Genomic DNA, 56,774 nt, shown 5'->3' on the forward strand with positions numbered 1-56,774 from the left:
CCCCCCCCCCCCCCCCCCCCCCCCCCCCCCCCCCCCCCCCCCCCCCCCCCACCACCCCACCCGCGGCCCCCGGCGAGCGTGAAGGAGGAACAGGTGGACGCGGACTCCACCCTGCTCGCACGCGTCGCCTGCGGTGACGAGCACGCGCTGCGCCGCCTCTACGAACGCCACGCCGCCGACATGCTGCGCCTGCTGCGCCGCCTCACCTCCGACACCGGGACGGCCGAGGAGATCCTCCAGGAGGCGTGGCTGGCGGTGTGGCGCTCGGCCGGTGGCTACCGGGGCGAGGCGTCGGTGCGCGCCTGGCTGCTCGGGATCACCCGGCGCAGGGCCCACGACCGTCTACGCAGGGCCGCGCTCACGACGGTCGACGTCGACGAGGCGCCCGAACCCGCTGACGTCCGCGCCGACGTCGAGGGGCAGGTGCTGGCCACCCTCGGCCACGAGGCGATCATGGCCGCCGTCCGCCGTCTGCCGACACGGTCCAGGGAGGTCGTCGTGCTCGCCTTCGTGGACGGCCTGCCCTACCGCGACATCGCCGAGGTGCTCGGTGTGCCCGTGGGCACCGTCAAGAGCCGTATGGCGCACGCCCGCGCACGCCTGGTGCGCTCACTGCGGAACGAGGGGACCGAAGGGACATGAGACACCTCGACGACGAGCAGATCCTTGCCGCGGCTCGCGCCGGGCACGCCCCCTTCGGCGCGGAGGTCGCGTCGCACCTCACGGAATGCGCGCACTGCCGCCGCAGGACGGGCGAGGCCGAGGCGCTGCGCGACGCGGTCACCGCGGTCGAGGCCGAGGACGTCCCCGCCTTCGACGTCGCCGTCCCGGCCTTCGACGCGCTCGTGCTGCCCGAACTGCGTCGCCCGGCCGATCCCGTTCCGGTGGCCGCTCCGACCGCGACGGCGTCGTGGCGGCTCACCACCGCGCTGGTACTGCGCCAGGCCCGTCTGGTGCCCGGTGCGCTGTGGCCGCTGACCGCTTCGGGGTTCGTGGCGCTGCTGTTCCTCGCCTGGAGCTTCGGTCCGTTCATGGGATCGGCCCTGTTGGGACCGGGGATCACCCTCCTGGTGACGATGGGGGCCCTCGCCGTGTGCGAGCCGCGCCGTGATCCCCGGCGGGAGGTGCTCCACTCGATGCCGGTGCCGCCCGTCGCGGTGTGGCTGGCCAGGTTGGCGCTCGTCGTGGGCGTCGACCTCGTCACCGCCACACTGCTCACCGTCGTGGTCGGGCGACTGCCGGGGGATGACGCCGGTGTCGTGCACCTGGTCACTCTGTGGCTCGGTCCGGCCCTGCTCACGGCGGCGCTCGCCGCGTTCGGCGCGGTGTGGCACTCCCCGATGGTCGGAGCGGCGCTGGGGGGCTGCGGATGGCTGGCCGGGGCGGCCGCGGCCATGGGCGACCTGCTGCCGGTGCCCGGGGTCCTCCTCGGGGTGATCGCGACCGCGTGGACCACCAACGTCGGCACCCTGACGGCGGCGCTGCTGCTGTTCGGGCTCGCCGCGTTTCTCGTCACCCGTCCCCGACACGGCCTCTGGGGAGGTGCGGTGTGACCGGGAACCGCGTTCCCCGAACGGTCTCGCTGCTGTGCCACGAGTCGCGTCGCTGCGGCCCCGCCGTCTGGGCGCTGCCGGTCGCCGGGGTCGCGGCGGGCCTGACCGTGCTCCTGTTCCCTCCGATGGCGCGGCCGGTCCTGCTCCTCGTCTCCTGCGTCGCGCTGGCCGGCCTCGCGGCGTTGTGCGTCGTGGCGGTGATCGGCAGGGAGCGGATGTGGGAGCTCCACTCGTCCACGCCGGTGCGGGTCCCGGTCATGGTGGCGCGGCGGCTCGCGATCGTGGCGGTCCTCGCCGCGGTCGCGGGTGCCGCGGCCGGGGGGATCGCTTCCGTCCCCGGCGCCAGGGCGGAGGGGACGGCCGTCATCGTGGCCGGAGGAGCCGAGTCGGCCGTGGCCGTGTCGTGCACCACGGCGTTGCTGGCCGGAGTCGCGCTGTGCGCGTGGGCGCGGTGGCACTCGGTCTCCGCGGCGTCGGGCGCGCTGATCGCGGTGTGGCTGGGCTACGCCCTCCTCTGGGCGGTCAACGTTCCCCCGGAGGTGGACCGGCCGGTCTGCGCCCTCGCGGGAGCACTGCTGGTCTGGTGCGGGCTGAGGTCTCTCGACGATCCCGCCCGGGTCCTGGCGAAGGAGGCGGTGTGAGAGGGATCGCGGCGGTCGTCCGCTACGAGGCACGCATGGCCGTGCGGGCCAGGGGCGTGTGGATCGGAATGGTCCCGGTGTCCCTGCTGGGGCTGGTCATCGCCCACGCGCCACTGACCGGACAGGAGAGCGCGCGGCTCAACGCCGGAGCGATGGCCGAGGCCCTGACCCTCCTCGTGCCCGTCGGCGTCGCCGTGGTGCTGGCCGACCGGTTGCGCCGCGGCGGGGCCACGGGGCTGGACGAACTCCTCGACACCACGCCGCTGAACGGTACGGTCCGGACCACCGGCGTCCTTGGCGGCGCGCTCGCCGTCGCGCTCCTCCCCGTCCTGGCCCTGGTCGCGGCCCTGGGCGCGGTCATCACGGTGCGCACGGGTGACGCCATGGCACTGGCGTGGGCGGCACTGGGTTTCCTGCTCGTCGTGCTGCCCGCCTGCGTGTGGATGACGGCGTTGGCCTCGCTGCTGGGACTGGTCCTGCCGGTCACACTGGCCCGGTTCCTGGTCGTCCCGCTGTGGTTCTGGGCCGTCAGCTGGAACTACACCCTGCTGTGGGTTCCCACCCCGGTCGGTACCGTCCTGGTCCCCGGCGGCGAGTACCCGGCCCAGGCGTGGTTCGGCACCACCCCGGTCTGGGCCGGACACGGACAGGCCGAATGGCTCAGCCCGGCTCCCGACGGTGCGGTGACCGGCCTGGTGAACCTCGCGTGCGTGCTGCTGGGCACGGCCCTGATGGTCGGTTGCGCGCGCCTGATCATGATGCGGAGAAGGTGATCCGATGGACGTCACCGTCAACGGCCTGACCAAGACCTTTGGCCGGCACACGGCGCTGGACGCGGTGGACCTGGAGTTCGGCGCAGGGATGATCGGCCTGCTCGGCCCCAACGGGGCAGGGAAGACCACCCTGATGCGGCTGCTCACCGGTGTCCTGCGGCCCTCGTCGGGGCGCGTCACCGTCGGCGGGCACGACCTCGGCGACCGGGCCGGGCGCGCCTCGGTCAAGCGGATGCTCGGTTACCTGCCTCAGCACCTCGACCTCTACCCCGACCTCAGCGCCCGCGAGTTCCTCGACTACGTCGGTCTGCTCAAGGGAATCGACGACAGACGGGCCCGCCGTGCCCAGGTCGAGGCCCTGCTCGACCAGGTCGGCCTGGCCGACAGCGCCAGGCGGCGCTTGGGCGGCTTCTCCGGAGGGATGAGACGGCGGGTGGGCATCGCCCAGGCGCTCATGGGGGATCCCCGGCTGCTGGTCGTGGACGAGCCGACCGTGGGCCTGGACCCGGAGGAGCGTATGCGTCTTCGTGCCCTGCTCGCGAGCCTGGGCGGGCGGCGCACCGTGGTGCTGTCCACGCACATCCTCGACGACGTCGCCCAGACCTGTTCTCGGGCCGCCGTCCTGGTGGCGGGCCGGATCGTCTACGACGGTTCGACCTCGGGCCTCACCGCCTTCGCGGAGGACCGCACCTACCACGTCGACACGGGCGGACCCCAGCCCGTCGGGGACCTCTCCGTCACCAACGCCGCGTCCACCGGGGACGGTATGCGCTACCGCGTCGTCACTGACACTCCCTCCGCGGAGGCCGTTCCCGTCGCCGCCACGTTGGAGGACGGCTACGCCGCCCTGATGCGCGACGCCCGCGCGCCCCGGGAGGAGACGGACGCCGACGCCTGACCCGCCGCGCGTGACGGAGGAGGCCCCCGGCGCGCCGGGGGCCTCCTCCTGCGTCGGGGCGCTTCTCCCCTCTCCTGAGACCCGCCTCAGGTCAGGCGGACGCCGACGCGGGCGGTACCGGCCGGGACCGACACGAGGACGCCCCGGTCGGTCTCGGTGGCCTCCGCGCCGGGACCGTCGGTCTCGGCCCCGCGCACGCCGACCAGCAGCACCCGCCACCCGTGGGCCGGAGCGGCCTCGGCCTCCACGGTGACCCCGTCCCCCGAGCGCTCGGTCCGGAAGACCGCGGCGGCGGAGCCGTCCGCGGACGGCACGACCGTGCTGGACGCCGGGGCCGCGTCCCCGGCCCCGTACACGTGCAGGGTCAGCCCGTCCGTGTAGTCGTAGTCGGGACGGTCGTCCACCGCGCCGACCGGCAGGACCGCGTGCGGCCGCACCAGCAGGGGCAGGGAGTCGAACCCGTGGGTCTCGCGGCGCCAGGCCGGGCCCCGCACCGTCTCGCCCGTGAGCAGGTGGGTCCACACGCCCTCGGGGACGTAGTACTCCACGGAGCCGTCCGGGCTCAGCACGGGGGCGACCAGCAGGTCCTCGCCCAGCATGTACTGCGTGTCCAGGTGGTGGCAGGTCGGGTCGTCGGGGAACTCCAGCAGCATCGCGCGCATCATGGGCGTCCCCTCCCGGTGGGCCTGCACGGCCGCTCCGAACAGGTAGGGCATGAGCGTGCACTTGAGCCGGGTGAACACGCGGGCCACCTCGGTGGACTCCTCGTCGAAGTCCCACGGCACCCGGTAGGAGCGGCTGCCGTGCAGCCTGCTGTGCGAGGAGAGCAGGCCGAACGCGAGCCACCGCTTGAACACCGCGGCGTCGGGGGTGCCCTCGAAGCCGCCGATGTCGTGGCTCCAGAAGCCGAACCCCGACAGCCCCAGGGACAGGCCGCCGCGCAGGCTCTCCGCCATCGCCTCGAACGTCGAGGCGCAGTCGCCGCCCCAGTGCACCGGGAAGCTCTGGCCGCCCGCCGTGGCCGAGCGCGCGAAGAGGACGGCCTCCCCCTCACCGCGCTCGCGTGTCAGCAGGTCGAACACCGTCTCGTTGTACAGGTGCGTGTAGTAGTTGTGCATGGCCTGCGGGTCGGAGCCGTCCGACCACACGACGTCGGTCGGCACCCGCTCGCCGAAGTCGGTCTTGAAGCAGTCCACACCCATGTCGAGCAGGGCCTTGAGCTTCCCGGCGTACCACGCGCGGGCGTCGGGGGACGTGAAGTCGACCAGCGCCATCCCCGCCTGCCACATGTCCCACTGCCACACGGTCCCGTCCGGCCGCCGGACCAGGTGCCCCAGCCGGGAGCCCTCCTCGAACAGCGCCGACCGCTGGGCGATGTAGGGGTTGATCCACACGCAGGTCCGCAGCCCCCGGGCCCTGAGCCGGGAGAGCATGCCCACGGGATCGGGGAACAGCTCCGGGTCCCACTCGAAGTCGCACCAGTGGAACTCGCGCATCCAGAAGCAGTCGAAGTGGAACACGCTGAGCGGCACGCCCCGCTCCGCCATGCCGTCGATGAAGCGGTTGACCGTGTCCTCGTCGTAGGAGGTGGTGAACGACGTGGACAGCCACAGCCCGAACGACCACTCCGGCGGCAGCGCGGGGCGGCCGGTGAGCGCGGTGTAGCGGGCCAGGATCTCCTTGGGACTCTCCCCGTGGACGACGTAGTAGGTCAGGGCGTGGTCCTCCACGCTGAACTGCACGCGGCCCACCGACTCCGAGCCGACCTCGAACGACACCGGGCCCGAGTGCGCCACGAACACCCCGTAGCCCCGGTTGGTCAGGTAGAACGGCACGTTCTTGTAGGCCTGCTCGCTGCTCGTGCCGCCGTCGGCCTGCCAGATGTCCACGGTCTGGCCGTTGCGCGTGAACGGCGTGAACCGCTCGCCCATGCCGTACACGAGCTCGCGGATCCCCAGCGACAGCTGCCCCAGCATGTGGTGGGAGCCGTCCGCGTCCTCCACGAAGGCGGTGCCCTTGGCGTCGGAGCCGGTCAGCACGGCGCCGCCCGCGCGGAACTCCATCCGCCAGGGGCCCTCGGTGGCCACCCGCAGCGACAGGTCCCCGCTGGTCAGCTCCACCGAGGAACCGTCCCGCTTCACGGAGGGCGCGGCGCCGGGGTCGCCGCGCACGTCGAACTCCGGCGCGCGCCGGACCGAGCCCGCCAGGTGCGTGGTCCGCACGCCGATCACGCCGGGCGCGGGCGACCAGCAGTCCACCGTGATCAGCGGTGTGTTGAGCGTGTCCCCCCGGTGCCCGATCGGGCGCACCGGGGCGTAGAGGGTGAACCGGTCGTCGTGCACCCGCACGTCGCGGGCCTCGTGCGCGCGGTTGGCGCGCACTCCCTCCCTCATCTGCCAGAAACCGTCGGTGAACTTCATGGGCGGCCCTTCCCTGTCGTCGTGGTCTCGGTTCGCCGGTGGTGCGGGCGGCGGCGGGTCACTTGATCGACCCCCCGGAGATCCCGGCCGCCACGTATTTCTGCGCGACGACCAGGAGCACCGCCGCGGGGATGGAGGAGAGGACGGCCACGGCCATGACGGCGCCCCAGTCGCCGACGTGCGCGCCGATGTACTCGTAGATGCCGAGCGTCACGGGCTTGACCGCGTCGGTCGTGTTCAGCGTCAGCGCGAACAGGAAGTCCGACCACGCGAACAGGAAGGTGAACAGGCTGCCCGTGATCAGCGCGTTGCGGCTCATCGGCAGCACGATCGAGACCAGCACGCGCAGGCGTCCGCCGCCGTCGAGCATCCCGGCCTCCAGCACCTCCTCGGGGATGGACACCATGAACGCGCGCAGCAGGACGATCGTGAAGGGGATTCCCAGGGACGCGTCGGCCAGGATCAGCCCGAGGTAGGAGTTGACCAGTTCCAGATCGACGTAGGCGTTGTACAGCGCGTTGGCCACGACGATGCCCGGGACCATCTGGGTGATCAGGGTGGCGAACACGACCGTCTCCGCGCCGCGCAGTCGGAACCGCGCCAGGGCGTAGGCCGCCGGGGTGGCCACCAGCAGGCAGACCGCGACCGCGCCGAGCGCCACCAGGATCGAGGTGAGCAGGTTGCCCGCCTGCGACTCCCAGGCCCGCTGGAAGTTGCCGAGGTCGAGCGTGCGCGGGAACCATCGCAGCTCCACCATCGCGGCGCCCGGTTGCAGCGCCGTGTTGACCATCCAGTACAGCGGGAACAGCAGCACGGCCAGGATCAGGACGCCGAACACGGCGCTCACGGCGTCGCCCCGCGCCCTGCGCGTCATGAGCGGGCGCCGGGGCCGCGCGGCGGCCGGTGCCCCGCCGCGCCGGGTCGGGCCCGCCGGGGCGGGGGCGGTGCTCTCGGGTGCGGCGCTCATCGGGTGACACCTCCACGGTTGGCGCGCAGGTAGATGACCGCGAACACCATGCTGACGAGGATCAGGACGTTGCCGACCACGGCTCCCTGGCCGAAGTCGAGCTGGAGGAAGGAGAGCTGGTAGGTGAGGGTGCCCAGGGTCTCCGTGGAGTGCGCCGGGCCGCCGTTGGTCAGCGCCAGGATCAGGTCCAGGATCTTCACGGTCGACATGAAGCCCAGCACCAGCACCACGGTCACGACGGGCCGCAGCAGGGGCAGGGTCACCCCGAAGAAGGTGCGCAGCGGGCCCGCGCCGTCGAGCACGGCCGCCTCGCGCAGCTCCGCGGGGATCTCCTGGAGCCCGCCGTAGAGGATCACCATGTTGAAGGGGATGCCGATCCAGACGTTGACCAGCACCACCGACAGCAGCGCGAAGTCGGGGCTGCTCAGCCAGGGCACGGCCGACGACGTGATCTGGAGCGCCTGGAGCGACTCGTTCAGCACGCCGGTCTCCTGGTCCAGGACCCGGCGCCAGACGGTGCCGGCCACCACCATCGGGATCAGCCACGGCAGCAGGAGCAGGGACCGCATGATCCCGGACAGCGGGAAGCGGCGGCTGAAGAAGACCGCGAGCGCCATGCCGATGCAGAACTGGCCCGCCAGGGACCCCAGCGTGAACAGGAGGGTGTGCCACAGGGACGCGCCGAACAGCTCGTTGGCGAAGACCGCCCGCCAGTTGTCCAGCCCGTTGAACGGCGCCTCCCCCGTGAAGTACGTGGAGAAGGTGTAGTCCTGGAAGCTCATCACCACGTTGCGGACCAGCGGGTACCCGAAGAACAGCAGCATGTACAGCAGCGCCGGGGCGACGAACAGCCACTTCGTGAGGTTCTGGTTCGTGGGGTTCCGGCGCCCGCGCGGCGCGGTCGTCGTCCTCGCGGTCGCCGTCGTTGTCGTCGTAGTCGTCGTCACGACCGGCCCTCCAGCTCCGCCTCGACCCGCGCCTGGGCGCGTTCCATGGCCTCCTGGGGGCTCGCCTCGCCGGTGAGCGCCGCCTGTAGCGCGGTGCCGACGGCCTGGGAGTAGGTGTTCCACTCGGTACCGGCGTACTCGGTCCGGCTGCGCGCCGTGCGCACCTGGTCCACGAACGGGGCCAGCTCCGGGACCAGGTCGCGGTACTGCTCGGCCGCCTCGGTGTCGACGGGCACGTTACTGCCCTTGGTCGACCAGTCCAGCTGAGCCTCAGCCGTGGTCAGGCAGGCCACGAGTTCGCCGGCCACGCGTTCGCGGTCGGGGTCCTCGCCGTTGACCGGCACGGTGAAGGTGGTTCCGCCGATCGGCGCGACCGAGGTGTCCCCGGCCTCGGGCACGGGGATCTCCGCCACGGCCCACTCCAGGTCGGGGTGCTCCTGGAGGACCGGCAGCTGCCAGGGGCCGTTCACCATCATGGCCGCGTTGCCCGCGATGAACTGGTCGTTGACGTCGGCCTGGGTCCAGTTGACCACCGAGGGGGAGATCGATCCCGCATCGACCAGCGAGGTGACGTACTCCAGCGCCTCCACCGACGCCGGCGAGGCGAGCTCCCTCTCGTCGCCGCCGTTGGACCACAGCCACGGCAGGAACTGGTAGACGCCGTCCTCGGTGGCCAGGGCGCTGATCGCGAGACCGTAGCGCTCGCCCCCGGTCAGCTCCGCGGCGGCCTCCTCCAGCTCCGCCCAGGTCCGGGGCGGGTCGATGCCCGCCTCCTCCAGGGCGGCCGTGTCGTAGAAGAGCCCCAGGGAGTTCACCGACCGTGCGGCGCCGTAGTACACGCCCTCGTAACTGCCGATGGAGAGCGCGCCCTCGGAGAGGTCCTCCGTGGGTATGCCGAGGTCCTCCAGCGGTACCAGGCCCTCGGCCGCCGCGAACTGCGGCAGGTCCGAGCCGTCGAGCGAGAGCACGTCGGGGAGCGAGTCGGAGGAGGCCATCCGCAGGGCCTTGGGCACGAGCTGGTCGGCGGGCACGCTGATCTGGCGCACCTCCACGCCCACCTGTTCGCCACAGGCGTCCATGGCCTCCCGGTCCCAGGTGTGGTACGGCTCGTCGGTGCTGGAGTTCATGACGGTGTACACGCTCGGGTCGCGCTCGGCCGCGCAACCGACGCCCGTCAGGGCGAGCGCCGCGGCGCAGGCGGCCGCCGACGCCGTTCGTAGTGGACGGTGTAGGTGTTCGTGCATGTCGGGGGGCCTCTTCGGCGGGGGTCGGGGGTCAGCGCGTCGGTCGCGTCGTGCCGGGGGCTGGCGCCGCCGGGGCCGCGACCGGCCGTCGGGTCCGGCGAGCGGGTCGTCGGGGCAGGTGGGGAAGGGGTCAGGCCGGGGGAGCGGTGACCGTCCCCCCGTGGGTGACCTCGGGTGGGATGAGTTCACTCCGTGCTCCGAGGAGGGCCGGGCTGCCGCGCGCGGCCTCGGCGGCCAGCCGGGTCACGGCGGCCGACATCCGCTCGACGGGCAGTTCGATCCGGGTCACGTCCAGTCCTCCGAGGTCCTCGGGGAAGCTGCCGATGGCCACCAGGGAGACGTCCCCCGGCACGTCGGTGCCGCGTGCGGCGAGGTGGCGCAGGACGCCGGGTACGGCGGCGGGGTGCTGGACGGCGAGCGCGGTGGGCGGGTGCCCGCCGTCGAAGAGCGCGTCCAGCCGCCGGTACAGCTCGGCGGGGTCCTTCGCCGAGGGCAGGACGCGCACGGGGACACCGAGTTCGGCGGCGGCGCGTTCGGCGCCGCGCAGACCGCGTACGGAGTAGCTGCGGCCCGAGGCGATGTCCTCCTCCACCGTCGACACGAAGCACAGGTCGCGGTGCCCGGCCCCGTGCAGCAGGCGCAGCGAGGCGACCGCGGCCTCCTCCCAGTCGAGGTCGGCCCAGGGCGCGGCGTCCTCGTCGGAGGGGCGGCCGAGGACGACCACGGGGAACCCCAGCGCGTCCATCGCGCCGATGCGGGGATCCTCCATCTCCACGCCCATGATCACCGCGACGTCGGCGAGCCTGCTGCGCGCGGCGCGCTCCAGCCCGTACGCCCCGGCGTCGTCGTCGCGGACGGTCAGGAGCAGCAGGTCGTAGTCCAGTTCCCCGGCGGCGCGGCTCAGCCCGTACATGAACCGCCCGCCGACCGGCAGGTAGCCGGACGAGGCCAGCGGCAGGGCCAGCGCGATCACGCGGGTGCGGGCGCTGCGCAGGGAGCGCGCGCCCGCGTTGGGGTGGTAGCCCAGCTCGTCGATGGCCGTCCGCACCGCGGTCCGGGTCCGTTCGGAGACGCTGCGGGAGCCGCTGAGCACGTAGGACACCGTGCTCGGGGCCACCCCCGCCGCCGCGGCGACGTCCTTGATGGTCACCATCGCGCTCCCTCCCCCTCATGGTTGTCGAAGCGCTTCGACAACCCGGCGTACGGATTTGTCGAATCGATTCGACTGGCGGGCACCATGGTAGGAACCACGCCCCCGTGTGACAACCCCCTCATCGGAAGATCCCTCGCGGGACGGTCGGACGGGCCGTCTCCGCCCGGCCGTTTCCGTCCCGTCGCGCACCGGACCGGCGGAGCCCCCGTTTGCCGCGCGCCCGTGCGGTCAGGGGCGGGGGGAGGCGGACGAGGGGAGATCGCCATGGGACGCGGAGTCGCGCGCAAACTGATCGACGCGCACCTGGTCGAGGGGGAGATGGCGCCCGGAGAGGTCATCGGGCTCTCCGTCGACCAGACCCTCACCCAGGACGCCACCGGCACCCTGGTGATGCAGGAGCTGGAGGCCCTCGGCCTGGACCGCACCCGGGCCGGGGTCAGCGTGCAGTACGTGGACCACAACCTGCTCCAGACCGACGAGAAGAACGCGGAGGACCACGCGTTCCTGCACTCGGCGGCGCGCCGGTACGGCCTGTGGTACTCCAAGCCCGGCAACGGCGTCTCCCACCCCACGCACATGCAGCGCTTCGGGGTGCCCGGCGCGACGATGGTCGGCTCGGACTCCCACACCTGCGCCGCCGGATCGCTGGGCATGCTGGCGGTCGGCGTCGGCGGCCTGGAGGTCGCCATGGCCATCGCCGGGCGCCCGCTGCGCGTCCGGGCGCCGCGGATCTGGGGCGTGCGCCTCACCGGCGAGCTGCCCCCGTGGACCTCGGCCAAGGACGTCATCCTGGAGATGCTGCGGCGGCACGGGGTCAAGGGCGGGCTCAACCGGATCATCGAGTACCACGGCCCCGGGGTCGCCACGCTCACCGCCATGGACCGCCACGTCATCGCGAACATGGGCGCCGAGCTGGGCGCCACCACCACGGTCTTCCCCTCCGACGACGCGGTGCGCGACTTCCTGCGCGCCGAGGGCCGTGAGGACGACTTCACCGAACTGCTGCCCGACGCCGACGCCGACTACGACGTGACCGACGGGATCGACCTGTCCCGGGTGGAACCGCTCATCGCCCGGCCCTCCTCGCCCGGCGACGTCGTCCCGGTCCGCGAGGTGGCGGGCACCGACGTCAGCCAGGTCGTCATCGGCTCCTCCGCCAACCCGGGGCTGCGCGACTACGCGATCGCCGCCGCCATGGTCAGGGGCCGCCAGACCGACAGCGCGGTCAGCTTCGACGTCAACCCGTCCTCGCGCCAGATCCTCTCCGACCTGACCCGCATGGGAGCGACCCTCGACCTCATCCAGGCCGGGGCCCGCATCCACCAGGCCGGATGCCTGGGCTGCATCGGGATGGGCCAGGCGCCCGCCGTCGGCCGCAACTCGCTGCGCACCTTCCCGCGCAACTTCCCCGGCCGCTCGGGCACCAGGGAGGACGCGGTCTGGCTGTGCTCCCCCGAGACGGCCGCCGCCTCCGCGCTCACCGGCGTCATCACCGACCCGCGCGACCTGGCCGGGGAGCTGGGCATGGCCCACCCCGACCTGAGGCTGCCGGAGCGGGCCACGGTCAACACCGCGATGCTGGTCCCGCCGCTGCCGCCGGAGGAGGCCGCGCGGGTCGAACTCGTCAAGGGGCCCAACATCTCCGCGCTGCCGGACTTCCCGCCGCTGCCCGACCGGATCGAGGCGCCGGTGCTGCTCAAGGTCGGCGACGACGTCTCCACCGACGAGATCTCCCCGGCGGGCGCCCGCGCGCTGCCCTTCCGTTCCAACGTCCCCCAGCTCGCCGAGTTCACCTTCACCCGGATCGACGAGGACTACCCGCGCCGGGCGAGGGAGGCGGGCCGCGAGAGCGGCCACATCGTGGTCGGCGGGGAGAACTACGGGCAGGGCTCCTCCCGGGAGCACGCGGCGATCACCCCCCGCTACCTGGGCCTGCGCGCGGTGATCGCCAAGTCCTTCGCCCGCATCCACTGGCAGAACCTCGCCAACTTCGGGGTCCTGGCCCTGCGGTTCACCGAGCCCGACGACTACGACCGCGTCGGCCCCGGCGACGTCCTCCTCCTGGACGGCCTGGAGGAGGCCCTGTCCTCCGGCTCCGAGCTGACCGTGCGCAACACGACCAGGGACGAGGAGTACCGGCTGGACCACCAGCTCTCCCCGGCGCAGGTCCAGGCGGTGCTGGCGGGCGGCCAGATCCCGCTGCTGGCCCGCGAGCTGGACTGACCCGCCCGCGGCCCGGGCCGGACGCCGTGACGCCCCGCGCCGGGGCTCCCCCTCAGGGAGCGGTGTCGGAGGACCGCTGCTCTTCCTGCTCCGTGCTCTGCTCCGTGTCCGGCTCCGGGCTTCCCTCCGAGACCGCGGGGGCGGTACGGCGCTCGACGAGGTGGGCGCGCAGCGACCAGGCCACGGCGCCGATCCACGCCGCCCACACGAGCACGTGGACGGCCGTCTGGAGTGCCGGGGGAGGGGACAGCCAGTCGGTGCCGAGCAGCGTCCGGGTGTTGGTCAGCACGATCAGCCCGCCGACCAGCGAGCCGAGGATCCGGGGCGGGATGTAGCGCACGATCCAGGCGGCGATCGGCGCGGCGATGATCCCGCTGACCAGCAGCGCGAGCACCCAGCCGACGTTGATCCCGGCCGCGCCCAGCCCGACGAGGAAGCCGAGGCTGGCGGCGAGGGCGACGATGAACTCGCTGGTGTCGATGGTGCCGACGACCTTGCGCGGCTCCATGCGCCCGCTGGCCAGCAGGGCGGGGGTGCCGACCGGGCCCCAGCCGCCGCCTCCGGTGGCGTCGACGAACCCGCCCACCAGCCCGAGCGGTGCCAGGAAGCGCCTGCGCAGGGGCTTGTCCAGGTTCCGGGTCGGGGTGCCCCACGCGGTGAAGCGGATGAGGATGTAGAGGCCGAGCGCGAGCAGGATGCCGGACATGACCGGCTGGGCGGCCTCGGTGGACAGCCAGCTCAGGAAGGTCGCCCCGGCGAACGAGCCGATCGCGCCGGGCAGCGCGATGCGCCGGACGACCTTCCAGTCGACGTTGCCCAGGCGCCAGTGCGAGACGCCCGAGGCCAGCGTGGTGCCGATCTCGGCGAGGTGGACCGTGGCCGAGGCCGCGGCCGGGTTGGTGCCGAAGAGCAGGAGCAGGGTGGTGGAGGTGACGCCGTAGGCCATGCCGAGGCTGCCGTCGACGAGCTGGGCGAAGAATCCCGCGACGGCGAGGATGACGAGCGTGCGCATGTGGGCCTTCCGGTGGGGAGGGATACGCGGGGACGGTGGAGGTCGGCGCGGTGCCCGGCCCCGGACCGGAGCACCCGGGGCCGGTCCGCCGTCGGTGCCGGATCCAGCGCCGTCCTGGCGACGGAGTTAAATCTACTATGTTGGTAGGAATAGTGGGCAAGCAGTGCGCCGGATGTTGGTGCGGGCGGGCGGGCGTGGTGTCGGGTTCGGGCGACGGGGGCTTGACATGACATCACTTACGACGCCATTATGACGTCATGGATCTGATGCCGTATGTCGACGAACTCCGCCGCCAACTCCAGGTGGCCGCCGAAGCCGGGGACGAGGACACCCGGGTCATCGCCGAGCGCCTCAGTGCGGCCCTGGAACCCGCCGCGCGGCTGACCCTGCTGGACGCGCTCTCCGCCGCCGCGGACGAGATCACGCGCGACCTCGCGCCCGGGTCGGTCGAGGTTCGGCTGCGCGGACGGCGGACCGACTTCATCGTGACGTCACCCGATTTCGAGGACGCAGGAGAGGGCGGCCTGGCGACGCCACAGACGCACCAGAGTGACGTCAGAGATGTCGACCGGTCCCTCGCGGACCAGCTCCGGGCCGACGCCGAGGACGGGGGCACGTCGCGGATCACCCTGCGCCTGCCCGACCGCCTCAAGCCGCACGTCGAGGAGGCGGCCCGCGGCGAGGGGCTGTCGGTCAACGCCTGGCTGGTGCGCGCGGTGACAGCGTCGCTCGACAGCGGCAGGCGCCGACCCGACACCCGGGCACGCCAGATCGGCCGCGGCTACACCGGCTGGGTCCGCTGACCGGATCCGGCCGCCGGACCCCCACCATCACCGCGTCTCCCACCAGCGGAGACGATCACCAGCGCCACGTCAGGGAGACAGCCATGCCAAGTTTCGACACCCCCGAACCCGTCACCGCCGACATCACCCTGGTCGCCGGAAACCTCCAGATCAGCGCCGGAGGCCGCACCGAGACCACCGTCGAGGTCCGCCCGCGCGACGAGGCCAAGGAGAGCGACGTGCGGGCCGCCGAGCAGGTCGAGGTCGACTACGCCGGAGGCCGCCTCCAGGTGAGGGACCCCCAGCCCTCGGGCCTGGGCCGCGTGATCGGACGCAAGGGCATGGTCGACATCACCGTCGAACTGCCCGCGGGCTCGCGCGTCCACGCCACCGGCGGATTCGGCGGCGTCCGCTGCGAGGGACCCCTGGGCGCGTCCGAGATCGCCCTCTCCCACGGCAACATCGCCGTGGACCGCGTCACCGGCAACGCCGAGCTCACCACGGGGTACGGCTGGATCCGGGTGGGAGAGATCGACGGCTCCGCCGTGGTCAAGACCACGGGCGGGGCCCTCACCCTCGGCACGGTGACCGGGGACCTGCGGGCCCACTCCGCGCACGGTGACATCACCGCCGACCGCGCCCTGGCCTCCGTCACCGCGCGCACCCACCACGGCAGCATCCGACTCGGCCAGGTGGTCCGGGGCGGCGTCGACATCGAGACCGCCTTCGGCGAACTGGAGATCGGCGTCCGCGAGGGCACCGCCGCCTGGCTGGACGCGGTGTCCAAGAAGGGCGTCGTGCGCAGTTCCCTGGAGGCCGCCGACACCCCCGGCCCCGCCGAGGAGACCGTCGAGATCCGCGCCCGCAGCGTCCACGGCGACGTCATGGTCCACCGGTCCTGAACAGACAGAGACGAGAGCGCACATGAACCAGCACACCCCCCATCCGGCGGCCGTCACGGTCACCGGACTGCGCAAGTCCTACGGCGACCACGCCGTGTTGGACGGCGTCGACCTGGAGATCCCCTCGGGAACCGTGTTCTCGCTGTTGGGGCCCAACGGCGCGGGCAAGACCACCATCGTCAAGATCCTGTCCACGCTGATCGGCGCCGACGGCGGTCAGGCCCGGGTCATGGGGCACGACGTGGCGACGGAGCCCGACGCCGTGCGCGCTGCGATCGGTGTCACCGGGCAGTACTCGGCGGTGGACGGCCTGCTCACCGGGCGCGAGAACCTGATGCTCATGGCGAGGCTGCACCGTCTGGGGCGGGCCCGCGCCGCCCGCCGCACGACCGAACTGCTGGAGCACTTCGACCTCGTGGACGCGGCGGGCAAGCCCGCCTCCACCTACTCCGGGGGCATGCGCCGCCGCCTGGACCTGGCGATGACCCTGGTGGGCGGGCCCCGGCTGATCTTCCTCGACGAGCCGACCACCGGCCTGGACCCGCGCAGCCGCCGGGACATGTGGCAGATCATCCGCGATCTCGTGGCCGACGGCGTCACCGTCTTCCTCACCACGCAGTACCTGGAGGAGGCCGACCAGCTCGCCGATTGCATCGCGGTCCTGGACCACGGCACGATCGTGGCCGAGGGCACAGCCGCCGAACTCAAGCGCCGCGTCCCCGGCGGCCACGTCCGCCTGCGCTTCACCGAGGCCGAGGCGCTGGAGTCGGCGGCCCGGGTCCTGGGCGGCGAGGCCGACACCGACGCGCTGGCGCTCAGGGTGCCCGGCGGAGGAGGGTTCGGCTCCCTGCGCGACCTCCTGGACCGCCTCGACACCGCGTCGATCACCCCCGAGGAGCTGTCGGTGCAGACTCCGGCCCTCGACGACGTCTTCCTCGCGCTCACGGGCCACCGGAGCGCCGACGACAACGCACGGAAGGCGAACCGATGACCACCCTCACCCACGCCGTCGGCGACTCGACCACGATGGTGACCCGCCAGTTGCGGCACATGCTGCGCTACCCGTCCATGACGCTGCTCCTGGTCGCGACGCCGGTCCTGCTCCTCCTGCTGTTCGTGTACGTCTTCGGGGGCGCGATGGGCCCCGGCGCGGGCGGGGCCGCGGCCAGCCGCGCCGACTACCTCGACTACATCGCCCCCGGGATCATGCTGATCGCGGTGGCGAGCGCGGCCCAGGGGACGGCCATCTCGGTGGCCATGGACATGACCGGCGGGCTCGTCGCCCGGTTCCGCACCATGGACATCGCCCGGGTGTCGGTCCTGACCGGCCACGTCGTCGGCAGCCTGGTCCAGTCGATGCTGAGCGTGGCCCTGGTCGCCGCGGTGGCGATGCTGCTCGGGTTCCGGCCCACCGCCGGTCCGGTGGAGTGGCTGGCGGCCGTCGGCCTGCTGGCGATGGTCTCCTTCGCCCTGACCTGGCTGTCCGTGGCGCTGGGTCTGGTCTCCCAGACCGTCGAGGCCGCGAGCAACCTGCCCATGCCGCTGCTCTTCCTGCCCTTCCTGAGCAGCGGCTTCGTCCCCACCGAGACACTGCCGACCGGCCTGCGCTGGTTCGCCGAGTACCAGCCGTTCACACCCGTCATCGACGCCCTGCGCGGGCTGCTGATGGGCACCGGGACCGGTGACAGCGGAGTCGTGGCGGTCGCCTGGTGCGCGGGCATCGCCCTGGTCTCCTACCTGTGGGCCAGGAAGCTGTACAACCGCGACCCCGCGGCCTAGCCGTACCGCTCGCGGCCGAGCCGTTCGGTGCGCGCTCTCGGACTCACTTCGGACAGGACGCAGCGCCCATGGCGCGGTCCAGGATCTCCGAGAGCGCCTGCGGCTGAGTGCTCGACGTCCACGCGGACAGAGCCGCCTCCACACAGCCAAGGGCGGCAGCGATCACGGCGTCGGCACGCGGGTCGGAGGCGTCGGCCGGATCAGCGCCGAGGCGACGGGCGATCTCGGGCCGGAGCAGTTCCCGCCAGCGATCGTTCTTCTCCCGGTGTCGAGCGGCCAGCGAGGGTGTGCTCACGACCAGTCGGGTGAGACGTCGGGTGCGTTCGTCGTGGGCCTCGTACTGCTCGATCAGTGTGTCGAGCGCACGCCGCATGGCGACCCAGGGCGCTTCGTCGAGTGGTCGGCCGGTGAGCGCTTCACTCAGGCGCTCACCGGCGTCCGCCGACTCACCGAAGAGGGCCTCCTCCTTGGAGGAGAAATACCGGAAGAACGTGCTGCGGGAGACCCCTGTGGCCCCGCAGATGTCCTCCACCGTCGTCTCCTCGTAACCGCGTTCGAGGACCAGATCCTGGACAGCCGTGGCCACCTCGGCGCGCATCGCCTCACGTGCTCGCGCCCGTATGCCGCGCGCAGCCTGGTTCGGACCCATGACTCCACGGTACTACAAACCATTGGTGGTACTGTATCTCACGAATGAGATTAAGTCCCATCAAAGGAAGGGTGCGAGGAAGCGATGAGCGATAACAAGGTGGTCGTCATCACGGGCGCGAGCGACGGCATCGGGGCAGCCGCCGCGCGGCGGCTGCGCGCGGACGGGCACACCGTCGTCGTCGTGGGCCGTTCGGCCGACAAGACCCGCGCTGTCGCCGCCGAACTCGAGGTCGACAGCTACGTCGCGGACTTCACCCGCCTCGACGACGTCGAGCGGCTTGCCAGTCGGCTCCGTGCCGCCTATCCGAGGATCGACGTGCTGGCCAACAACGCCGGCGGGGTGTTCGGTACCCGGACGAAGACGGTGGACGGCTTCGAGAAGATCTTCCAGGTCAACCACCTCGCGCCGTTCCTGCTCACACTGCGGCTCCTGGACACGCTCATCGCCTCGCGGGCGTCGGTGCTCCAGACCTCCAGCACGGTGAGGTTCGCCAAGGAGATCCACCTGGACGACCTCGACCACGATCGCGACTACGACCCGGTCCACGCGTACAGCGCGGCGAAACTGGAGAACATCCTGTTCACGACGGAACTCCATCGGCGCTACCACTCCAGCGGCCTTTCGGCGGCCTGCTTCTACCCGGGCAACGTCGCCACGAACTTCGCGTCCGACACCACCAGCCCTGTCATGCGCCTCATGCGCTTCCTCGGAACCAGGACACCGCTCGGGCACGTCATGTTGTCCACACCCGACCAGGGCGCGGACCAGATCGTGTGGCTCGCCGAGGGCGTCCCCGGAACGGACTGGCGGTCAGGGGCCTACTACTACAAGCGCAGGGCCAGTACGCCGCGCAACCCGCAGGCGGCCGACGCCGAACTCGCTCGCGGGCTGTGGGAGCGCTCCGAGGAACTCCTCGCGGCACGACTGTCCGATCCTGCGTAACGAACCCGTCCGAGCGAGTTCGGCCGTGCGCCCGGTCCCGGCGCCGATCCATGCCGGGGGCCGGGCCTCGCGAAATGGACGAGCCACAGCACGGGCGCTACAGGAAACCGTCGGTGGGCAGGCTCAACGTTCGGCGGACGCGGCTGCTCACCGAGCGCGTCGAGCAGACCACCGCCGAGGCGCTGGGCACCTTCGCACTGCTGCGCGACCCGGCGCAGCTGGCCGCGCTGCGCGCCGATCCCGCGGGTATGGACATCACCGGGGACACCGTCCTCGACGCGGAGCCGTTGGGCCGACGAGCGCCCCTCTACGGTGACGACGTGGGGTGGCCGCGCAGGCGGGGGAGCGTGACCGTGACGGTCAGTCCCCCGCCCGCGCGCGGTCGCAGGTCCAGTACGCCGCCGTGGACCTCGACCACCCGCGAGACCAGGGCCAGGCCCAGCCCGTGGCCCGGCTTGGCCCCGGACCTGCCCTGTCCGCGCAGGAAGGGTTCGTGCAGTCGGGCCACCGTCTGGGGTGTGTGGTGCTGCCCCGTGTTCTCGACCCGCAGGACGACGCCGTCGCCGGGGGCGCGGTCGGTGCTGACCGAAGCCGTCCCGCCCCTGCCCACGTTGTGGCGCAACGCGTTCTGCACCAGGTTCTGCGTGAGCTGGGTGAGCAGCGCCGGATCGCCGAGCGTCGGCGTCGGCGCCGACGCGAGGTCCAGCCGCACCCCGAGACGCTCGGCCTCCGCCGCGCTCTCGGCCACGACACCGCGGGCGATGTCGGCCAGGTCGACCGGTGTGGAGACGGCGGTCACGGCATTGGCGTCGGCCAGCCGGAGGAGGGCCTCCGTGAGCCCGATCGCCCGGGCGTTGGTGATGCTGAGCCGTTCGATCAGGCGCGGGTGGTCCTGCCCCTCCGGGTCACGGCGGGCCACGTCCAGCAGGGTCGCCGTCACGGCCAGCGGGGTCCGCAGCTCGTGGGAGGCGTTGGCGGCGAAGCGCTCCTGTGCCTCGAACGCGTTCTCCAGGCGGTCGAGCATGTGGTCGAAGGCGTCGGCGAGCTCGCGGAACTCGTCGTTGCGCCCGGAAAGCCGGACACGGTGTTCCAGCCGCCCCAAGGCGGCGATGCGCACGGCCTCGTTGAGCTGGCGCAGAGGACGGAGCACCCATCCCGCGAGGAACCACCCGCCGACGAGCCCGATCACGGCCAACACCACCAGCACGGCACCGGAGACCATGATGACGGCGTCGAGGATCTGCCCGCGCGTGGGGACGACCAGGCCGCCGGAGTCGCGCGGGTTGGCCGCGGTGAGCGGGTAGTCGGGGACGTAGCGCAGGACCACATAGACCCCGGCCATCACCGCCAGACCAGCCGCCACGAGGAACCCGGCGTAGCTCAGGGCCAGGCGCAGGCGCGCGCTGCCCCTCCTCCCGGGCGGGCCGGGGACGTGCGCGTTCACCGGTCGTCCCCGGGGACCGCGAGACGGTACCCGGCTCCGGGGACGGTGACGATGGGGTCCGGGCGGCCCAGGGCCCTGCGCAACTGCGACATCGTCACCCGGGGCGCGCTGGTGAACGGATCGGCGTTCTCGTCCCAGACCTTCTCCAGCAGCGTCTCGGAGCTGACCACGCCCCCTTCCGCCCTGATGAGCACCTCCAGGACGGCGAACTGCTTGCGGGTCAGCCCCAGACGGCGTCCGTCCCGGTCGGCCTCCCTGCGGTACGGGTCCAGGCGCAGGCCGCCCCATTCCAGTACCGGAGGAACGGACGCCGCGGGCCTCCTGGCGAGTGCGCGCAGGCGCACGACCAGCTCCTCCAGGGCGAAGGGCTTGGTGAGGTAGTCGTCGGCGCCCAGGGTGAACCCGCCCACCTTGTCCCGTAGCCGGGTCGCGGCGGTGAGCATCAGGACCCTGGTTCCGGGGTGGTCGCGGACGACCGCGGCACACACGTCGTCACCGTGGGTCCCGGGGATGTCCCGGTCGAGGACGATCGCGTCGTAGTCGTTGACCGAGGCGCGCTCCAGCGCCTGGTCGCCGTCGAGGGCGATGTCGGCGGCGATGGCCTCCTGGCGCAGCCCCGCCTGGAGCGCCTCGGCCATGAAGACCTCGTCCTCGACGATCAGCACACGCATGGTGTCCCCTCCTGCTCCGGCCGTTGTCACGTCCCGGCACGTCCCGCCGACGGTGCCGGGTTCCCACGACCCGGCTCCGTGGCCGTTCAGCATAGGTCGGGGCCTGTTGCGAAAACGTTGGGTGCCGGTACGCGCACGTGCGACGCCCCTTCCGGTCACCCGGTCGCCTCGCGTCCGGGTGGTGGACCCGCGCCTCCGCGGGGACGGCCCGGGCTCACGCGGGGGCGGTTCCGAGGACGAGGACGAAACATCCGCGCAACAACCGCCCTCCTACGGTCAGGCGCATGAGAAGTCGTACTCTCCTTTCCGGTCTCGTCCTGGCGGTGACCGCGACCGTGGTCACCGCAGTCCCCGCGCATGCCATTTTGGGAGGAGATCCGTCAACGCAGTCGTATGCGTTCATGGGCTCGTTCCAGCCGGATTACCCCGCGCCGCCGCGCCCGGACGGCCACGGGTGCGGGGTCGTCGTCCTGGCGCCCCAGTGGGTGCTGACCGCCAGCCACTGCGCCGGTAAGAACCCGACCAACGCGCAGGTGGGCGTTCCGCGGGGCTGGAGCGTCCGCGTCGGGTCGCCGGACTCCGACTCCGGAGGCGAGGTGGCCCGGGTCGACCACTACTACCGGTTGGCCACGAGCAGGGATGAGGGAGGGTTCTGGGGCAGGGACCTCGCGTTGATGCACCTGGAGCGCCCGGTCGAGGCCGAACCGGTGCCCATCGCCTCGGCCTCGCCACCGGCCGGAACGCCGGTGCGGATCATGGGCTGGGGGATGACGTGCGACGACACCGGGAACCCGGACTGCTTCCCGACACGGTTGCAGGAGGCCGACACCGTGGTGCAGCCGCTCTCGGTGTGCCCCGGCGCCGAGGCCGAGGGCGAGTTGTGCGTCGGCAGCAGGGACGGAAGCGTGGCCGCGGCCAACATGGACTCGGGCGGGCCCGCGCTGGTCCGCGAGGACGGCGCATGGGCGCTGGCCGGGGTGGTCAGCGGTCCCAGCGGGGACGGGGCGCCCACGCTGTTCACCGACGCCACCCGGCACACCGGGTGGATCGACGGCGTCGTCTCCGGTACCGACGTGCCCCCGGACGACGAGATCCCGGACGTGGAGGGCATGGTGAACCTCCAGGGCTGCGTGGGCTCGGTGGTGCGCACCCCGGTCTCGGAGCCGGACGCGCCAGCGCTGATGCTGACCAACGGCCACTGTGTACAGGAGGACTGGCCGGCGCCGGGAGACGCACTCGTGGACCGGCCCGCCGATCTGGAGGTGCCCATAGCCGATCCCCAGGGCTATCCCCGGGTCACCGCCCGGGCCGAGCGCCTGGTGTACGCGACGATGACCGGAACCGACGTCGCGCTCTACCGCCTGGACCGGACCTATGACCAGCTGGAATCGCGGGGGGCGAAGGTCTTCGAACTCGGTACCACCCCCGTGCGCCCCGGCGACGCGGTGACCATGGTCTCCCCCGGCACCCGCTCGGACTGCTCCGTCGAGGCCGTGCCCGCGCACCTGCGCGAGGGCGGCTACCACCAGGACGACCCGATCCGCTACGCCTCCGGCGAGGGGTGCCTCCCCTATCCCGGCCTGTCCGGCTCGGTGCTGTTGGCACCCGACGGTTCCACCGTCGTGGGCGTCCACAACACCCACAACAGGGACGGCGAGGAGTGCACCGACGACAACCCCTGCGAGGTGGACGCGGACGGAAACGTGACCTTCGAGCGGGGACGTGGTTACGGCCAGCAGGTCCACACGGTTCCGGCCTGTCTGACCGACCGTTCGGAGCTGGACCTGTCACGCCAGGGCTGCGCCCTCACCGGCGCGGCGTCCGTCTGAGCCACCCTGGTCGACTGGTCTGACGCGCCCTGGGCCGCGACGGAAATCCCGTTCGCGGCCCCGGCGCGGCTCACCACCCGGTACGCCCTCCGTCGCGATCCGGGCAACAAGAAAGGCCCTGTGAACAGGGCCTTCGTTTGTGTCCGAGGGGGGACTCGTCAGGTACGTACATGCCGCTGACCCTGTCCGCGGACCTGGCGTTGGACGGGCGGTGAGCCGGAATGGATTCCTCCCGCTGGTTCCGTTGGACCACCATCGCCGCCGTGCTGATGCTGGCCGTCATCGCGGCCGTGGTGTCCTACTCGCACATGTACGAACTCGCGCTGCGCCACGGTGAGCCCGAGTGGCGCGCCGCCCTGTTCCCGCTCTCGGTCGACGGCATGATCGTCGGCGCCTCCATGACGCTGCTCAGCGACGCCCGCAACGGCCGCAAGGGCGGCCTGCTGCCCTGGGCGCTGCTGATCATCGGCTCGGGTGCTTCCCTGGCGGCCAACGTCGCGGTAGCCGACCCGACGATGTGGTCGCGGATCATCCACGCCTGGCCGAGTTTCGCGCTGATCGGTGCGTACGAGCTGCTCATGCGCGAGTTCCGTACGGCCGCACGCGGCGTACGCAGTGCTGACGCAGCGGATGAGCAGATACGCCCTGCCGTGCCAGAGGAAGAGGAAACGGATCAGAACCCTGGGTCCAACAATGCTCTTGGTGAGGGAACGGCGTACACAGGTGTTCAGCCGCGTACGCATCTTCAGGTCGTCGAACCGTCGGAAGAGTTTCAGGGCGTGACCGCACCATCGGTTCAGACCGAGGCGTGGCGGTGGGCTTTGGACCACCGCGGCGATGGTGGTGAGTTGCCCAGTGGTCGGGAGATCGCTGCTCGGTTTGGTCGTAAGGAGCGCTGGGGCAGGTTGATCAAGCAGAAGGGACAACGAGGGCACCTCGGAGGTGGGGCTTCGAGCTTGATTGGACAGAGCCCTGCCGCAGCGGGATGAGGTGCCGCGTTCAGCCGGTCAACGGCGCCGTCTGCCTTTCTTGCGGCTCTTGCCGTGCGACCGCTGCGCACGGCTGTGGCCGATGCGAAAACCCGGCTTGCGCATTGTGTGCTCGGCGATGGCCTGGAGTTCGGCGATACCCGTCCGGTCCGGATGGTCGGAGGCCAAAGCCGCCGAGAGTGCCTCCTCGGCTTGCAGGCCCTGGTCGCGCAGTACCTCACTCATCCCTTCGGGCCCGGCCGTTTCCAGGAGTTGCAGCAGGCTCTCGGTGACCATGAGTAGGGACTCGGCCTCGGTCAGGTCGTCGGGGTTGAGAAGGCCCCGACGCACCAGGACGCTCAGAGCGGTGGGGGCCAGCGCCGCATCCGTACGCAGGTCCCGCACCAGGGCCTCACCGTCGTCGAGCGCTTCAGCGAGGACGTTCAGCATGGCGTCGGCGCGGGTGTGAAAGGGCGTGGCCCGTACCGCGTCGGTGAGCTCCTCCACCGCTGTGCGCGTGTCATCGCGGGCTGCGATCCACCCGGAGATCTCCGCGCGAGCGGAGTCCGGGTCATAGTGATCGGAGAGGACACCGAGGGCGCCGACGGCGGGAGCCTGCGCGAGTTCACCGATGAGTGGGGCGTCCCGGCCCTCGGCCAGCAGCCGTCGGCGTACGGATTGCGTTCCGAGTTCGGTGAGGCGAATCAGAGTGACCGGCCCCTTGGTGAGTTCCTCCCTTCGCTCTCGCGCCCGCTCGACAGCCTCTGGATCTGGGGCGGTAGGGGCGCCGAGGAGTTGGGTGAGCTCGGGCGGCATCCCCGCGGGCGGCTGGGGGAGCGCCTCGTCCATGGGCAGGTCGAGGAAGACGGGGTCGGCCATGCCCTGGTGGCATTCGACGGCTCCCAGGTCCTCCAGTGCGGCCAGTACATCGCGCAGGTCGCGGTCGGCGTGTTCCAGCCACATCATCCTGTGCCCGCCGGGCGCGTCCAGCTCGAACCGGGCCCGGTAGGCGAGGTGGACGGAGTCCCGCAGCCGGGGCCAGGGCATGGGGTACGGCAGGCTGTAGAGGGTGGCCAGGACATCGGACAGGACGTCCTCGTACACAGCGAAGAGCATGGACTCCACATGCCAGCCGCTGGCCCCGAGCAGTGGCCCGCGCAGCTTGAAGAACGCCTCGAAAGCGCGCCTCCACAGTGCGAGCGGGTCCCTCATCAGGGGCTCGGCCCTGGCCACCGCGTACAGCCGTCCCTTGACGACCCGCACCAGGCGGGCCGTCTTCGCCCACTCCAGGACGAGGTTGAGGCGCGGCAGGTCGGCGGAGGACCGTACCGAGGCGGTGACGTCGCCGGTGCCCAGCTCCTCCACCAGCGTGCGCGCGTCGGCCATCCGCAGCCTGCCGGTACTGGTGAGCACCCGGCCCTCCCGACCCGCCCACGCGGTCAGGCCGCGCAACCACCCCAGCACCGGTGAGCGTTCGGCCCGCTCACGTAGCGCCTCCTCGCTCGGGAGCTCGACGGGCAGTTGCGGCTCGGCCCGGTGAGCGGTGGCGGGGCCGTGCGTCAGGTGCCGCTGGACGATGGTGTCCAGCGCTTCGCGGTCGTAGGGCACATCGTCGCGCTGCGCCTGTTCCACGAAGCGTTGCATCGCCTGCTGGTCGAGGACGTCGACGCCCTGCTCGGCGGCGGTGGTGGCCCAGAACTTCGCCATGCCCCAGCGCCCGCGGTCGGCCATCGTTTCCGTGTGGCGGGGCGCTGCGGCGTCGACCGCGTCGAGGCTGTCGGCGAGGGAGGCCCCGCGGGGATCAAGGAGGTGGACCGTGTCCAGGTAGCGCAGCAGGGCACGCAGCGTTCCCGGGGCGTCGACGGGCCCCTGGCCGGGTAGCACGGTGAGGGTTCGCGGCAGCCACTGCGTCAGGAGTTCCTCGACGTGCCGCGGTTCCCACAGTCCCAGCCTGCCGTCGCGTGTGCCGCTGTGGCGGTAGTCCAGCGCGTTCTCGGCGATGAACGGATCGGCGTCCAGTCCCTTCTCCTGGGCCCACTGCTGGAACCGGTCGACGAGCAGTCCGCGCGTGGCCTCGTACGTGTCCTCTTCTTCAGGCCCGAAGAACATGCGCATGGGAAAAGCCGCCCCCGTCTTCCGCTGCTTGCTGCCGTTGCTCCCACGCTAACGGCTGGGCTGCCAGCGAGAGCCCTTTTCCGCCGCACACCGCCATGGCGTTTGGCCGATGCCCACACGGCGTACGGAACTCCCGCCATCGTCCGCACCAACGACAGTGTCGCTTTGCGACTATGCTGCGTTGCCGTGAGTGAGTACCAGTACTACGAGTTCCTGGCTCTGGACCGTCCGCTGACGAGCGAGCAGCTCGAAACGGTGCGGGCGCTGTCCACCCGGGCCCGGATCACGCCGACGAGCTTCGTGAACGAGTACCACTTCGGTGACTTCCGCGGCGAACCGCGACGCCTGATGGAGCGCTTCTACGACGCGCACCTCTACTTCGCCAACTGGGGCACCCGCCGTGTCATGCTCCGGATGCCGTCCGCGCTGCTGCCGTCCAGAACCGTCGAGCCCTACCGCAGTGACGACTCCTTGGAGGTCTGGACCCGTGACGGTCACACCCTGCTGCACCTGTTCCACGATCCTGAGGAGGGCGGTGACTGGGAGGAGAGCGACGAGATTCCCCTCGCCGCGGTCGTCGGCATCCGCGACGAACTCTCCTCGGGCGATCTGCGCCCCCTCTACCTGACCTGGCTGGTCGGACTGGCCGCCTGGGAGCTGTGGGGAGAGGACGAAGAAGAGTTCCAGGTCGAGCAGGAACCCCCGGTCCCGCCCGGTCTGACCCAGCTGACCGGTCCCCAGCGAGCACTGGCCGACTTCCTCAAACTCGACGCCGACCTGCTCGCCGCGGCGGCCGAGGACAGCCCCGTTCCGGACCGCTCACCCGAGACCGATACCGGGCTCTCACAGTGGATCGCGGCCCTGCCCACCGCCGAGAAGGACACGCTGTTGCTGCGCTCTGCCCAGGGCACCGCACCCCGGCTGGGCCCCGAACTACTGGCCCGCTACCGCAAGGCCACTCTCCCGCCCGCGTCAGTCTCCAGTGGACGCCGCAGTGCCGCCGACCTTCTGGACGCCGCCCATACCCTCCGTACGCGGCGCGAGAAACGAGAGGCCGAGGAGCGCGCCGAGGCGGCCGAACGTCATCTGCGTGCGGCCACCGAGAAACACGAGGCTCACCTGGCTGCCTTGGCCGAGGATCCTGAGAAGGTGTGGCGTGACGTCGACCGCCTGGTCGCCGTCAAGAAGCCCGCCGAGTACGACACGGCCGTTGCCCTTCTCACAGACCTACGCGAACTCGCTCAACGGGCTGGAGCTTGTGCTGACTTCGGCCAGCGTGCCGCAACGCTGCGCGAGCGGCATCGCGGAAAACCCGCCCTCATGCGCCGCTTCGACGCGGCGGGCATGCCCGACTCGTGATCGCGGGAGTCCGTCACTCGTTCACCGGGCAGCGCATCTGTTCGGGGACGGCCTATCGGGCTGTTTTCCATACGGCTGTGTGAGGATCCCACCTTCCTTGTGCTGTCCCCTCAAGGAGTGGGTCAAGGAACGGGGAGACGAGATCAAGGGCCTGGTCGAGGGTGAGGGCGGGCAGAATGAGAGCTCGTCCTGCCTCGGCGGCGTAGCCGGATTCCCACAGGCCCCGGTCGGGAACGGAAAACCGAAGAGGGAGCGTCAGGCCTCTGCGTTCGGCCTCGGAACGCAGGGCGTTTCCTTGCGCATCCGCTGGCAGGGGCGCCCGGCTGATGACGGAGACCAGGTCGACCAGGTCCTTGAAACGTGTGGAGGGCCGCCGCTCGGGGCCGTGTCGTTCGAGGATCGCGCACACCTTGTCGGCGATGTGGTCCACCAGAGGGTAGGCGCGGTAACCGGAGCGTTTCAGACCGGGGACGTCGAGGGGAGGCAGGGGAGGGACGTCTTCGGCGACCCCGGTCATGCGGATGTTCTCGGCGACGACGTCCACGTGGAACTTCGTCCACACGGTGGAGCCCAAACGGGAGGTGACGGGTATGCGCACGCCGTTGGCGCCGTCGGAGATGGGTGTTGATCGGCCGGTCTCGAAGCGGAACCAGTCTCCAAGGTCGTGTGTGGCTGCTTCGCGTAGGTCACGTTCGGCTGCCTCACGGCTGGTGCCCCGGTAGATGTCGATGTCGACGGTGCGTCGCACCGCCAGTTCCCGGGCCAAAAGCGCGGTCGCTCCTTTGACGATCCAGTCGTTGTCGACGAGGTAGAGCCGGGCGAGCAGACGGTCGTAGGCGAACTGGCGCTGCAACTCGGGCAGTGGCCATGTGCCGTTGGGTCGTGCCTGCGAACGCAGCCGGTCGGTCAGAGCGCGGCGGAAGGCAGCGGGGGTCTTGTAGGGCAGCGTCATGACAGTGAGGTGTCGGTTTCCGTGTCGGAGATCCGGCTGAGCCAGTGGTCGCGTTCCGGTGCGGCGGCCAGGTCGAGAAGCCAGCGGAGCAGGGCGGGCCCGTCCCCGCGCCGCAGACCGAACCGTCCCGCGTGAGCGGACAGGGCACGGGCCAGCGCCGTGGGATCGTCGTGGCTGGCGCGTAGTGCTTCGGCCGTGATGTGGCCGACCGCCCCGGGGTCCTCACGGGCGGACAGCAGGTCCGAGACGATGCGCCGTGGCCGGGACACCGGAAGACCATCGACTGTGGTCCAGTCGGTGTCCGAGAGAAGGCCACGGCGCAGCCGTAGGTCCGGGCGTCGGGATTGCCTGCGTTCGGGCAGCGTGAACTCATGGATGTCAGCGGGCAGGTGCCCGAGTCCGTAGAGCGAGGCGGCCGAACGGTGGGAGACGACGCCTTCTGCCGGTGTGCGTTCCCAGGCCGGGGTGCTGGGGGCGAGTTGTAGCCATGCGGCACGCAGATCCAGGTGGTCCGGGGGCGGAGCCCCTCTCAGGCGGTAGACGCCGTGGGCCACACGTTCGACGGTGGCCCCGTCCGAGGCGTGGCGGGCGAGTGTGCTCCAGGCCATCCCGGTGGCCTCGGCCTGGCGGCGGGTGAACAGCCCCCACTGCTCTTCCGCGAGGTCGGCGAGTGAAGCCATGGTGTTCGAGCGCGGCATGTCTGCATTCTATAGCCCATTCGCTACGCATCGAAGTAACTACCCTCTATTAACTCTGCAAAGGTGCCAGTAGCGCTATACAACGAAGTCCTGCCTTGTTGTCACTGGCCGGTCGACGTCCGCTGTTGATCGTGAAGCCGAAGCAGGTCCAGTCCACACGGGCGTCTCCCCCCACCGGACGACTTTTCACGTGGGACCTATCGCCATACGGCGTCATAGATGGCCGTTTGCTCCGTCTGGAGTTTGATGACCCGCAGGGAAGGGACACACCGTAGTGCTTCAGGACGGACACGGCCAAGGTGAGTTGAACACGTGGATCGAGCACGGCCGCCGAAAAGGCAGGCGCAGGCGCCGCAGCGAGCACCCGCACGGGTTGCGGTTCGCCTTCTACGGCCGCACCTCCACGACGCGTTTCCAGGACCAGCAGTCCTCACGCGGATGGCAACGCGAGGCGGCCGAGGCGGTGATCGCCGACCACGGCGCGATCGTGGCGGAGTTCTTCGACGCCGGGTGTTCGCGGCAGGTGCCGTGGCATCAGCGCCCCAAGGCATCGGCGCTGCTGGCGGCCGCCAACAGCAGCGAGCGACCGTTCAACGCCATCGTGGTCGGCGAGTACGAGCGGGCGTTCGTGGGTGAGCAGTTCGAGCACGTCGTGACGGAACTGGGGCAGCACGGGATAAAGGTGTGGTTACCCGAGGCCGGGGGACCGGTTGATCTGGATGATCCAACGCATCACGTGCTGATGACGGTGCTGGGCGCCCAGTCGCAGCGCGAGGTCCTGCGCAGCCGGTACCGGGTACTGATCGCGATGCGGGCCCAGACACGTGAGCAGGGACGCTACCTGGGCGGGCGCCCGCCCTATGGGTACCGGCTCGTGGACGCCGGGGCGCACCCCAACCGTGCCCACGCCGCATGGGGGCGCCGCCTGCAGCGTTTGGACCCCGATGCGGCGACCGCTCCGCACGTGCGGTGGATCTTTGCTGAGCGGCTTGCCGGGCGGAGCATGGCCGGGATCGCCCGGCGACTCAACGAGCAGGGTGTGGACTGCCCGTCGGGCGCGGACCGAGAGCGCAACCCGCACCGGTCGGGGCAGGCGTGGACGGTGCAGACCGTGGCCGCGATCCTGAACAACCCCCGCTACACCGGCCGCCAGGTCTGGCAGCGGAATCCGGGAGCTCGCTCCGCCCGCGCCTCTGGTTCGGGCAGTCCTTCAGTTCAGGATCAGGGGCGGGAGTGGGCGGTCTCGAAGGAGGTCGCGCATCCGGCGCTGGTCAGCGAGAAGGACTTCGTCGCGGTCCAAGCGGTACGCGCGAGCCGTCCGACCAAGGACGGGCGTGTCCGCGAGTACCTGTGCACCGGTCTGCTGGTGTGCCGAACGTGCGGTCGGCGGATGGACGCGCACTGGGTCAATGACCGGCCGGGGTACCGGTGCCGCCACGGCCACAACAGCTCCCGCCCGCGCGGATCCACCCGGATGAAGAGCCTCTATGTCCGTGAGGACCGGGCGATGGCCGCGCTCGCGGCATGGTTCCCCGACAGCGGCCCACTCGATATCCTCCGACGTTTACGCAGGGACAATCTCGTAGTCCTGTGTGCCCCGGGGGAGCAGACGGTCGTACGGGCGGAAGACACCGAAGGCCCAACCCAGAGCAACTTCGTAGAGTCACTTGGATCGGGCCCACACCCCGCCATGGGGTAATTCTGTGTCCGAGGGGGGACTTGAACCCCCACAGCCTTAACGGCCACTAGCACCTCAAGCTAGCGCGTCTACCTATTCCGCCACCCGGACTGGGCGTGCTCGGCGCTCCCGCGCCGGACACGTCAACCATAGCAAAGGTCGAACACCACACGGACCATGTTTTCCGCCGGTGGAAGACATGGCAGGGTCGGTGGAACAGTAGGGCGACAAGGTGCGGCTGGACGGGAGCGTCAGATGGCGGAGCCAGGCAGGGAACTGAGCGCGGCCGAGGTCGAGGTGGTCGACCTGTGCCGGGAGCTCATCGAGTTCGACACCTCCAACTACGGCGACCACTCGGGTCCCGGGGAGCGCAAGGCGGCCGAGTACGTGGCGGCCAAGCTCGACGAGGTCGGCGTCGAGTCGAGGATCTACGAGAAGCACCCGGGGCGCAGCAACGTCGTGGCCCGGATCACGGGGGAGGACTCCAGCCGTCCCCCGCTGCTCATCCACGGCCACCTCGACGTCGTCCCGGCGGCCCCGGAGGACTGGACCCACCACCCCTTCGCGGGCGAGATCGCCGACGACTGCGTGTGGGGCCGCGGCGCGGTCGACATGAAGGACATGAACGCGATGGTCCTGGCGATGCTGCGCCAGCGCCTGCGCGAGGGCCGCCGCCCCCCGCGCGACATCGTGCTGGCCTTCCTCGCCGACGAGGAGGCCGGGGGCACCTGGGGCGCCCAGTACCTCGTCGCCGAGCACCCCGAACTGTTCGCCGACTGCGACTCGGCGATCAGCGAGGTCGGCGGCTTCTCGTTCACGGTGAAGGAGAACCGGCGCCTCTACCTCATCGAGACGGCCGAGAAGGGCATCGCCTGGATGAAGCTGACCGCGCGTGGTACTGCCGGGCACGGTTCGATGGTCAACACCGACAACGCCGTCACCGAGTTGGCGACGGCCGTCGCCAGGCTGGGCGAGCACCGGTTCCCCGTGCAGCTCACCCCGACCGTGCGGACCTTCCTGGAGGAGATCTGCGAGGAGTTCGGCATCCCCTTCGACGAGCGGGACGTCGACGCCACGGTCGCCCGCCTGGGCCCCATCGCGCGGATGATCGGCGCCACCCTGCGCAACACCCTCAACCCCACGGTCCTGGGCGGCGGCTACAAGGCCAACGTCATTCCGGGCGAGGCCACCGCCCAGGTGGACGGCCGCTTCCTGCCGGGCACCGAGGACGCGTACTTCGCCGAGATCGACCGGCTGCTGGGTCCCAAGGTCAGCCGCGAGTTCATCCACCACCTGCCCGCCGTGGAGACCTCCTTCGACGGCGGTCTGGTCAGCGCCATGTCGGAGTCCCTGCTGGCCGAGGACCCCGGTGCCAAGGCCGTCCCCTACTGCCTCTCCGGGGGGACGGACGCCAAGAGCTTCTCCCGCCTCGGGGTGCGCAACTACGGTTTCGCCCCCCTCCAGCTGCCCCCGGAACTGGACTTCGCGGGCATGTTCCACGGGGTGGACGAGCGCGTCCCGGTCGAGGGCCTCCGGTTCGGGGTCCGCGTCCTGGACCGTTTCGTCGGGTTGAGCTGACCCCGGGCGCTTTGCGTCGTCCCCTCAGCCGGACCGCGCCGAGAACTTTTTCGGCGCGGTTCGCAATCCGGCCTCCCGTCACCGAACGTGATGTTAGTGTTGCTGTGAGTTCGACGGTGCTCGGCTCCCCGTCCGCCTTCGCGGACGCGGAACGGCACCGACGTGTGACCGTGGCGGGACCACCGCACGGGACCGTCCAGTAGCAGCGAAACGGGGGGCATCCATGGTGCTCGCGGGCAAGGAGTGGCTGGTCTCCAGTCGCGCTGCCCGCATCGCCCTGAGCCCCTGCGCCCGGCTGCTGCTCCTGTCCGGCATCGTCGCCGTCGCATGGCTGGCCGGGGGGATCGGTGTCGCCCACGGCGAGACCGCCCCCGAGTCCGGTGGCCTGGTCGACCGCGTGCTGGAGGTCGGCGACGAGGCCGGACGCACAGGACAGGCCGCCGCCGAGGAGATCCGCGGCGCCCGCCTCTCCGACGCCACGGTCCGAGCCGCGTCGGCCACGGAGTCGCTCACCGACACCGTGGTGCCCCAGACGGCCGCTCTTCCCGCCGACACCCTGCACGGGACCGGCGTGACCGCGGCCCTGGAGCGGACCAGGACCGGATCCGCCGCCAACAGGGCGGTCGAGGACACCACCCGGGCCGTCGACGAGACCGCGCGCGGCGCGGGCGACCTCGTCGGGGGCCTCGCCCGCACGGGCCACGACATGGTGGAGTCCACCGACCGCTCGCTGCGTGACAGCAGCCTCGTGGGCACGGTCTCCGAGGGGCTCGCCGAGTCCACCCGGGCCGTCCAGGACCGGATCGGCGGCTCCGCGGGCACCGCGGCGCCGCTCGGCCTGCCCGTCCTCGGCGGCGCCGACGAACTCTCCCCGAGCGCGTCCGCGCCCAAGCGCTCCGCGTCCGACGAGGACGACGGTTCCGACGCCGAACGCGACGGGGACCGCACCGGTGCGGTGACGGCCGTCCACGCTCCCGTGGACCCGTCCGTCTGGCACCGGGTCGCCGACGAGGGCGCCGACCGGGCGCCGACCGACGACGACCCCGGTGAGCGCATCCGCCTCATCGCGGGCGGCGGGTACCACCAGGCCGGAGCGGACGCCACCGGCGCCGCGGCTCCGTCCTTCCCCGCGCCCGGTGCCGCCGGGTTCCTGACGGCCCGAGCCGACCACCTGGCTCCCCGGGCCCAGCGGGTCGCCCTTCCCGGCGACCCCACCCTGGTCGTCCGCGACGCCGCGGACGACCCCTCCTTCGCTCCCGACTAGCCGCGTCTTCCACGACCGCGGCCGGTCCGTGCGCTCCTCTGCGCGCAGCCGCCTCGCCGACTCCGGCGGGCGTGCCTTCTCCCCGGCTTTCCGGAGCACGAAGCTCTCCGTCCGCGGTCCACGAGCAGCTGGCCGATCTTTCTCGTTGACCAAAGGACACGCGATGACCTACGACACGCACGCCCGTATCGCCGCACTGGTGGCCGCGGGGTTCTTCACCGCCGCCGGTGCCGGAGTCGCCTACGCGGACACCACGACCAGCGGTAACGGCTCCATCCTCGGCGGTAACCAGATCGTGGCCGACCTGGACGTCCCCGTCAACGCCTGCGGTAACGCGATCGCCGTCCTCGGCCTCGCGGGTGCCCAGTGCACCGACAGTGGGGCCGTGGTGGAGGACGACAGCTCCACCTGGACGCCCGAGAAGCCGGAGAAGCCCGAGACCCCCGACGAGCCTGAGAAGGAGACCCCGGAGGAGCCCGAGAACCCCGAGAAGCCGGGGAAGCCCGGCTACGGGGAGGAGCCCGGTGACGGCGGCGGCCACGACGACGGTGGCCACGACGACGGCTACGGCGACGGTGGCCACGACGGCGGTCACGACGGCGGCGGTCACGACGGCGGTGGCCACGACGACGGCTACGGCGACGGTGGCCACGGCGGCGGCAACGGCGGTGGCGACCACGGTGGCGGTGGCGGTAACGGCGGTGACAACGGCGGCGGTGGCGGTACGCCGGAGGAGCCCGTCTCCCCGCCCGTCACGGACGAGGAGCCCCCGGCCCCCGGCCCGGAGCTCGCCCAGACCGGCACCGACGGCAGCGCCCTGAGCGGTCTGCTCGCCAGCGCCGCCGCCGCGATCGCCGCGGGCGCCGGACTGCTCCTGTTCGGCAGGCGCCGCGCCCGCGCCTGACCCCGGCCTCCCGGGCCGTTCGCGGCCCGGGGGCTGACGCGAGTCCCGTAGCACCGGCCAAGGCCATGTGCGCGGGGTTCACGTCAGCCGCCGCCCTCCGGGGCGGGGCTGATGGACGGGGTGCGCGCGTCCGGCCGCAACCAGCGGAGCGGGACCGCGGCGCACTCTCCCAGCACCGGTCGCACGCATCTCCCAGGTGCGAGGCGGACCGGACGATCCCCGGCCTTGGCCGAAGGCCCGCACCCCACCCAGGGGCGTGGAACGGCCTGTGGCCCGAGCACACACCTTCTCATCGACATGTTTGAAAGGACCTCCCACATGCGTAAGTGGGTCAGCACATCCGCGAAGTCGGTGCTCCTGACGGCGGGCTTCGTCGCGCTGGGCAGCGGCGTGGCCTTCGCGGACAGTGAGGCCGCCACGAGCGGCAACGGCTCCCTGCTGGGCGGCAACCAGGCGGTCGTGAACGGGGACATCCCCGTGAACGTCTCCGGCAACGCGGTCGGCGCCGTCCTGGGCACGGCCGGCGCCAGCAGCACCGACACCGGCGCGGCCGTGGTCGACCACCAGCACGGCCCCGACGCGGCCACGTCGGGCAACGGCTCCGCGGTCGGCGGCAACCAGCTGGTCGTGGACGGCGAGATCCCCGTGAACGTCTCGGGCAACGCCATCGCCGCCGTGGCCGGGATCGCCGGCGCCAGCACGACCGACACGGGCGCCGCGGTGGTCGAGCACCACCACGGCCACCGTCACCACCACCACGGCCCCGACGCCGCCACGAGCGGCAACGGCTCGCTGCTGGGCGGCAACCAGGCCGTGGTCGACCTGGACGTGCCGGTCAACGTCGCGGGCAACGCGATCAGCGCGGTCGGCGGCGTGGCCGGCGCCGCGGCCACCGACACCGGCGCCCTGGTGCACGAAGGCCACGGCCACGGGCACCGCGAGCACCACTCCGCGCCCGCCGAGTACACGGCCATGGACCTGGTGAACGAGGCCGCCAAGAACGCCACCATCCTGCCGTTGCCGGACACCTCCGGCGTGGACACGGGCGTGCTGCGCCAGTCGGCGCCCCGTGAGCACCAGTCGGCCCCGCGCGAGCACCAGTCCGTCGCGACCTCGGGCAACGGCTCGCTGGTGGGCGGCAACCAGGCCGTGGTCGACCTGGACGTGCCGGTCAACGTCGCGGGCAACGCCATCGGCGCGGTCGGCGGCGTGGCCGGCGCGGCCTCCACCGACACCGGCGCCCTGGTGCTGGAGGAGGAGGAGCACGTCGTCACGTCGGGCAACGGCTCCGCGGTCGGCGGCAACCAGCTGGTCGCGGACGGCGAGGTCCCGGTCAACGTCTCCGGCAACGCCATCGCGGCGGTCGCGAGCCTGGCCGGCGCCAGCAGCACCGACGACGGCGCCGCGGTCGTGCACCAGAGCGCCCCCGAGGCCCAGCCCAGCGCCCTGGGCTCCCTGCCCCTGGTGGAGGAGCTGCCCGAGGTTCCGGTCTCGGACATGCTGCCCGTCAACTACGAGGTGAGCGAGACCGCCCGTCAGGCCGTGGAGCAGCACGCTCCCGAGCACGCCGACGAGCTGCCCGAGTCCGCCCCCGTGGGCGTGGCCGACCCGGTCAACGAGCTGCTCGGCGCAGCGGGCGTGGGCCTGTAACGACAGAACAGGGGATCGTGCCCGCGGCCGCGCGGGTCTGAGGGAGTACGGCGTCCCGTTCCGTGAGGAACGCGGTGGACTGCGGGGTGCCGTATCCCACAGGGCGGCGTCGGACACGGAGCGCGATCCCGGACCGGCACCTTGAGTGCCGTACGCGTCGACGGGCCACGACGACCCGCCTCCGCACTCCCGTTCCGTGAGGAACGCGGTGGACTGCGGGAGCGCGGAGGAGCTGGCCGTCAGCCCGTGACGTGAGCCGAGTCCTCCCGGGAATATCCGGGAGGACTCGCCGCATTCTGGGGAAAGCAGACACTCGGTCACCACCAAGTGTGACCGAAGTCACTCGCGGGAGTCGTTATGGGTGCTCGTCAGAGGCAGTGATGGCCAACCGGCCCACGTTGCCGGGGCGGCTCACGTACGCTACGGACCGGTACCGGTTCGGGAAGCGCTTATTCTGCGGGTGCCGGTGGGCGTGGGCCGGGTGTCCACCCAGAGCGACGGGACCCTCACCCACGGAGGGTGGAGTCCCTCCCGTCCACCGACGGGGGGAGCGCCTGGAGTTTCGGTTACTGTCGGTTCCCAGGGGCTTCCGACAGACCGCGGCCGGAAAGATCACGTAGGGCTAGACGTAGGGGAAGAGCGTGCCACCCACGAAGGGCAGCGCCGGCAAGAACGGCTCGAAGGACAGCGGACGACAGGGGGCGGGCACCGCCCTCGTCATCGTCGAGTCACCGGCCAAGGCGAAGACCATCGCCGGTTATCTGGGGCGCGGCTACGTCGTGGAGTCCAGCATCGGCCACATCCGCGACATGCCCAACAAGGCCGCCGAGATCCCCGCCAAGTACAAGGGGCAGGCCTGGGCGCGGCTCGGGGTGGACGTCGACGGCGACTTCGAGCCGCTCTACGTGGTCAACACCGACAAGAAGGCGCACGTCAAGAAGCTCAAGGAGCTCATGGCCGACGCCGACGAACTCCTCCTCGCCACGGATGAGGACCGCGAGGGCGAGGCGATCGCCTGGCACCTGCTGGAGGAGCTCAAGCCCCGCATCCCCGTCCGCCGCATGGTGTTCAACGAGATCACCAAGGACGCCATCCAGCGCGCGGCCCTCAACACCCGCGACCTCAACACCCGCCTGGTCAACGCACAGGAGACCCGGCGCATCCTGGACCGCCTCTACGGCTACGAGGTCTCCCCCGTGCTGTGGAAGAAGGTCATGCCCAAGCTCTCGGCGGGCCGCGTGCAGTCCGTGGCCACCCGGCTGGTGGTCGAGCGCGAACGCGAGCGCATGGCGTTCACCTCCGCCGAGTACTGGGACCTCAAGGCCCTGTTCGACGCCACCGAGGCCGGTGTCGCCGAAGGCCCCGCCACCTTCCCCGCCGCCCTCGTCTCCGTGGACGGCACCCGCGTCGCCGCGGGCCGCGACTTCACCCCGCAGGGCACGCTGCGCTCGGACCGCCCCGTCCGCCAGTTGGACGAGGCCGCGGCGCGCGGCCTCGCCGAGCGCCTGGCCGGCGCCGGGTTCTCGGTCTCGGCGGTGGAGCGCAAGCCCTACCGCCGCTCGCCCTACGCGCCGTTCCGCACCACCACCCTCCAGCAGGAGGCGTCCCGCAAGCTCGGCCTGTCGGCCAAGCAGACCATGCAGGTCGCCCAGCGGCTGTACGAGAACGGCTACATCACCTACATGCGCACCGACAGCACCACGCTGTCGGAGAGCGCGGTCAAGGCCGCCCGCTCCCAGGTGCGCAGCCTCTACGGCGGCGACTACCTGCCCGACAAGCCGCGTGTGTACGCCAAGAAGGTCAAGAACGCCCAGGAGGCGCACGAGGCGATCCGCCCGTCCGGCGACACCTTCCGCACGCCTGCCCAGACCGGCCTGTCCGGTCCCGAGTTCCGGCTCTACGAGCTGGTCTGGAAGCGCACCGTCGCCTCACAGATGAAGGACGCGGTCGGCGAGTCCGTCACCGTGCGCATCGAGGGCACCTCCTCCGACGGCGAGGTCGCCGAGTTCAGCGCGACCGGCAAGATCATCACCTTCCACGGGTTCCTCAAGGCCTACGTGGAGGGATCCGACGACCCGGCCGCCGACCTGGACGACCGCGAGCGCCGCCTGCCCGCGATGTCCGAGGGCGACCCGCTCAAGGCCCAGAACCTGGAGGCCGAGGGGCACAGCACCAGGCCGCCCGCGCGCTACACCGAGGCCACCCTGGTCAAGGAGCTGGAGGAGCGCGAGATCGGCCGCCCCTCCACCTACGCCTCGATCATCGGCACCATCCTGGACCGCGGCTACGTGTTCAAGAAGGGCACGGCGCTGGTGCCGTCCTTCCTGGCCTTCGCCGTGGTGCAGCTGCTGGAGCGCCACTTCGGCAGCCTGGTGGACTACGAGTTCACCGCGCGCCTGGAGGACGTGCTCGACGACATCGCCCGGGGCGAGGCCGAGAGCCTGCCGTGGCTGCGCCGCTTCTACTTCGGCGGCGAGGACACCGAGGGCCAGCGGGAGACCGGGCTCAAGGAACTGGTCAGCGACAACCTCTCCGACATCGACCCCAAGGAGATCAGCTCCCTGCCGCTGCCCGGCACCGACATCGTGCTGCGGGTGGGGCGCTACGGTCCCTACCTGGACCGGGACGGCGTGCGGGTGAACGTGCCCGAGGACCTGGCGCCGGACGAGCTGACCAAGGACAAGGCCGAGGAGCTGTTCGCCCAGCCCAGCGGCGACCGCGAGCTGGGCACCGACCCCGAGACCGGCCGCGTCGTCGTGGCCAAGACCGGGCGGTTCGGCCCCTACGTCACCGAGGTGGTCGAGGAGCCGCAGGAGGCCGAGGAGGGCAAGAAGACCAGGGCCAGAGCCAAGGTCAAGCCGCGCACCAGCTCGCTGCTCAAGTCGATGAGCCTGGACACCGTCACCCTGGAGGACGCGCTGCGCCTGCTGTCGCTGCCGCGCGTGGTCGGCCAGATCGACGGCGAGGACGTCACCGCGCAGAACGGCCGCTTCGGCCCCTACATCAAGAAGGGCACCGACAGCCGCTCCCTGGAGACCGAGGAGCAGATGTTCACGGTCACCCTGGAGCAGGCCGCGGCGCTGTTCGCCCAGCCCAAGCAGCGCGGCCGCCGCGCCGCCGCCCCGCCGCTGCGCGAGCTGGGGGAGGACCCGGCCTCGGGCGCCAAGATGGTGATCAAGGACGGCCGGTTCGGCCCCTACGTCACCGACGGGGAGGTCAACGCCTCCCTGCGCAAGGGCGACGAGGTGGAGTCGATCACCGACCAGCGGGCCGCCGAACTGCTGGCCGAGCGCCGGGCCAAGGCGCCCGCCAAGAAGAAGCCCGTGGCCAAGAAGCCCGCCGCGAAGAAGGCCCCCGCCAAGAAGACGGGCACGACGGCCAAGAAGGCGTCCACCTCCACGACGGCCGCCAAGAAGTCCCCGGCCAGGAGGGCCGGCGCCTCCGACCCCGCCCCCGAGGAGTGAGAACCCGGGGGAGCAGGGCACGGGCGTGAGGCGCGGGAAGTAGGACGTGGGGGCGTGCGGCGCGGGGAGTAGGGCGCGGGCGGTGGGTGACGGGCCGGAATTCGTCTCCCGGACCCCCGTACGCGTAGGCTCACCCGGACACCTCCCGACGGGGGTGGCCGGGTGGGTACTCTTCTCCGTGTTCACCCCGGGTGGGCGCACTCTCACCCCTGTGCGGGAGCAGCCTTCCGTACTACGCTTGGCAGGACTGACGGGGGCGCAGAAACGTGCGCGATCCCCGGAGGTATCCACCGAATCTGAGGCGGACCCGTGATCCGTCGTTCCCTCTCCCCCTCACCGATAATCTTGAGCGCTATGAGCAGATCTGCATCCCTGGGAGCGCCGGCCGAGGCGCGCAACGTTCTTGCGATCACACCCTTCCGAAGGCTGTGGATCTCTCTCTCCCTCTCCAGCCTGGGCGACTGGCTCAGCCTGCTGGCACTGGTGTCCCTGGCGACCGTCTTCACCGCCGGCGGATCCCAGCTCGTCCAGTACCTGGCCGTCAGCGGCGTCGTGGCGATCAAGCTCGCCCCGTCGATCCTGCTCAGCCCCCTGGCCGGGGCGGTCGCCGACCGCCTCGACCGCAAGTGGACGATGGTGGTCGGCGACGTCCTGCGCGCCCTGCTGTACGTCTCCATCCCCCTCGTGGGCCTCCTCTTTCCCGGCTTCGCCCTGGAGTGGCTGCTCATCGCCACCCTCCTGGCCGAGGTCGTCGCCCTGTTCTGGGCCCCGGCCAAGGACGCCACGATCCCCAACCTGGTGCCCCGCAAGCTGCTGGGGCAGGCCAACCGGCTGAGCCTGCTCACCACCTATGGCACCGCGCCCGTGGCCGCCCTGCTGTTCGCCGCGCTCGCCTCGGTGAGCAACGTGCTCGGCGCGCTCCTGCCCTCCATGGCCAGCCCCGAGGCCGACGTCGCCCTCTACCTCAACGGCCTCACCTTCGTCGTCGCGGCGATCGTCGTCGCCGGGCTGCCGATCCCCAGGCACAAGCCCTCCAAGGACGCCGAGAGCGACACCCGCGACAGCGGCATCCTGCGCGCGGTGGCGACCGGTCGGCGCCACACGGGCGGCACGCCGCGCGTGCGCGGCCTGGTCCTGGGCATGCTCGGCGTCCTCGCCGCCGGAGGAGCGGTCATCGGCGTCGGCCGCGTGCACGTCGAGGGCCTGGGCGCGGGCAACGCCGGTTTCGGCGTGGTCTTCGCTGCGGTCTTCGCGGGCATGGCCCTGGGCATGCTCGCCGGGCCGCGAGTCCTCAAGCAGTTCAGCCGCAGCCGCCTGTTCGGCCTGAGCATCGCCCTCGCCGGGCTGGCCCTGCTGTTCGCCGGGGCCGTCGCCGACATGGTGCTCACCGCCGTGCTCACCGCGCTGCTCGGCGTGGGCGCGGGCATCGCCTGGGTGATCGGCCTGGCCGTGTTCGACCGCGAGGTGGAGGACGAGCACCGGGACAGCGCCTTCGCCTTCCTGCACGGCGCCGCCCGCATCGCCCTGGCCGGCGCCGCGGTGCTCGCGCCGCTGGCCGCCGGGCTCATCGGCAGCTACGAGATCCCGGTCGGCCCCCTGACCTACGACCTACGCGGCAGCGGCGTCGTCCTCATGGTCTCCGGTCTGCTCGCCCTGGTCGTGGCGCTGGTCTGCTACCGGCAGATGAACCGCCGGGACGACCCCGAGGCCGGTCCCGGCCTGCTCCCGGAGCTGTTCGCGGCGCTGCGCGGCGTCGCGATCGCGCCGGAGGAGGACGAGGAGTCCAAGCCCGCGGGCGCGTTCATCGTCGTCGAGGGCGGCGAGGGCGCGGGCAAGTCCACCCAGGTGCGCGAGCTGACGGTGTGGCTGCGCGACCAGGGGTTCGAGGTGGTCGGCACACGCCAGCCGGGCGCGACCAAGCTCGGCATGCGCCTGCGCGGCCTGCTCCTGGACCGGGAGAACTCGCACATCACCCCGCGCGCCGAGGTGCTGCTCTACGCGGCCGACAAGGCCGACCACGTCCAGCAGGAGATCCTGCCCGCGCTGCGGCGCGGCGCGGTCGTCATCAGCGACCGCTACGTGGACTCCCTGCTGGCCTACCAGGGTTCGGGCCGCGACCTGTCCCCGGACGAGATCCGCCGCATCAGCGACTGGGCCACCCAGGGCCTGGTCCCGGACCTGACGGTGCTGCTCGACGTGCGGCCCGAGGACGGCCTGTCCCGCCTGGGCGGTCCGGCCGACCGGATCGAGGGCGAGTCGGCGGAGTTCCACGACCGGGTCCGCCGGGGCTTCCTGGAGCTGGCCCGGGCCGCGCCGGAGCGCTACCTGGTGCTCGACGCCCGCGAGCCGCAGGACAGGACCACCCGCGAGATCCAGCGCCGGGTGCGTTCCCTGCTGCCCGACCCGGTCCCGAGCAGCTCCGAGGCCGTCACCGGCATGATTCCGGTGATCAGGAACGACGAGGTCGGACAGGGCTGAGGACCGGACGACCGGATCGGCGGCGACCGGGCCGTCCGGCACACGTGGAGGGCTCCCTCCCCGCGCTCGCGGGAGGGAGCCCTCGTTCGTGTTCCCGGCGTCCGGGCCGAGCGGCCCCGGCCCCGGCTCAGGCGTCGGGGGTGATCAGCTCCTCGAAGGTGACCGGGCCGACCTCGCCGTCGATGGTGATCCCGGCACCCTTCTGGAAGGCCCGGACAGCGGCCAGGGTCGCCGGGCCGAAGATCCCGTCCAGGACGAGGTCGTGGCCGTGGCCGGAGATCAGCGCCTCCTGGACGGCCTTGACCCTGGTTCCTCCGTCGCCCTGGCGCACGACGCCGAGGTCGCGGGTCAGCTGCTTCCAGGTGGCGGCGTCGACCCTGCCGTTGCGCTCCAGACTCCTGGCGCGCTGGTAGGCGACGACCACCTCGACCAGGCCGCAGTCGAACTCGTCGCCGACCTCCTCACGGCCGTAGTAACCGAGGTCGTGGAGCAGGAAGCTGACGACGGCGACCCTCCAGTCCCGCTGCCCCTCCGTCAGCTCGGGCCATCCGGCGGCCGTCGGCGTGTTCTTCTCGTGCGTGCTCGACATGTGTTTTCCCTCCGTGGTGTCCTCCGCGTGCGACCGTGTCGCCGGTCACATGGAAGAGGATCTCCGGGAGGCCCGCGGAGTTCGGGGGAATACACTTCCTGGCCTCATGCGGACACCTGGCTGACCTGCGACAACCCGACCGTCCCTCTGGCGTCCGCGCCGATCGGGGCACTCCTCGGGGAGGTGGGTGGGCGGCTGTGCGACGGGGGAGGCGCATGGGTCATGACTGAGAACAGCGACCGGAGCGCGACGGGGTGCGGGCGGGGTGCGGGCGGGGAGGGGCGCGCGGGCGGGGAAGACCGGCCTGTGGACAACGGCCCGGACGTCGGCGCCGACTCCTATCCTGAAGACCGGACACCAGCGGTGGGAGGGAAGCATGACGGTCTTCGACGACCTCATCGGCCAGCGGTCCACGGTGGGCCAGCTCCAGCGGGCCGTCGCCGGGGCCGCCGACCTCGTCTCCGGCGGACGGGGCACGGGGATGACCCACGCCTGGCTGTTCACCGGGCCGCCCGGTTCGGGCCGCTCGGAGGCCGCCCGGGCCTTCGCAGCCGCCCTCCAGTGTCCGGACGGCGGCTGCGGGCACTGCGCCTCCTGCCACCAGACCCTCACCGGGACCCACCCCGACATGCTGTACGTGCGGCCCAGCGGGCTGAGCTTCGGCGTGGCGGCCACCCGCGACCTCGTGCTGCGCGCGGGCTCCAAGCCCTCCGGCGGGCGGTTCCGGATCGTGCTGTTCGAGGACGCCGACCGCGCCACCGAGGCCGCCTCCAACGCCCTGCTCAAGGCGGTGGAGGAGCCCTCGCCGCGCACCGTGTGGCTGCTGTGCACTCCCACCCCCGACGACCTCCTCGTCACCATCCGCTCCCGCTGTCGCATGGTCACCCTGGCCACACCCGGTACCCGGGAGTTGGTGGACGCCCTCGTCCAGCGCGACGGGATCGACGCCGAGACCGCCCGCGCCGCCGCGGCCGCCGCCTCCGGGCGGATCGACCGGGCCCGGCAGCTGGCCACCGATCCCGAGGCGCGCAGACGCCGGGAGGAGGTGCTGTCCATCCCCGCCCGGCTCGACGGACTCGGCGCGTGCGTCACCTCCGCCGCCCGGCTCTACGAGATCGCGGAGGAGGAGTCCAAGGCCCTCACCACGGCGCTCGACGAGAAGGAGAGGGAGGAGCTGCGGGCCGCGTTCGGCGAGGGCTCCACGGGCAAGGGCGTGGCCAAGGCGATGCGCGGTTCCGCGGGAGCGATGAAGGACCTGGAGGAGCGGCAGAAGCGCCGCGCCACCCGGATCAAGCGCGACTCCTACGACCGAGCCCTGCTCGACCTGGTCGCGTTCTACCGGGACGCGCTCACCCTCCAGCTGGGCGCGAGGGTGGAGCTGTCCACGGCCGAGCGCTCCGGCGACCTGGAGCGCATCGCCCGCTCCAGCACCCCGGAGTCCACGCTGCGCAGGATCGACGCCATCATGGAGTGCCGTGAGCGCATCGCCGCGAACGTGCACCCCCAGATCGCGATGGAGGCTATGACCTCCGCCCTCCTGGCCGGGTAGGGAGACTCCCCGCGGTCACGTGCCGCGGACCCACCAGGCACGCGGGGCTTACCTCTGCGGCGGAGTCTCCCCGCGGGCACGGGCCGTGGGGCCTCGCCCCCCCGATCTCCCCGAGTACGGACCAGCCGCCCGGATCGCCGTCCCGACGATCTCGTGGAAGGCGCGGTCTCCCCGTGCGGAGACCCGCCGCGGGGCGGTGCGGCGGCGCCGGGGCCCGGGCGGCGGACCCCGCGCGACGGTGGGAGGAAACGGGACACCGTGCCCGGCCGGGGACGGAGAACGCGCGTTGGGTCGGTGCGGGCCGCGCCGGTCGTGGAGAATGGGTCGGCGCCGACGACACGTCGGTCGCGGTCGGACGTGACGAGAGGGCGGGACACCGTTGGCGACGAGGGTTCGGGGACCGTGGGCGGCCGTGCTCGCAGGGTCCGTGCTGCTGGTGACGGCGTGCACGGCGCAGGACGACCAGCAGAGGGAGGGGAGTGTCGTGCCCGGGCTCTCGGAGGACCTGGCGGCCTTCGCCGACCAGGAGCTGGCCTGGGGCGAGTGCGAGAGCGGAGCACCCGGCACCGAGTGCGCCACCTACGAGGTGCCCCTCGACTACGAGGACCCGGACGGCGAGCGCATCGAGATCGCGGTCAAGCGCTTCCCCTCCGAGGGCGGTGACGTCCTCGGCTCCCTGCTCGTCAACCCCGGCGGGCCCGGTGGCTCCGGGTACGACTTCGTGGACTACGCCTCCTCCACGGTCAGCGACACGGTGCGCGAGAGGTTCGACGTGGTCGGGTTCGACCCGCGCGGCGTCGGCCGCAGCTCACCGCTGACCTGCCTGGACGCCGAGGGCGTCGACGAGTTCCTCGGCGGGGTGGACAGCGTCGAGGGCGACGGCGACATGTCCGAGGTCTCCGAGGCCGAGCTGGCCGAGCTGGAGGAGGACAGCCGCGGCTTCGTCGAGGCCTGCCAGGCCAACCACCCCGAACTGATGCTGCACGTGGGCACCGCCGACGTCGTCCGCGACATGGACCTGCTGCGCGCACTGCTCGGCGACGAGAAGCTCACCTACCTGGGCGCCTCCTACGGCACCAGCATCGGCGCCCACTACGCCGAGCAGTTCCCCGACCGGGTCCGCGCCCTGGTGCTCGACGGCGCCGTGGACCCCAGCCAGGGACAGCTCGACCTCAGCGTGCAGCAGGCGACCGGGTTCGAGACCGCGCTGCGGGCCTTCGTGGAGGACTGCCTGGGCCGGTCGGACTGCCCGCTCGGCGGCCCCGGAGACAGCGTGGACGACGGCATCGGCGCGCTGACCGCCTTCCTGGCGGACACCGCCGAGAACCCCCTGTCCAACCGCATGGACGACCGCGAGGTCAACCGGGCCCGCGCCGAGCTGGGCGTGCTCGCCGCGCTCTACACCGAGGACTGGTGGCCGCGCGTGCGCGAGGCCCTCACCGCCGGCACGGAGGGCGACGGAACCCTCCTGCTCCAGCTCGCCGACGACCTCTACAGCCGCGGTGACACGGGCGCCTACGTCAACTCCACGGCCGCGCTCATCGCGGTGAACTGCTCCGACTCGCCCAGCCCGCGCGACGTGGAGGCCTACGCCGAGGCCGCGGCCCAGGCCGGTGAGGAGTCGCCGATCTTCGGCCCCGGCCTGGCGTGGGGCGCCCTGCCCTGCGCGTACTGGCCGGAGGAGGCGGTCGACCCGCACACCGAGCTGGACGGGGAGGGCGCCGCCCCCGTCATGGTGCTGGGCACCACCCGGGACTCGGCCACCCCGTACGCGTGGTCCGAGGCGCTCGCGGAGCAGCTCGACTCGGGCTTCCTGGTGACCCGCGATGGCGACGGCCACACCGGCTACCGGATGGGTGACCAGTGCATCGACGAGATCGTGGACGCCTACCTGGTCGACCTCACCGTGCCCGAGGACGGCATGGCCTGCGCCTGACGCGGACGGCCGGGTGAGGGGGCTCGGGTTGTCCCCGGCACTCCGCCGAGGGGCTAGAATGGTGACCGCATCGCCGCGTGGAACACGCGGCGGCGCGCCGCCTTAGCTCAGTCGGCAGAGCGATTCACTCGTAATGAATAGGTCGTCGGTTCGATTCCGACAGGCGGCTCCAGCCGAAACGCCACCCCGGTCCGGGGTGGCGTTTCGCGTAGGTGTCCAATCGGGTGACCAATGCCTACTCGGCGAAGAGATCCCCCATGATGTGAGCCCCCTCCGTGATCACCGGGCGGGTCTGAGCTGTTTCCCGACCCGCCCCGGCCCGGGCCGTCGCCCGGCACGCGGCCCGGGCCCCGCGCGCCTCTCAGGCGCGCTGCCGGTTCTGCAACCAGCCCCACACGGCGGTGGCCACGAACAGGACGGCGCCGATGACGGCGAGCCAGAGCAGGCCCTTGATGACCATGCCCAGGATGGCGAGGATGAGCCATACCGCCAGAAGCACCAGGATGAAGTAGACCATGTCGTCCCCCAGGATCGCGTTGGGTCGGGACCTACCCGTTCCGCGCCGGGCCGCACACATCGGGAGGCCCGCCACGGCGTGTTTCCCCGACGCTGCGGCTCCCGGGCGCATGTGCCCGGACGGGACGACCCCGTGCGCCACCCGGGAGGGCGCACCGGCAGTGTCGCGGGTCGGCCCGTCAGGGCCAGGTGCCGTCCACCACGGTCCCGTGGCCGGGCTTGCTGCGGTCCAGCCACTCCTGGCGGTTGCGGGCGAAGGCCAGGGACCAGTCGACCTGGCGCTGGTGCAGCTCGGCCAGGCTGGTGGCGGCGAGGTCGGGGTGCCTGGCGCCGATCTCCTCGGCCAGGGCCAGCGCCGCCGAGGCGTCGGCGGCCGCGGTGTGGGCGTCGGTCAGCTCCACGCCGTAGTACTCGCACATGGCGCCCAGGTTGCGCTTGCCCCTGCGGTAGGGGTCCACGCCCCGGTCGATCACCAGCGGGTCCACCACGGGCACCAGAGGGCCGCTCAGGCGCTCCGCGAGGGGCGTCAGTCCGTGCCGCCGCATCTCCCCGGAGAGCACCCGGAGGTCGTAGGGTGCGTTGAAGACCACCAGCCCCTGCCCGGAGGAGAGCTGGTCGGCCAGCGCCTGGCCGATCTCCTCCAGGCACTCCCCGGCGGGGCGGCCCTCGGCCCGGGCCCGCTCCGTGCTGATGCCGTGGACGGCGACGGCGTCCGCCGGGATCTCGCGGGGGCCCGGGTCCACCAGCCAGGTGCGGGCCTTGCCCTCGCGGTCCACCAGCGCGGCCGAGACGAGGAAGGCGGTGTCGGGGTCGCGGGAGGAGGTCTCGGTGTCGAAGCCCAGCAGGGGGGTGGTGTGCCAGCCGGGGTGGCCGCCCCGGGCGGGAGGGGCGGGGCGCGGCTCGTGCTCGGCGCAGTAGGTGCGCCACCGGCCGCCCTCCTTGACGACGACACCCTCGCCGGCGCCGACGGAGGACTGGCAGTCGGTGCATGTCCCGGAATAGCGGTTGCGCATGGGATCCTCTCGGCCGGATGGTCGACACTGCCGTGAACAGCGGCGATTCGTGAACATCGTAGAACGGCGCGGGGACAGTCCGCCGGGAAAGCGTGCCTCGGCCACCGAGGGCGGGAGACGCCTGGGGCACGTGATGTGCAAGTGCCGACTTCTGGGGAAGGAAGAGGGGCATGAGTCTGGAAGAGGCATCACGTCAACTCGAAGCAGCCATCCACGACGCCCGCGTGTCCTTCGACTGCATCCTCCTGGAGGAGCTGGACCGGGCGCACACGAACGCCATCACCGCGCGTGCCGCCGTGGACGCCGCGGAACAGGCCATCCGGGTGGAGATGGAGAGACGGGAGTCCGCCGAGGGCGGCACGTCCGAACCCTCCGGCACCGTGGACTGACCCCTGGTCGCATCGAACAGGTTTTCGAACAATGGGTATGATCGGAGGCATGCCCGATCAGCCGCTGACGCCGGACTGGCCCGCGAGCGTCCACCCGCCCGGGGCGGACTCCTTCGAACAGACGGCCCTGGTGTGGCTGTTCGACCACGTACCCGCCGACTACCGGTTGCACGGCGTCCTGCGGCGTCATCCGGTCGCCCTGTCCCGGCTGGCCCGCCAGTACGTCTCCTCGGCACTGGAGGCCGCCCGGGAGGGCTACCGGACCGCCAGGGTCGACCTGCGCGACCACATGCCCCCGCACGCCCTCGACCAGGTCATGAACGCCTACCTCGCGGAGGGGCGGCGCATGGCCGCCGTCCTCAGGTCGGTCGAGGCGGTCGACGCCGCCCTGCGCGCGGCCGCGACCGAGCGGGGCGGCGATGAGTGAGCTCGTGTACCCGGGCTCCTGGTCAGGCGGTCACCCGGACCACCACGGCCACCTCGTCACCGGTGTTCACGAGGTGGTGGCTGCCACCGCTGCCCTCGGTGGAGCCCACCACCCGGGCCCGGCCCGCGGACAGCTCCGACGCCGAGCGCATCTGCCCGTCCGCGGCGGAGGCGATCAGGTGCGCGCGCCCGCTGACCAGGTACAGCACCTCCATACCGTGCTGTCGGGACGAGCGCGGAGCGGGGCCGGACACGAAGCTGTTGGGTTCGAGCGCCACCGCGGTCACGCGGAGCCTGCCGCCCGCGTGGCGCCGGGCCGCGCGAGGGACGAGCTGCCAGTGCCCCCGCCGGGACGGCCACAGCGTGGGCCTGCTCAGGGAGTCGGCGGCGCCCCGTGCGGCGGCCGCCAGGCGGCCGAGGGTCGGCATGCGGCGCTCGCCCAGGTGGGCGTAGCCGGAGCGGCGTCCGGCGTCCACCACGTCGCCGATCCCCTCCAAGGAGACGGACGCGGTCGGCGCGGTCGACGGGACCGGCGCTTCGGCGGCCGGTGCGGCGGCGTTCTGGGGAGCGGGGAGTACGGCAGTGCGGGAAAGAGTGCGCTGGGGCATCGTGAGAGGATCCTTCACGTGTGCGCGCCCCGGGAACGGGAGCGCGCGGATGTCGTCTGGAAGCCCCGGTGCGCCGGGGCGGCAGGGGAAGCGGCACCGCGGGTTCACGCGGAGACGGAGATCACCCTGCGGGGAGGTGCCCAGCGCCCGGCGTCCACGATGGAGTGGGGGGCGCGGAGGGGCACGCGGTCGGTCGGCGGCGTACGAGGACGCCTCGGCGACGACTCAGCGACGACAACACGGACACGCCGCACGGGCCAGGTGGCAGGAGGCCCCGGGGGCCGTACGAGCCATGGCGTCGGTGCGCGTGCGCGGATACATGGGTGTAAGGAGACCAGTAAAGGCCGGGAGGAGTCAAGCGACGGTCCGGTGGCCGCGCGTGTCGTTCCGCTCACCCTGGCGTTCCCGGGGCGTGTTGCGGGCGGCGCTCCGTGGTGGTGACATGTGGAACCCGAGTACGGCGTGCAGCCACCGCCGGAAAGGGCTCCATCCCCCAGCCGTAGTGACAGGAGCGGCCGTTATGGCATCCGTCCCCGGAAGGCGCAGTTGAGCACCGAGGCACCGGGACTGTGGGCGCGTGTGCTGGTGCGCGCGCTCGTCGTCGCGGCCGCCTGGGTGATGGCGCTCGGCTTCCTCGGACCGGGGGAGGCCCTGCTCGTCGCCGTCCTGACCGCGCTCACCTTCGTGCTGCTGTGGCTGCGCGCCCGAGCCGGAGGGCCCGCCGCACCGCCGCCGGAGACCCTCCGAGGGCCGGACCCGCGCCGCCCCCCGGAGGAGGGCTGAGCTCGGTCGCCCCGCCACCGGGGGCCGTACGCGCCACGCCGCCGGACGCTCTTTCGACAAAGCGGTGAGCACCGTGCCGCGCGCGGCGTAGATTCTTGGTCTATGACGGACCGGGATCTCCTCCACGCCCTGCGCTCCGGCCGTACTCCGCCGGAGGACGCCTACGCCAGGCTTCTCGACGCGTACGGGGCGGAGCTGTACCGGCGCTGCATCCTGGTCCTGCGCGACCGCGACGCCGCGCACGTGGTGCTCAGGGACACGCTGATCGTCGCCCGCGCGCACATCGGGCGCCTCGCCGACGCCGACCGGCTGGGGGAGTGGCTGCACGCGCTCGCCGAGGCCGAGTGCGCCCGCCACCGGGCCAACGGCCTGCGGACCGGCGCGCCGCGAGAGCTGGCGCTGCCGGAGAACACCGCGCTGGTCCCGCTGCGGGTGCTCAACGGCATGGTCGGTCCCGAACTCGACGGCTACCGCACGCACGTGGCCGTGCGCGCCGACCGCTTCGACCGCGAGGGCTTCCCCAAACCGCCGAGAGACCCGATTCTGACCCGCGGCCTGGCCTCCCTGCTGCCCGTCGCCCTGGCACTGCTGTGCGCCCTGCTGCTGATCGCGCTGGCGGGGTACGTGCTCACCACGGACTCCGCGCACGAGCCCTTCCCCGGCCCGGGGGCGGTCGCCTCGCGCGGCCAGCGCTGAGACCGCCGCCACGCGCGCCGGGCCCGGACACGACGCGGCCCGGCGGGAGTCCTCCGCCGGGCCGCCGCGGCGACGCCGGGAACACGTGTGTTCGGGAGCCGACTAGCTTTCCTTGACCTCGGAGATGTGCGAGGCGTCGCCGTGCACGCCCGCCTCCTCGGCGCGCTTGACCGAGGCCACGATCTCCTGCTCGGCCTCGTGGCGGCCGACCCAGGTGGCGCCCTCCACGGACTTGCCGGGCTCCAGGTCCTTGTACACCGTGAAGAAGTGCTCGATCTCCAGGCGCTCGAACTCGTTCACGTGGTGAATGTCACGCAGGTGCTCCTGGCGCGGGTCCGTCGCGGGGACGCAGAGCAGCTTGTCGTCGCCCCCCGCCTCGTCGCGCATGCGGAACATGCCGATGGCGCGGGCCCGGATCAGGCAGCCCGGGAACGTCGGGGCCTTGAGCAGGACGAGGGCGTCCAGGGGGTCGCCGTCCTCGCCGAGGGTCCCCTCGACGAACCCGTAGTCGGCGGGGTAGGTCGTGGAGGTGAACAGCATGCGGTCGAGACGGATACGACCGGTCTCGTGGTCCACCTCGTACTTGTTGCGCTCCCCCTTGGGGATCTCGATCGTAACGTCGAATTCCATGCTGATCTCGGCTCCCAATGCGACTAATGTCGCCGTATAACTACAACGTCAGGCCGCTACACCGAAGGAAGGGCAGGTGCCCCCGAGTGCGACGGGTACGAGGCGAGGCGCTCCTCGCGCTGGCCCTGCTCAACATATTCGTGCTGATCGCCGGGTTTGTCGCCCTCGACGTGATCGGGGCCCGTCCCCTTCCCGCGGCGCCCAACCCGGTCACGGACGCCGAGGGCGTGGCGGCGGCGCAACCCGCGGCCTCGACTCCGGCGGACCCGGAACGGATCGCGGACACCCTCGATGATCCCATGTCGGATTCCGGGATCGAGGAGGGCCTCTCCGGTTTCGTCGTGGACGCCGCCACCGGCGAGACGCTCTTCGAGCTGGACCCGGACCTCCCCGTGACCCCGGCCTCGACCACGAAGATCGTCACGGCCGTCGCCGTACTGGACACCGTCGGACCCGACCACGTACTGAGCACCGAGGCCTACCTGGTTCCCGGACAGGACCGCGTGGTGCTGCGCGGAGGGGGCGACGTCACCCTGACCACGGCCGCCGACTCCGCAGCTTACCCGCAGGTAGCGACGCTGGAGGAGCTGGCCGAGCGCACGGCGCGGGCCCTGGGCGCGGAAGGCCTCGACGCCGTCTCCCTCGGCTACGACGACTCGCTGTTCACCGGCCCGGACACCGCACCCGGCTGGAAGCCCACCTACGTCACCGAGGGCAGCACCGCCACGGTGCACGCGCTGATGATCGACTCCGGGAGGTTCTCCCCCGAGGCCAGCGGCTACGGATCGCGCGTGCCGGATCCGCCCCTGTTCGCGGCCCAGGCCTTCGTCGAACAGCTGGAGGAGGCGGGGATCACGGTCGAGGGCGCCCCCACCGAGGAGCAGGCCTCCGGGGAGCCCGTCGCCAGCGTCGACTCGCCCCCCATGTCGGCGCTGGTCGAGCACATGATGCTGGCCAGCGACAACAACATGGCCGAGGCGCTGGGACGGGTCACCGCGATCGGGCTGGGCGGGGAGCCCTCCTTCGACGGCGCCGCGGCGGCCACCCACCAGGTGATGGAGAGCCTGGGCGTGGAGGGCGTGCGGCTGTCGGACAACAGCGGCCTGAGCACCGAGAACAGGATCACATCGCGGGCCCTGGTGGAGCTGCTGCGGCTGGCCGCGAGCGGCGACCGCCCCGACCTCAACGCCGCGATCACCGGCCTGCCCACGGCCAACTCCACGGGCACCCTGGCCGCGCCGGGGCGCTACTCCCCCTACTCGGCCGCGCACGGGGGCGCGGGACTGGTGCGCGGCAAGACCGGCACCCTGAACGGGGTGAGCACCCTGGCCGGGACCATCCACGACCAGGAGGGCAACGTGTTCCTGTTCTCCTTCATGGCCAACCACCCCGACGCCGTCGGCCCCCGCCTGGACCGCCTGGCCGCCGCGCTCAGCCAGTGCGGCTGCTCCTGACCGATTCCCCTTCCCCCACGCGCACACGCCCCCGTCCGCGCGTCCGGACGGCGGCGGCGCGGGACCACCCGGTGATACCGGGGAAACCAGGGAAATCGGTCGTCCTCAGGGTCATCCCGGGCGGTACCCGGAATTCCCACCCTGATCCCCGTGCCGTCCCGCGCCTCGTGGGTAGGCTGGCGGTGTGACTGTGATCGACTGGGACGTAGCCGTGAACACCGGTGTCCGCCTCGTGCGCCCGGGCCCGCAGGTGGACCTGTCCGACGCGCGGCAGGCCGTCGCGCAGTTGCGCGAACTCTCCACCGTGGCGGCCGGACACGTACGCGAATTCACCGGAATGAACCCCCTCGAACCAGCGGGCCCCGCGGTCATCGTGGACCGCCCCGGCTGGATCCGAGCCAACGTCGACGGGTTCCGAGTGGTCATCGAACCCGTACTCGAACAGATGGGCGCCGACCGGCTCAACAACAGTCCGGCCGGGAACCTGACCAGCGCGGTCGGCTCCCGGATCACCGGGGTGCAGCTCGGAGCGGTGCTCTCCTACCTGGCGGGGAAGGTCCTCGGCCAGTACGAACTCTTCCTGCCACCGGACCCCGACGGCACCCTGCCGACCGGCCGTCTGACGCTGGTGGCGCCCAACATCGTCAACGCCGAACGCGAGATGGACGTCGATTCCCGGGACTTCCGGCTGTGGGTGTGCCTGCACGAGGAGACCCACCGCATGCAGTTCACGGCCACGCCGTGGCTGCGCGGCCACGTCCAGGACCTCATGCAGGAACTGCTCCTGTCGTCGGAGATGGACGCGGGCGACCTCATCGGCAGGCTGCGCGCCGCGGGCGAGGCCGTCGCCGACGCCGTCCGGGGCGGGGGCGAGAGCAACCTCATCACCGCCATCCAGAGCCCCGAGCAGAGCGAGATCATGGACCGGGTCACCGCGGTCATGAGCCTCGCCGAGGGCCACGGCGACTTCGTCATGGACGCCGTGGGCCCCGAGGTGGTGCCCACCGTCGCCACCATCCGCGCCCGCTTCCAGAAGCGCCGCGAGTCCGCCAACCCGGTCGACCGGATCATGCGCCAGCTGCTGGGCATGGACATGAAGATGCGCCAGTACGAGGAGGGCGCCGCCTTCGTCCGCGCCGTGGTGGCCGCGGTCGGCATGACCGAGTTCAACCGGGTGTGGACCTCGCCCGAGACCCTGCCCACCCTGGCGGAGATCCGCAACCCCACAGCCTGGATCGACCGGGTCGTGCGCCCGGCCGCCATCAACGAGTGAGCGGTCCGCACCCCGCCGTCGCCGCCGTGCGCTCGGCGGTCCGGCGGGCGCTGCGCGACCTGCCCGCCGACACCACGGCGCTCGTGGCGTGCAGCGGCGGCGCCGACTCCCTGGCGCTGGCGGGCGCGGTGGCCTTCGAGGCCCCCCGTGTCGGCCGGGCCGCGGGGGCGGTCACCGTCGACCACGGGCTCCAGGAGGGATCGGCCCAGCGCGCCGAGGCCGTGGCCAAGGTCCTGGCCGGGCTCGGACTCGACCCCGTCCTGGTCAGGTCGGTGCGGGTGACCGGCCCGGGCGGGCCCGAGGCGTCCGCCCGGCGCGCCCGCTACGAGGCCCTGGACGGAGCGGTCGCCGACCGCGCCCCCGCCGTGGTGCTGCTCGGCCACACCCTCGACGACCAGGCCGAGACGGTCCTTCTCGGTCTGGCACGCGGCTCCGGGGCCCGCTCGCTGGCGGGCATGGCGCCGCGCACCGGCCACCGCCTGCGCCCCCTGCTGGACCTGGACCGCGCCACCGTGCGCGAGGCCTGCGCCCGGATGGGGCTGGACGCGTGGGAGGACCCGCACAACCTCGACCCCCGCTTCGCCCGGTCGCGGGTGCGCCACGAGGCGCTGCCCGCCCTGGAACGCGCGCTGGGGCCGGGAATCGCCGCCGCGCTCGCCCGCACGGCGGGCATGCTGCGCGCGGACGCCGACACCCTGGACCTGCTCGCCGACGGCCTTTTCGAGGAGGCGTCCGCCCCGGGGGACGGGGACCGGCGGGACGGCGACCGCGGGGACGCGCGCCCGGTCGGGCCCGCGCTGGCGGTGGCGCCGCTGGAGCGGGCTCCCGAGTCCCTGCGCACCCGGGTGCTGCGCCGCGCCGCGCTCGCCGCGGGCTGTCCGGCCAGCGCGCTGACCGCCCGGCACGTGCGCGAACTGGACCGGTTGGTCACCGCGTGGCGTGGTCAGGCCCACATCGACCTGCCCGGAGGCGTCCGGGGCCTTCGTGCCGCGGGCCGTGTCCGTTTCGAGGGCTGAGGTCCGGCTGTGCCCGGCGTGTCCGCCCCGCGGGACGCGCCGTCGCGGGGGGAAGACGGGCCGGTCCGGCTCCGCCGCCGTGTTCGGCACGTTTATCCTGGTTGCCGCAAACGGGGAACCCAGCAGCGAGGACATCAGCGTGGACGCCAAAGACATGGGTCGGGACCTGGAGAAGGTCCTGGTCACCGAGGAAGAGATCAAGGCCCGCCTGGAGGAGATCGGCGCACGGATCGACGCCGACTACGCGGACAAGGACCTGCTCATCGTCGGTGTGCTCAAGGGCGCGGTGATGGTGATGGCCGACCTCGCCCGGGTACTGCACACCCCGGTCTCCATGGACTGGATGGCGGTCTCCTCCTACGGGGCCGGGACCACCTCCTCCGGGGTGGTCCGCATCCTCAAGGACCTGGAGACCGACATCAAGGACCGCGACGTCCTCATCGTCGAGGACGTCATCGACTCCGGTCTGACCCTGTCGTGGCTGATCGGCAACCTGAAGTCGCGCGGGCCCCGCTCGGTGGAGGTCTGCACCATGGTCCGCAAGCCGCTGGCCTTCGACGTGGACCTGCACGTCGAGTACGTCGGCTTCGACCTGCCCAACGAGTTCATCGTCGGCTACGGCCTCGACTACGCCGAGAAGTACCGCAACCTGCCCTTCATCGGCACCCTCGCCCCGCACGTCTACGAGGGCTAGCGGTCTGGCCGGAAACGTAGGGGTTTCCTCCGTGATGACCTCGTACTTGTAGCGGGGTTGGACGGTCGAGACTCGCCACAAGTACGAGACCACGCTCTCCGTGCGGGCTCGCACGGACCCGTACGGAGGCTGTGGGGAGAGCCACGGGAACAACGCGGTGGGGTGTCGTCGTTGCCTTCATGACGGTTCCCGTCCGGTCGTCCGTGCGGGCGTGCCCGCCCTTGGGGGCGAGGTGTACCGTCGAAATATCCCGGCGACGTTCCGGGGAACCACGTGTCCGATAGGTCCTGCTTCGGAAACTCCTCTGGGGTGGGGCGGCCTGGTCAGGAGGGACGGACCCGACAGGGTTCCGCTCACATGAATCTGAAGCGTTTTTTCCGCGGCCCGTGGATATGGATCCTGGCCGTCGGCCTCATGCTCATCATCGGCTTCCGCGTGTTCGACGTCGGTGGCGGTCCCCAACCCACGGAGACCGACATCTCGACCGTCCACCAGCTCATCGAGCAGGACGAGGTGGACAACGCCGAGATCGTCGACCGCGACCAGCGCATCGTGCTGACCACCGTGGACGACGAGATCTACGAGGCGTACTGGGTCGAGGGGCAGGGCCTCCAGCTCGCGGAGATGCTCCAGTCCTCCCTGGACAGCGAGGGCTCCAGCCTGGAGTCCTACGAGGTCTCGGTCGCCACCACACCGGTGTGGACCACCGCGCTGTTCAGCCTGCTGCCTCTGGTCATCATCATCGTCATCTTCTGGTTCATCTTCAGCCAGATGCAGGGCGGCGGTTCGCGCGTGATGAACTTCGGCAAGTCCAAGGCCAAGCTCATCACCAAGGACACGCCCAAGAACACCTTCTCCGACGTCGCCGGGGCCGACGAGGCCATCGAGGAGCTCCACGAGATCAAGGAGTTCCTCCAGAACCCGGCCAAGTTCCAGGCGATGGGCGCCAAGATCCCCAAGGGCGTGCTCCTGATGGGACCGCCCGGAACCGGTAAGACCCTCCTGGCCCGCGCCGTGGCCGGTGAGGCCGAGGTCCCGTTCTACTCCATCTCCGGCTCGGACTTCGTCGAGATGTTCGTCGGTGTGGGCGCCTCCCGCGTGCGCGACCTGTTCGAGCAGGCCAAGGCCAACGCCCCCGCGATCATCTTCATCGACGAGATCGACGCCGTCGGCCGCCACCGCGGCGCCGGTATGGGCGGCGGGCACGACGAGCGCGAGCAGACCCTCAACCAGATGCTGGTCGAGATGGACGGCTTCGACGT

Annotated in this window: 50 protein-coding genes and 2 tRNA genes (1 of these 52 running past the window's edge); 33 read left to right on the plus strand and 19 right to left on the minus strand. The window is 71.9% G+C overall.

Features of this window, described 5'->3' with window-relative positions; translation table 11 throughout:
- Positions 1-93 precede the first annotated feature (93 nt).
- From ACSIH6_RS22675 to ACSIH6_RS22695, 5 genes are read left to right on the plus strand one after another with little or no spacing between them, the layout of a single operon-like run.
- The gene (locus tag ACSIH6_RS22675) at positions 94-642 is read left to right on the plus strand and encodes an RNA polymerase sigma factor (protein ID WP_435110325.1); all 549 of its coding nucleotides are present in this window, start codon (positions 94-96) and stop codon (positions 640-642) included.
- Complete coding sequence (locus ACSIH6_RS22680) at positions 639-1,553, plus strand: hypothetical protein (protein WP_435110326.1); 915 nt, start codon at positions 639-641, stop codon at positions 1,551-1,553. Before ACSIH6_RS22675 ends, ACSIH6_RS22680 begins: the two co-directional genes overlap by 4 nt.
- A complete protein-coding gene (locus tag ACSIH6_RS22685) occupies positions 1,550-2,194 on the plus strand; it encodes a hypothetical protein (RefSeq protein ID WP_435110327.1) in 645 nt (214 codons plus the stop codon). The genes ACSIH6_RS22680 and ACSIH6_RS22685 overlap by 4 nt, the downstream gene beginning before the upstream one ends.
- The gene (locus ACSIH6_RS22690) at positions 2,191-2,967 is read left to right on the plus strand and encodes a hypothetical protein (protein ID WP_435110328.1); all 777 of its coding nucleotides are present in this window, start codon (positions 2,191-2,193) and stop codon (positions 2,965-2,967) included. The genes ACSIH6_RS22685 and ACSIH6_RS22690 overlap by 4 nt, the downstream gene beginning before the upstream one ends.
- 4 nt (positions 2,968-2,971) lie before the next feature.
- Complete coding sequence (locus ACSIH6_RS22695) at positions 2,972-3,865, plus strand: ABC transporter ATP-binding protein (RefSeq protein ID WP_435110329.1); 894 nt, start codon at positions 2,972-2,974, stop codon at positions 3,863-3,865.
- A gap of 86 nt (positions 3,866-3,951) precedes the next feature.
- Here the strand turns inward: ACSIH6_RS22695 and yicI are convergent, their stop codons facing one another.
- The 5 genes from yicI to ACSIH6_RS22720 all read right to left on the minus strand — a co-directional run bounded on the left by yicI (position 3,952) and on the right by ACSIH6_RS22720 (position 10,596).
- On the minus strand, positions 3,952-6,285 hold the full coding sequence (yicI, locus tag ACSIH6_RS22700) for an alpha-xylosidase (RefSeq protein ID WP_435110330.1): 2,334 nt from the start codon (positions 6,283-6,285) through the stop codon (positions 3,952-3,954).
- A 58-nt stretch (positions 6,286-6,343) separates the two neighbouring features.
- Positions 6,344-7,252, minus strand: coding sequence for a carbohydrate ABC transporter permease (locus ACSIH6_RS22705; RefSeq protein ID WP_435110331.1), 909 nt, complete (start codon positions 7,250-7,252; stop codon positions 6,344-6,346).
- A complete protein-coding gene (locus ACSIH6_RS22710; protein ID WP_435110332.1) occupies positions 7,249-8,199 on the minus strand; it encodes a carbohydrate ABC transporter permease in 951 nt (316 codons plus the stop codon). The genes ACSIH6_RS22705 and ACSIH6_RS22710 overlap by 4 nt, the downstream gene beginning before the upstream one ends.
- Positions 8,196-9,443: a sugar ABC transporter substrate-binding protein gene (locus tag ACSIH6_RS22715; protein WP_435110333.1), complete on the minus strand. Its 1,248-nt coding sequence runs from the start codon at positions 9,441-9,443 to the stop codon at positions 8,196-8,198. The genes ACSIH6_RS22710 and ACSIH6_RS22715 overlap by 4 nt, the downstream gene beginning before the upstream one ends.
- 130 nt (positions 9,444-9,573) lie before the next feature.
- The gene (locus ACSIH6_RS22720) at positions 9,574-10,596 is read right to left on the minus strand and encodes a LacI family DNA-binding transcriptional regulator (RefSeq protein ID WP_435110334.1); all 1,023 of its coding nucleotides are present in this window, start codon (positions 10,594-10,596) and stop codon (positions 9,574-9,576) included.
- Positions 10,597-10,860: 264 nt separating this feature from the next.
- Here ACSIH6_RS22720 and ACSIH6_RS22725 point away from each other — a divergent pair, with 264 nt between their 5' ends.
- Positions 10,861-12,819 (plus strand): aconitate hydratase, encoded by a 1,959-nt coding sequence (locus ACSIH6_RS22725; RefSeq protein WP_435110335.1) that lies wholly within the window; start codon positions 10,861-10,863, stop codon positions 12,817-12,819.
- Positions 12,820-12,871: 52 nt separating this feature from the next.
- Here ACSIH6_RS22725 and ACSIH6_RS22730 read toward each other — a convergent pair whose 3' ends face one another.
- Positions 12,872-13,831, minus strand: coding sequence for a sulfite exporter TauE/SafE family protein (locus ACSIH6_RS22730; RefSeq protein WP_435110336.1), 960 nt, complete (start codon positions 13,829-13,831; stop codon positions 12,872-12,874).
- Between the two features lie 257 nt (positions 13,832-14,088).
- Here ACSIH6_RS22730 and ACSIH6_RS22735 point away from each other — a divergent pair, with 257 nt between their 5' ends.
- The 4 genes from ACSIH6_RS22735 (at position 14,089) to ACSIH6_RS22750 (ending at position 17,294) form a co-directional block, all read left to right on the plus strand.
- The gene (locus ACSIH6_RS22735; protein ID WP_435110337.1) at positions 14,089-14,634 is read left to right on the plus strand and encodes a histidine kinase; all 546 of its coding nucleotides are present in this window, start codon (positions 14,089-14,091) and stop codon (positions 14,632-14,634) included.
- A gap of 83 nt (positions 14,635-14,717) precedes the next feature.
- Complete coding sequence (locus ACSIH6_RS22740) at positions 14,718-15,515, plus strand: DUF4097 family beta strand repeat-containing protein (RefSeq protein WP_435110338.1); 798 nt, start codon at positions 14,718-14,720, stop codon at positions 15,513-15,515.
- 22 nt (positions 15,516-15,537) lie between these two features.
- Entirely contained in the window at positions 15,538-16,506 is a 969-nt protein-coding gene (locus tag ACSIH6_RS22745) for an ATP-binding cassette domain-containing protein (protein ID WP_435110339.1), read from the plus strand.
- Entirely contained in the window at positions 16,503-17,294 is a 792-nt protein-coding gene (locus tag ACSIH6_RS22750) for an ABC transporter permease (RefSeq protein ID WP_435110340.1), read from the plus strand. The genes ACSIH6_RS22745 and ACSIH6_RS22750 overlap by 4 nt, the downstream gene beginning before the upstream one ends.
- A 43-nt stretch (positions 17,295-17,337) precedes the next feature.
- On the opposite strand, the gene ACSIH6_RS22755 is transcribed toward ACSIH6_RS22750, so the two are convergent.
- Positions 17,338-17,943, minus strand: a complete 606-nt coding sequence (locus ACSIH6_RS22755) for an acyl-CoA-like ligand-binding transcription factor (RefSeq protein ID WP_435110341.1) — start codon at positions 17,941-17,943, stop codon at positions 17,338-17,340.
- Positions 17,944-18,027: 84 nt separating this feature from the next.
- Here ACSIH6_RS22755 and ACSIH6_RS22760 point away from each other — a divergent pair, with 84 nt between their 5' ends.
- Positions 18,028-18,888, plus strand: coding sequence for an SDR family NAD(P)-dependent oxidoreductase (locus tag ACSIH6_RS22760; protein WP_435110342.1), 861 nt, complete (start codon positions 18,028-18,030; stop codon positions 18,886-18,888).
- Between the two features lie 97 nt (positions 18,889-18,985).
- On the opposite strand, the gene ACSIH6_RS22765 is transcribed toward ACSIH6_RS22760, so the two are convergent.
- The 3 genes from ACSIH6_RS22765 to ACSIH6_RS22775 are packed head-to-tail and all read right to left on the minus strand — an operon-like array spanning position 18,986 to position 21,003.
- Complete coding sequence (locus ACSIH6_RS22765; RefSeq protein ID WP_435110343.1) at positions 18,986-19,147, minus strand: hypothetical protein; 162 nt, start codon at positions 19,145-19,147, stop codon at positions 18,986-18,988.
- 48 nt (positions 19,148-19,195) lie between these two features.
- Positions 19,196-20,332, minus strand: coding sequence for a sensor histidine kinase (locus ACSIH6_RS22770; RefSeq protein WP_435110344.1), 1,137 nt, complete (start codon positions 20,330-20,332; stop codon positions 19,196-19,198).
- Positions 20,329-21,003, minus strand: a complete 675-nt coding sequence (locus ACSIH6_RS22775) for a response regulator transcription factor (protein WP_435110345.1) — start codon at positions 21,001-21,003, stop codon at positions 20,329-20,331. Before ACSIH6_RS22775 ends, ACSIH6_RS22770 begins: the two co-directional genes overlap by 4 nt.
- Before the next feature lie 284 nt (positions 21,004-21,287).
- Here ACSIH6_RS22775 and ACSIH6_RS22780 point away from each other — a divergent pair, with 284 nt between their 5' ends.
- Together ACSIH6_RS22780 and ACSIH6_RS22785 are read left to right on the plus strand one after the other, a co-directional pair.
- Entirely contained in the window at positions 21,288-22,832 is a 1,545-nt protein-coding gene (locus tag ACSIH6_RS22780; protein WP_435110346.1) for a trypsin-like serine protease, read from the plus strand.
- Positions 22,833-23,053: 221 nt separating this feature from the next.
- Positions 23,054-23,821: a DUF2637 domain-containing protein gene (locus ACSIH6_RS22785; RefSeq protein WP_435110347.1), complete on the plus strand. Its 768-nt coding sequence runs from the start codon at positions 23,054-23,056 to the stop codon at positions 23,819-23,821.
- Positions 23,822-23,839: 18 nt separating this feature from the next.
- Here the strand turns inward: ACSIH6_RS22785 and ACSIH6_RS22790 are convergent, their stop codons facing one another.
- A complete protein-coding gene (locus ACSIH6_RS22790; protein WP_435110348.1) occupies positions 23,840-25,915 on the minus strand; it encodes a hypothetical protein in 2,076 nt (691 codons plus the stop codon).
- 186 nt (positions 25,916-26,101) lie between these two features.
- On the opposite strand from ACSIH6_RS22790, the gene ACSIH6_RS22795 reads away from it, so the two are divergent.
- Entirely contained in the window at positions 26,102-27,274 is a 1,173-nt protein-coding gene (locus ACSIH6_RS22795) for a hypothetical protein (protein WP_435110349.1), read from the plus strand.
- A gap of 52 nt (positions 27,275-27,326) precedes the next feature.
- On the opposite strand, the gene ACSIH6_RS22800 is transcribed toward ACSIH6_RS22795, so the two are convergent.
- On the minus strand, positions 27,327-28,226 hold the full coding sequence (locus ACSIH6_RS22800; RefSeq protein WP_435110350.1) for a nucleotidyl transferase AbiEii/AbiGii toxin family protein: 900 nt from the start codon (positions 28,224-28,226) through the stop codon (positions 27,327-27,329).
- Positions 28,223-28,924, minus strand: coding sequence for a type IV toxin-antitoxin system AbiEi family antitoxin domain-containing protein (locus ACSIH6_RS22805; RefSeq protein ID WP_435110352.1), 702 nt, complete (start codon positions 28,922-28,924; stop codon positions 28,223-28,225). The genes ACSIH6_RS22800 and ACSIH6_RS22805 overlap by 4 nt, the downstream gene beginning before the upstream one ends.
- 304 nt (positions 28,925-29,228) lie before the next feature.
- Between ACSIH6_RS22805 and ACSIH6_RS22810 the strand changes: the two genes are divergently transcribed.
- A complete protein-coding gene (locus ACSIH6_RS22810; protein WP_435110353.1) occupies positions 29,229-30,623 on the plus strand; it encodes a recombinase family protein in 1,395 nt (464 codons plus the stop codon).
- 5 nt (positions 30,624-30,628) lie between these two features.
- Here the strand turns inward: ACSIH6_RS22810 and ACSIH6_RS22815 are convergent.
- A tRNA-Leu gene (locus ACSIH6_RS22815) sits at positions 30,629-30,713 on the minus strand.
- Between the two features lie 144 nt (positions 30,714-30,857).
- On the opposite strand from ACSIH6_RS22815, the gene ACSIH6_RS22820 reads away from it, so the two are divergent.
- From ACSIH6_RS22820 to tmk, 6 genes are all read left to right on the plus strand, one after another.
- A complete protein-coding gene (locus ACSIH6_RS22820) occupies positions 30,858-32,180 on the plus strand; it encodes a M20/M25/M40 family metallo-hydrolase (RefSeq protein ID WP_435110354.1) in 1,323 nt (440 codons plus the stop codon).
- A gap of 223 nt (positions 32,181-32,403) precedes the next feature.
- Positions 32,404-33,444, plus strand: coding sequence for a hypothetical protein (locus tag ACSIH6_RS22825; RefSeq protein ID WP_435110355.1), 1,041 nt, complete (start codon positions 32,404-32,406; stop codon positions 33,442-33,444).
- A gap of 163 nt (positions 33,445-33,607) precedes the next feature.
- Entirely contained in the window at positions 33,608-34,348 is a 741-nt protein-coding gene (locus tag ACSIH6_RS22830; protein WP_435110356.1) for a chaplin family protein, read from the plus strand.
- Positions 34,349-34,666: 318 nt separating this feature from the next.
- Positions 34,667-35,998 (plus strand): hypothetical protein, encoded by a 1,332-nt coding sequence (locus tag ACSIH6_RS22835; protein WP_435110357.1) that lies wholly within the window; start codon positions 34,667-34,669, stop codon positions 35,996-35,998.
- 641 nt (positions 35,999-36,639) lie between these two features.
- Entirely contained in the window at positions 36,640-39,462 is a 2,823-nt protein-coding gene (gene topA, locus ACSIH6_RS22840; RefSeq protein WP_435110358.1) for a type I DNA topoisomerase, read from the plus strand.
- 354 nt (positions 39,463-39,816) lie between these two features.
- On the plus strand, positions 39,817-41,940 hold the full coding sequence (gene tmk, locus ACSIH6_RS22845) for a dTMP kinase (RefSeq protein ID WP_435110359.1): 2,124 nt from the start codon (positions 39,817-39,819) through the stop codon (positions 41,938-41,940).
- A 127-nt stretch (positions 41,941-42,067) separates the two neighbouring features.
- Here tmk and ACSIH6_RS22850 read toward each other — a convergent pair whose 3' ends face one another.
- On the minus strand, positions 42,068-42,529 hold the full coding sequence (locus ACSIH6_RS22850; protein ID WP_435110360.1) for a peptidoglycan-binding domain-containing protein: 462 nt from the start codon (positions 42,527-42,529) through the stop codon (positions 42,068-42,070).
- 376 nt (positions 42,530-42,905) lie between these two features.
- On the opposite strand from ACSIH6_RS22850, the gene ACSIH6_RS22855 reads away from it, so the two are divergent.
- From ACSIH6_RS22855 to ACSIH6_RS22865, 3 genes are all read left to right on the plus strand, one after another.
- Positions 42,906-44,078 (plus strand): DNA polymerase III subunit delta', encoded by a 1,173-nt coding sequence (locus tag ACSIH6_RS22855; RefSeq protein WP_435110361.1) that lies wholly within the window; start codon positions 42,906-42,908, stop codon positions 44,076-44,078.
- Between the two features lie 412 nt (positions 44,079-44,490).
- Positions 44,491-46,014: an alpha/beta hydrolase gene (locus ACSIH6_RS22860; RefSeq protein ID WP_435110362.1), complete on the plus strand. Its 1,524-nt coding sequence runs from the start codon at positions 44,491-44,493 to the stop codon at positions 46,012-46,014.
- 96 nt (positions 46,015-46,110) lie between these two features.
- Positions 46,111-46,186: transfer RNA gene (locus ACSIH6_RS22865), tRNA-Thr, on the plus strand.
- A 189-nt stretch (positions 46,187-46,375) separates the two neighbouring features.
- Here ACSIH6_RS22865 and ACSIH6_RS22870 read toward each other — a convergent pair.
- Both ACSIH6_RS22870 and ACSIH6_RS22875 read right to left on the minus strand, forming a co-directional pair.
- Positions 46,376-46,531, minus strand: a complete 156-nt coding sequence (locus tag ACSIH6_RS22870; protein WP_435110363.1) for a hypothetical protein — start codon at positions 46,529-46,531, stop codon at positions 46,376-46,378.
- 178 nt (positions 46,532-46,709) lie between these two features.
- A complete protein-coding gene (locus tag ACSIH6_RS22875; RefSeq protein WP_435110364.1) occupies positions 46,710-47,543 on the minus strand; it encodes an exonuclease domain-containing protein in 834 nt (277 codons plus the stop codon).
- A 170-nt stretch (positions 47,544-47,713) separates the two neighbouring features.
- Here ACSIH6_RS22875 and ACSIH6_RS22880 point away from each other — a divergent pair, with 170 nt between their 5' ends.
- Together ACSIH6_RS22880 and ACSIH6_RS22885 are read left to right on the plus strand one after the other, a co-directional pair.
- Positions 47,714-47,932, plus strand: coding sequence for a hypothetical protein (locus ACSIH6_RS22880; RefSeq protein WP_435110365.1), 219 nt, complete (start codon positions 47,714-47,716; stop codon positions 47,930-47,932).
- Positions 47,933-47,969: 37 nt separating this feature from the next.
- Positions 47,970-48,359 (plus strand): hypothetical protein, encoded by a 390-nt coding sequence (locus ACSIH6_RS22885; RefSeq protein WP_435110384.1) that lies wholly within the window; start codon positions 47,970-47,972, stop codon positions 48,357-48,359.
- Positions 48,360-48,381: 22 nt separating this feature from the next.
- Here ACSIH6_RS22885 and ACSIH6_RS22890 read toward each other — a convergent pair whose 3' ends face one another.
- On the minus strand, positions 48,382-48,966 hold the full coding sequence (locus ACSIH6_RS22890) for a hypothetical protein (RefSeq protein ID WP_435110366.1): 585 nt from the start codon (positions 48,964-48,966) through the stop codon (positions 48,382-48,384).
- A gap of 546 nt (positions 48,967-49,512) precedes the next feature.
- On the opposite strand from ACSIH6_RS22890, the gene ACSIH6_RS22895 reads away from it, so the two are divergent.
- Entirely contained in the window at positions 49,513-49,749 is a 237-nt protein-coding gene (locus ACSIH6_RS22895) for a hypothetical protein (protein WP_435110367.1), read from the plus strand.
- Positions 49,750-49,851: 102 nt separating this feature from the next.
- Positions 49,852-50,445 carry an RNA polymerase sigma factor gene (locus tag ACSIH6_RS22900; RefSeq protein WP_435110368.1) on the plus strand — a complete coding sequence of 198 codons (594 nt, stop codon included), beginning with the start codon at positions 49,852-49,854 and terminating at the stop codon, positions 50,443-50,445.
- 102 nt (positions 50,446-50,547) lie between these two features.
- Here the strand turns inward: ACSIH6_RS22900 and ACSIH6_RS22905 are convergent, their stop codons facing one another.
- A complete protein-coding gene (locus ACSIH6_RS22905; protein WP_013155954.1) occupies positions 50,548-51,075 on the minus strand; it encodes an inorganic diphosphatase in 528 nt (175 codons plus the stop codon).
- 86 nt (positions 51,076-51,161) lie between these two features.
- Between ACSIH6_RS22905 and dacB the strand changes: the two genes are divergently transcribed.
- The 5 genes from dacB to ftsH form a co-directional block, all read left to right on the plus strand.
- Positions 51,162-52,529: a D-alanyl-D-alanine carboxypeptidase/D-alanyl-D-alanine endopeptidase gene (gene dacB / locus ACSIH6_RS22910; protein WP_435110369.1), complete on the plus strand. Its 1,368-nt coding sequence runs from the start codon at positions 51,162-51,164 to the stop codon at positions 52,527-52,529.
- A 190-nt stretch (positions 52,530-52,719) separates the two neighbouring features.
- Positions 52,720-53,802, plus strand: coding sequence for a zinc-dependent metalloprotease (locus tag ACSIH6_RS22915; protein WP_435110385.1), 1,083 nt, complete (start codon positions 52,720-52,722; stop codon positions 53,800-53,802).
- Positions 53,799-54,818: a tRNA lysidine(34) synthetase TilS gene (tilS, locus tag ACSIH6_RS22920; protein ID WP_435110370.1), complete on the plus strand. Its 1,020-nt coding sequence runs from the start codon at positions 53,799-53,801 to the stop codon at positions 54,816-54,818. The genes ACSIH6_RS22915 and tilS overlap by 4 nt, the downstream gene beginning before the upstream one ends.
- A 139-nt stretch (positions 54,819-54,957) precedes the next feature.
- Positions 54,958-55,512 carry a hypoxanthine phosphoribosyltransferase gene (gene hpt / locus ACSIH6_RS22925; RefSeq protein ID WP_190394508.1) on the plus strand — a complete coding sequence of 185 codons (555 nt, stop codon included), beginning with the start codon at positions 54,958-54,960 and terminating at the stop codon, positions 55,510-55,512.
- A 357-nt stretch (positions 55,513-55,869) separates the two neighbouring features.
- On the plus strand, positions 55,870-56,774 hold the 5' end (the start) of the coding sequence (ftsH, locus tag ACSIH6_RS22930) for an ATP-dependent zinc metalloprotease FtsH (protein WP_435110371.1). Its footprint extends 1,159 nt past the window's final position; the window shows 905 of its 2,064 coding nt (coding positions 1-905); its start codon is at positions 55,870-55,872; its stop codon lies off the right edge, out of view.

Source organism: Nocardiopsis synnemataformans (assembly GCF_965343085.1).
In the GTDB taxonomy this organism is placed as follows: Bacteria; Actinomycetota; Actinomycetes; order Streptosporangiales; family Streptosporangiaceae; genus Nocardiopsis; species Nocardiopsis alborubida.

Coding starts and splice junctions, on each gene's coding strand:
- ACSIH6_RS22780 (WP_435110346.1), top strand. CDS start 21,288: ATGAGAAGTCGTACTCTCCTTTCCGGTCTCGTCCTGGCGGTGACCGCG.
- ACSIH6_RS22870 (WP_435110363.1), bottom strand. CDS start 46,531: ATGGTCTACTTCATCCTGGTGCTTCTGGCGGTATGGCTCATCCTCGCC.
- ACSIH6_RS22835 (WP_435110357.1), top strand. CDS start 34,667: ATGCGTAAGTGGGTCAGCACATCCGCGAAGTCGGTGCTCCTGACGGCG.
- ACSIH6_RS22800 (WP_435110350.1), bottom strand. CDS start 28,226: ATGACGCTGCCCTACAAGACCCCCGCTGCCTTCCGCCGCGCTCTGACC.
- ACSIH6_RS22740 (WP_435110338.1), top strand. CDS start 14,718: ATGCCAAGTTTCGACACCCCCGAACCCGTCACCGCCGACATCACCCTG.
- ACSIH6_RS22830 (WP_435110356.1), top strand. CDS start 33,608: ATGACCTACGACACGCACGCCCGTATCGCCGCACTGGTGGCCGCGGGG.
- ACSIH6_RS22695 (WP_435110329.1), top strand. CDS start 2,972: ATGGACGTCACCGTCAACGGCCTGACCAAGACCTTTGGCCGGCACACG.
- ACSIH6_RS22680 (WP_435110326.1), top strand. CDS start 639: ATGAGACACCTCGACGACGAGCAGATCCTTGCCGCGGCTCGCGCCGGG.
- ACSIH6_RS22785 (WP_435110347.1), top strand. CDS start 23,054: ATGGATTCCTCCCGCTGGTTCCGTTGGACCACCATCGCCGCCGTGCTG.
- ACSIH6_RS22905 (WP_013155954.1), bottom strand. CDS start 51,075: ATGGAATTCGACGTTACGATCGAGATCCCCAAGGGGGAGCGCAACAAG.
- ACSIH6_RS22880 (WP_435110365.1), top strand. CDS start 47,714: ATGAGTCTGGAAGAGGCATCACGTCAACTCGAAGCAGCCATCCACGAC.
- ACSIH6_RS22875 (WP_435110364.1), bottom strand. CDS start 47,543: ATGCGCAACCGCTATTCCGGGACATGCACCGACTGCCAGTCCTCCGTC.
- ACSIH6_RS22745 (WP_435110339.1), top strand. CDS start 15,538: ATGAACCAGCACACCCCCCATCCGGCGGCCGTCACGGTCACCGGACTG.
- yicI (WP_435110330.1), bottom strand. CDS start 6,285: ATGAAGTTCACCGACGGTTTCTGGCAGATGAGGGAGGGAGTGCGCGCC.
- ACSIH6_RS22885 (WP_435110384.1), top strand. CDS start 47,970: ATGATCGGAGGCATGCCCGATCAGCCGCTGACGCCGGACTGGCCCGCG.
- ACSIH6_RS22900 (WP_435110368.1), top strand. CDS start 49,852: ATGACGGACCGGGATCTCCTCCACGCCCTGCGCTCCGGCCGTACTCCG.
- ACSIH6_RS22825 (WP_435110355.1), top strand. CDS start 32,404: ATGGTGCTCGCGGGCAAGGAGTGGCTGGTCTCCAGTCGCGCTGCCCGC.
- ACSIH6_RS22760 (WP_435110342.1), top strand. CDS start 18,028: ATGAGCGATAACAAGGTGGTCGTCATCACGGGCGCGAGCGACGGCATC.
- tmk (WP_435110359.1), top strand. CDS start 39,817: ATGAGCAGATCTGCATCCCTGGGAGCGCCGGCCGAGGCGCGCAACGTT.
- ACSIH6_RS22750 (WP_435110340.1), top strand. CDS start 16,503: ATGACCACCCTCACCCACGCCGTCGGCGACTCGACCACGATGGTGACC.
- ACSIH6_RS22850 (WP_435110360.1), bottom strand. CDS start 42,529: ATGTCGAGCACGCACGAGAAGAACACGCCGACGGCCGCCGGATGGCCC.
- ACSIH6_RS22705 (WP_435110331.1), bottom strand. CDS start 7,252: ATGAGCGCCGCACCCGAGAGCACCGCCCCCGCCCCGGCGGGCCCGACC.
- ACSIH6_RS22755 (WP_435110341.1), bottom strand. CDS start 17,943: ATGGGTCCGAACCAGGCTGCGCGCGGCATACGGGCGCGAGCACGTGAG.
- ACSIH6_RS22720 (WP_435110334.1), bottom strand. CDS start 10,596: ATGGTGACCATCAAGGACGTCGCCGCGGCGGCGGGGGTGGCCCCGAGC.
- ACSIH6_RS22775 (WP_435110345.1), bottom strand. CDS start 21,003: ATGCGTGTGCTGATCGTCGAGGACGAGGTCTTCATGGCCGAGGCGCTC.
- ACSIH6_RS22890 (WP_435110366.1), bottom strand. CDS start 48,966: ATGCCCCAGCGCACTCTTTCCCGCACTGCCGTACTCCCCGCTCCCCAG.
- ACSIH6_RS22725 (WP_435110335.1), top strand. CDS start 10,861: ATGGGACGCGGAGTCGCGCGCAAACTGATCGACGCGCACCTGGTCGAG.
- ACSIH6_RS22790 (WP_435110348.1), bottom strand. CDS start 25,915: ATGCGCATGTTCTTCGGGCCTGAAGAAGAGGACACGTACGAGGCCACG.
- ACSIH6_RS22855 (WP_435110361.1), top strand. CDS start 42,906: ATGACGGTCTTCGACGACCTCATCGGCCAGCGGTCCACGGTGGGCCAG.
- ACSIH6_RS22820 (WP_435110354.1), top strand. CDS start 30,858: ATGGCGGAGCCAGGCAGGGAACTGAGCGCGGCCGAGGTCGAGGTGGTC.
- ACSIH6_RS22730 (WP_435110336.1), bottom strand. CDS start 13,831: ATGCGCACGCTCGTCATCCTCGCCGTCGCGGGATTCTTCGCCCAGCTC.
- ACSIH6_RS22805 (WP_435110352.1), bottom strand. CDS start 28,924: ATGCCGCGCTCGAACACCATGGCTTCACTCGCCGACCTCGCGGAAGAG.
- ACSIH6_RS22735 (WP_435110337.1), top strand. CDS start 14,089: ATGGATCTGATGCCGTATGTCGACGAACTCCGCCGCCAACTCCAGGTG.
- ACSIH6_RS22715 (WP_435110333.1), bottom strand. CDS start 9,443: ATGCACGAACACCTACACCGTCCACTACGAACGGCGTCGGCGGCCGCC.